The 57,671-nt window shown below is 59.9% G+C and carries 49 protein-coding genes, 1 tRNA gene, 2 pseudogenes and 2 riboswitches (1 of these 54 running past the window's edge); of the genes and pseudogenes, 29 read left to right on the forward strand and 23 right to left on the reverse strand.

Features of this window, described 5'->3' with window-relative positions; translation table 11 throughout:
- From dcm to B5D32_RS08675, 7 genes are all read right to left on the reverse strand, one after another.
- The coding region (dcm, locus tag B5D32_RS08645) for a DNA (cytosine-5-)-methyltransferase (protein WP_143402716.1) at positions 1-416 on the reverse strand (416 nt) is incomplete at its 3' end.
- Between the two features lie 82 nt (positions 417-498).
- Positions 499-897 carry a hypothetical protein gene (locus tag B5D32_RS08650; protein ID WP_078784662.1) on the reverse strand — a complete coding sequence of 133 codons (399 nt, stop codon included), beginning with the start codon at positions 895-897 and terminating at the stop codon, positions 499-501.
- Positions 898-912: 15 nt separating this feature from the next.
- Entirely contained in the window at positions 913-1,140 is a 228-nt protein-coding gene (locus B5D32_RS08655) for a hypothetical protein (RefSeq protein WP_078784663.1), read from the reverse strand.
- 204 nt (positions 1,141-1,344) lie between these two features.
- Positions 1,345-1,617, reverse strand: a complete 273-nt coding sequence (locus B5D32_RS08660; RefSeq protein WP_078784664.1) for a hypothetical protein — start codon at positions 1,615-1,617, stop codon at positions 1,345-1,347.
- Positions 1,614-2,543 (reverse strand): ParM/StbA family protein, encoded by a 930-nt coding sequence (locus B5D32_RS08665; RefSeq protein ID WP_338108541.1) that lies wholly within the window; start codon positions 2,541-2,543, stop codon positions 1,614-1,616. The genes B5D32_RS08660 and B5D32_RS08665 overlap by 4 nt, the downstream gene beginning before the upstream one ends.
- A gap of 435 nt (positions 2,544-2,978) precedes the next feature.
- The gene (locus B5D32_RS08670; RefSeq protein WP_143402717.1) at positions 2,979-3,983 is read right to left on the reverse strand and encodes an MAE_28990/MAE_18760 family HEPN-like nuclease; all 1,005 of its coding nucleotides are present in this window, start codon (positions 3,981-3,983) and stop codon (positions 2,979-2,981) included.
- A gap of 29 nt (positions 3,984-4,012) precedes the next feature.
- On the reverse strand, positions 4,013-5,242 hold the full coding sequence (locus tag B5D32_RS08675) for a DUF262 domain-containing protein (RefSeq protein ID WP_078784666.1): 1,230 nt from the start codon (positions 5,240-5,242) through the stop codon (positions 4,013-4,015).
- A 457-nt stretch (positions 5,243-5,699) separates the two neighbouring features.
- On the opposite strand from B5D32_RS08675, the gene B5D32_RS08680 reads away from it, so the two are divergent.
- The 4 genes and pseudogenes from B5D32_RS08680 to B5D32_RS08695 all read left to right on the forward strand — a co-directional run bounded on the left by B5D32_RS08680 (position 5,700) and on the right by B5D32_RS08695 (position 8,297).
- Positions 5,700-6,338: a DUF6088 family protein gene (locus B5D32_RS08680; protein ID WP_078784667.1), complete on the forward strand. Its 639-nt coding sequence runs from the start codon at positions 5,700-5,702 to the stop codon at positions 6,336-6,338.
- On the forward strand, positions 6,319-7,224 hold the full coding sequence (locus tag B5D32_RS08685) for a nucleotidyl transferase AbiEii/AbiGii toxin family protein (protein ID WP_078784668.1): 906 nt from the start codon (positions 6,319-6,321) through the stop codon (positions 7,222-7,224). Before B5D32_RS08680 ends, B5D32_RS08685 begins: the two co-directional genes overlap by 20 nt.
- Before the next feature lie 33 nt (positions 7,225-7,257).
- Positions 7,258-8,022 (forward strand): annotated as a pseudogene (locus tag B5D32_RS08690) (hypothetical protein); the annotation flags it as partial.
- Between the two features lie 44 nt (positions 8,023-8,066).
- Positions 8,067-8,297, forward strand: a complete 231-nt coding sequence (locus tag B5D32_RS08695; protein ID WP_078784670.1) for a DUF6718 family protein — start codon at positions 8,067-8,069, stop codon at positions 8,295-8,297.
- A 1,049-nt stretch (positions 8,298-9,346) separates the two neighbouring features.
- Here B5D32_RS08695 and B5D32_RS08700 read toward each other — a convergent pair.
- The 4 genes from B5D32_RS08700 to B5D32_RS08715 all read right to left on the reverse strand — a co-directional run bounded on the left by B5D32_RS08700 (position 9,347) and on the right by B5D32_RS08715 (position 16,632).
- A complete protein-coding gene (locus B5D32_RS08700; RefSeq protein ID WP_078784671.1) occupies positions 9,347-12,289 on the reverse strand; it encodes a hybrid sensor histidine kinase/response regulator in 2,943 nt (980 codons plus the stop codon).
- Positions 12,276-14,165, reverse strand: coding sequence for an ABC transporter substrate-binding protein (locus B5D32_RS08705; protein ID WP_078784672.1), 1,890 nt, complete (start codon positions 14,163-14,165; stop codon positions 12,276-12,278). Before B5D32_RS08705 ends, B5D32_RS08700 begins: the two co-directional genes overlap by 14 nt.
- A gap of 256 nt (positions 14,166-14,421) precedes the next feature.
- Positions 14,422-14,496, reverse strand: a riboswitch (cyclic di-GMP riboswitch).
- A gap of 616 nt (positions 14,497-15,112) precedes the next feature.
- Positions 15,113-15,188, reverse strand: a tRNA-Val gene (locus tag B5D32_RS08710).
- A gap of 79 nt (positions 15,189-15,267) precedes the next feature.
- Entirely contained in the window at positions 15,268-16,632 is a 1,365-nt protein-coding gene (locus B5D32_RS08715) for an MATE family efflux transporter (protein ID WP_078784673.1), read from the reverse strand.
- Positions 16,633-16,871: 239 nt separating this feature from the next.
- Here B5D32_RS08715 and rhaB point away from each other — a divergent pair, with 239 nt between their 5' ends.
- The 3 genes from rhaB to rhaD all read left to right on the forward strand — a co-directional run bounded on the left by rhaB (position 16,872) and on the right by rhaD (position 20,822).
- The gene (gene rhaB / locus B5D32_RS08720) at positions 16,872-18,296 is read left to right on the forward strand and encodes a rhamnulokinase (RefSeq protein ID WP_078784674.1); all 1,425 of its coding nucleotides are present in this window, start codon (positions 16,872-16,874) and stop codon (positions 18,294-18,296) included.
- 81 nt (positions 18,297-18,377) lie between these two features.
- Complete coding sequence (locus B5D32_RS08725; RefSeq protein WP_078784675.1) at positions 18,378-19,799, forward strand: arabinose isomerase; 1,422 nt, start codon at positions 18,378-18,380, stop codon at positions 19,797-19,799.
- A 192-nt stretch (positions 19,800-19,991) separates the two neighbouring features.
- Entirely contained in the window at positions 19,992-20,822 is an 831-nt protein-coding gene (gene rhaD, locus B5D32_RS08730; protein WP_078784676.1) for a rhamnulose-1-phosphate aldolase, read from the forward strand.
- Positions 20,823-21,021: 199 nt separating this feature from the next.
- Here rhaD and B5D32_RS08735 read toward each other — a convergent pair whose 3' ends face one another.
- The 5 genes from B5D32_RS08735 to B5D32_RS08755 form a co-directional block, all read right to left on the reverse strand.
- Positions 21,022-21,213 carry a hypothetical protein gene (locus B5D32_RS08735; protein WP_078784677.1) on the reverse strand — a complete coding sequence of 64 codons (192 nt, stop codon included), beginning with the start codon at positions 21,211-21,213 and terminating at the stop codon, positions 21,022-21,024.
- Positions 21,214-21,229: 16 nt separating this feature from the next.
- Positions 21,230-22,417, reverse strand: a complete 1,188-nt coding sequence (gene gltS / locus B5D32_RS08740) for a sodium/glutamate symporter (protein ID WP_078784678.1) — start codon at positions 22,415-22,417, stop codon at positions 21,230-21,232.
- On the reverse strand, positions 22,414-23,391 hold the full coding sequence (locus B5D32_RS08745; protein WP_078784679.1) for a TAXI family TRAP transporter solute-binding subunit: 978 nt from the start codon (positions 23,389-23,391) through the stop codon (positions 22,414-22,416). The genes gltS and B5D32_RS08745 overlap by 4 nt, the downstream gene beginning before the upstream one ends.
- A gap of 266 nt (positions 23,392-23,657) precedes the next feature.
- Positions 23,658-24,737, reverse strand: a complete 1,080-nt coding sequence (locus B5D32_RS08750; RefSeq protein ID WP_078784680.1) for a M24 family metallopeptidase — start codon at positions 24,735-24,737, stop codon at positions 23,658-23,660.
- Positions 24,738-24,768: 31 nt separating this feature from the next.
- Positions 24,769-25,635 (reverse strand): helix-turn-helix domain-containing protein, encoded by an 867-nt coding sequence (locus B5D32_RS08755; protein ID WP_078784681.1) that lies wholly within the window; start codon positions 25,633-25,635, stop codon positions 24,769-24,771.
- A 368-nt stretch (positions 25,636-26,003) separates the two neighbouring features.
- Between B5D32_RS08755 and B5D32_RS08760 the strand changes: the two genes are divergently transcribed.
- The 3 genes from B5D32_RS08760 to B5D32_RS08770 all read left to right on the forward strand — a co-directional run bounded on the left by B5D32_RS08760 (position 26,004) and on the right by B5D32_RS08770 (position 29,553).
- Positions 26,004-26,474 (forward strand): MerR family transcriptional regulator, encoded by a 471-nt coding sequence (locus B5D32_RS08760; RefSeq protein ID WP_078784682.1) that lies wholly within the window; start codon positions 26,004-26,006, stop codon positions 26,472-26,474.
- The gene (locus B5D32_RS08765) at positions 26,471-26,668 is read left to right on the forward strand and encodes a hypothetical protein (protein ID WP_078784683.1); all 198 of its coding nucleotides are present in this window, start codon (positions 26,471-26,473) and stop codon (positions 26,666-26,668) included. Before B5D32_RS08760 ends, B5D32_RS08765 begins: the two co-directional genes overlap by 4 nt.
- 107 nt (positions 26,669-26,775) lie before the next feature.
- On the forward strand, positions 26,776-29,553 hold the full coding sequence (locus B5D32_RS08770) for a glycoside hydrolase family 2 TIM barrel-domain containing protein (RefSeq protein WP_078784684.1): 2,778 nt from the start codon (positions 26,776-26,778) through the stop codon (positions 29,551-29,553).
- A 98-nt stretch (positions 29,554-29,651) separates the two neighbouring features.
- Here B5D32_RS08770 and B5D32_RS08775 read toward each other — a convergent pair whose 3' ends face one another.
- Entirely contained in the window at positions 29,652-29,969 is a 318-nt protein-coding gene (locus tag B5D32_RS08775; RefSeq protein WP_078784685.1) for an L-rhamnose mutarotase, read from the reverse strand.
- Between the two features lie 121 nt (positions 29,970-30,090).
- The gene (gene cls, locus B5D32_RS08780) at positions 30,091-31,641 is read right to left on the reverse strand and encodes a cardiolipin synthase (RefSeq protein ID WP_078784686.1); all 1,551 of its coding nucleotides are present in this window, start codon (positions 31,639-31,641) and stop codon (positions 30,091-30,093) included.
- A gap of 223 nt (positions 31,642-31,864) precedes the next feature.
- On the opposite strand from cls, the gene B5D32_RS08785 reads away from it, so the two are divergent.
- The 4 genes from B5D32_RS08785 (at position 31,865) to B5D32_RS08800 (ending at position 35,075) form a co-directional block, all read left to right on the forward strand.
- On the forward strand, positions 31,865-32,212 hold the full coding sequence (locus tag B5D32_RS08785) for a hypothetical protein (protein WP_143402718.1): 348 nt from the start codon (positions 31,865-31,867) through the stop codon (positions 32,210-32,212).
- A 590-nt stretch (positions 32,213-32,802) separates the two neighbouring features.
- Positions 32,803-33,477: an amino acid ABC transporter permease gene (locus B5D32_RS08790; protein WP_078784688.1), complete on the forward strand. Its 675-nt coding sequence runs from the start codon at positions 32,803-32,805 to the stop codon at positions 33,475-33,477.
- A 3-nt stretch (positions 33,478-33,480) separates the two neighbouring features.
- A complete protein-coding gene (locus B5D32_RS08795) occupies positions 33,481-34,227 on the forward strand; it encodes an amino acid ABC transporter ATP-binding protein (protein ID WP_078784689.1) in 747 nt (248 codons plus the stop codon).
- Positions 34,227-35,075, forward strand: a complete 849-nt coding sequence (locus B5D32_RS08800; protein ID WP_078784690.1) for an amino acid ABC transporter substrate-binding protein — start codon at positions 34,227-34,229, stop codon at positions 35,073-35,075. Before B5D32_RS08795 ends, B5D32_RS08800 begins: the two co-directional genes overlap by 1 nt.
- Before the next feature lie 270 nt (positions 35,076-35,345).
- Here B5D32_RS08800 and B5D32_RS08805 read toward each other — a convergent pair whose 3' ends face one another.
- From B5D32_RS08805 to recQ, 5 genes and pseudogenes are all read right to left on the reverse strand, one after another.
- Entirely contained in the window at positions 35,346-35,552 is a 207-nt protein-coding gene (locus tag B5D32_RS08805) for a hypothetical protein (RefSeq protein ID WP_078784691.1), read from the reverse strand.
- A gap of 6 nt (positions 35,553-35,558) precedes the next feature.
- Complete coding sequence (locus B5D32_RS08810) at positions 35,559-35,933, reverse strand: hydrogenase maturation nickel metallochaperone HypA (RefSeq protein ID WP_078784692.1); 375 nt, start codon at positions 35,931-35,933, stop codon at positions 35,559-35,561.
- Positions 35,933-38,704 carry an FAD-dependent oxidoreductase gene (locus B5D32_RS08815; RefSeq protein ID WP_078784693.1) on the reverse strand — a complete coding sequence of 924 codons (2,772 nt, stop codon included), beginning with the start codon at positions 38,702-38,704 and terminating at the stop codon, positions 35,933-35,935. Before B5D32_RS08815 ends, B5D32_RS08810 begins: the two co-directional genes overlap by 1 nt.
- Positions 38,705-38,846: 142 nt before the next feature.
- Positions 38,847-39,516, reverse strand: a pseudogene (gene hypB / locus B5D32_RS08820) (hydrogenase nickel incorporation protein HypB).
- 226 nt (positions 39,517-39,742) lie between these two features.
- Positions 39,743-42,040: a DNA helicase RecQ gene (recQ, locus tag B5D32_RS08825; RefSeq protein WP_078784694.1), complete on the reverse strand. Its 2,298-nt coding sequence runs from the start codon at positions 42,038-42,040 to the stop codon at positions 39,743-39,745.
- Positions 42,041-42,169: 129 nt separating this feature from the next.
- Between recQ and B5D32_RS08830 the strand changes: the two genes are divergently transcribed.
- The 15 genes from B5D32_RS08830 to B5D32_RS08900 form a co-directional block, all read left to right on the forward strand.
- Positions 42,170-42,727 (forward strand): cysteine hydrolase family protein, encoded by a 558-nt coding sequence (locus tag B5D32_RS08830; RefSeq protein ID WP_078784695.1) that lies wholly within the window; start codon positions 42,170-42,172, stop codon positions 42,725-42,727.
- Between the two features lie 73 nt (positions 42,728-42,800).
- Positions 42,801-43,016, forward strand: a riboswitch (cobalamin riboswitch).
- Between the two features lie 184 nt (positions 43,017-43,200).
- Entirely contained in the window at positions 43,201-44,457 is a 1,257-nt protein-coding gene (locus B5D32_RS08835) for a sirohydrochlorin cobaltochelatase (RefSeq protein WP_078784696.1), read from the forward strand.
- 194 nt (positions 44,458-44,651) lie between these two features.
- Positions 44,652-45,539 carry an iron transporter gene (locus B5D32_RS08840; RefSeq protein ID WP_078784697.1) on the forward strand — a complete coding sequence of 296 codons (888 nt, stop codon included), beginning with the start codon at positions 44,652-44,654 and terminating at the stop codon, positions 45,537-45,539.
- Positions 45,536-46,657 carry an ABC transporter substrate-binding protein gene (locus tag B5D32_RS08845; protein WP_078784698.1) on the forward strand — a complete coding sequence of 374 codons (1,122 nt, stop codon included), beginning with the start codon at positions 45,536-45,538 and terminating at the stop codon, positions 46,655-46,657. Before B5D32_RS08840 ends, B5D32_RS08845 begins: the two co-directional genes overlap by 4 nt.
- A gap of 107 nt (positions 46,658-46,764) precedes the next feature.
- Complete coding sequence (locus tag B5D32_RS08850; RefSeq protein WP_078784699.1) at positions 46,765-47,784, forward strand: FecCD family ABC transporter permease; 1,020 nt, start codon at positions 46,765-46,767, stop codon at positions 47,782-47,784.
- Positions 47,781-49,688, forward strand: a complete 1,908-nt coding sequence (cbiD, locus tag B5D32_RS08855; protein WP_078784700.1) for a cobalt-precorrin-5B (C(1))-methyltransferase CbiD — start codon at positions 47,781-47,783, stop codon at positions 49,686-49,688. The genes B5D32_RS08850 and cbiD overlap by 4 nt, the downstream gene beginning before the upstream one ends.
- Position 49,689: 1 nt before the next feature.
- Complete coding sequence (gene cobM / locus B5D32_RS08860) at positions 49,690-50,448, forward strand: precorrin-4 C(11)-methyltransferase (protein ID WP_078784701.1); 759 nt, start codon at positions 49,690-49,692, stop codon at positions 50,446-50,448.
- Positions 50,445-51,449 (forward strand): cobalt-precorrin 5A hydrolase, encoded by a 1,005-nt coding sequence (locus tag B5D32_RS08865; RefSeq protein ID WP_078784702.1) that lies wholly within the window; start codon positions 50,445-50,447, stop codon positions 51,447-51,449. The genes cobM and B5D32_RS08865 overlap by 4 nt, the downstream gene beginning before the upstream one ends.
- Positions 51,439-52,179 carry a precorrin-3B C(17)-methyltransferase gene (gene cobJ, locus B5D32_RS08870; RefSeq protein ID WP_078784752.1) on the forward strand — a complete coding sequence of 247 codons (741 nt, stop codon included), beginning with the start codon at positions 51,439-51,441 and terminating at the stop codon, positions 52,177-52,179. Before B5D32_RS08865 ends, cobJ begins: the two co-directional genes overlap by 11 nt.
- Positions 52,176-52,910: a precorrin-6A reductase gene (gene cobK / locus B5D32_RS08875; RefSeq protein ID WP_078784703.1), complete on the forward strand. Its 735-nt coding sequence runs from the start codon at positions 52,176-52,178 to the stop codon at positions 52,908-52,910. The genes cobJ and cobK overlap by 4 nt, the downstream gene beginning before the upstream one ends.
- Positions 52,907-54,100, forward strand: a complete 1,194-nt coding sequence (cbiE, locus tag B5D32_RS08880; RefSeq protein ID WP_078784704.1) for a precorrin-6y C5,15-methyltransferase (decarboxylating) subunit CbiE — start codon at positions 52,907-52,909, stop codon at positions 54,098-54,100. Before cobK ends, cbiE begins: the two co-directional genes overlap by 4 nt.
- Positions 54,101-54,102: 2 nt before the next feature.
- On the forward strand, positions 54,103-55,449 hold the full coding sequence (locus B5D32_RS08885) for a cobyrinic acid a,c-diamide synthase CobB (RefSeq protein ID WP_078784705.1): 1,347 nt from the start codon (positions 54,103-54,105) through the stop codon (positions 55,447-55,449).
- The gene (gene cobT, locus B5D32_RS08890) at positions 55,446-56,510 is read left to right on the forward strand and encodes a nicotinate-nucleotide--dimethylbenzimidazole phosphoribosyltransferase (protein WP_078784706.1); all 1,065 of its coding nucleotides are present in this window, start codon (positions 55,446-55,448) and stop codon (positions 56,508-56,510) included. The genes B5D32_RS08885 and cobT overlap by 4 nt, the downstream gene beginning before the upstream one ends.
- Entirely contained in the window at positions 56,504-57,028 is a 525-nt protein-coding gene (locus B5D32_RS08895; RefSeq protein ID WP_078784707.1) for a bifunctional adenosylcobinamide kinase/adenosylcobinamide-phosphate guanylyltransferase, read from the forward strand. The genes cobT and B5D32_RS08895 overlap by 7 nt, the downstream gene beginning before the upstream one ends.
- Positions 57,025-57,671 carry the 5' portion of an adenosylcobinamide-GDP ribazoletransferase gene (locus tag B5D32_RS08900; RefSeq protein WP_143402719.1) on the forward strand. It continues 106 nt past the right edge of the window, so 647 of the gene's 753 nt are visible here — the first part of the coding sequence; it begins with the start codon at positions 57,025-57,027; the stop codon falls past the right edge of the window. The genes B5D32_RS08895 and B5D32_RS08900 overlap by 4 nt, the downstream gene beginning before the upstream one ends.

Raw genomic sequence — 57,671 nt, forward strand, 5'->3', positions numbered from 1 at the left:
CATTGCCATTCCACACCATACCCCAGTCGGTCCAGCGTGTTAAGGATCGTCGCAAATGTCCGCCCTCCGTCATGAGATAACAGGCCGGGTACATTTTCAAACAGCAGATACGAAGGCTTCCGGGCTTCAGCCAGGCGGGCCAGTTCAAAGAAGAGAGTGCCGCGTGGATCTCCGAATCCTTTTCGGGAGCCTGCAATGCTGAAAGTCTGGCAAGGAAATCCGCCGCAGAGTAACTGGAAATCGGGCATGGCGCTGGGGTCGGCTTTTCGGGCATCTTCAATGAACCACTCTCCCTTCGTGTCAAACAGGGCGTTGTAACTGCGGTTGGCGTATTTGTCGATTTCGCAGTGTCCTACGCATGTAAAGCCTCCGGCACGGGTCAGTCCCTCGCGGAAACCGCCGATGCCGGAGAACATATCTATAAATCGAATCACCGATTCGATAACGAAAAAAGAGGCAGCCTATGTTGGCTGCCTTTGCTGGTTAAGTATGTGATTTTCAGTATTGTGCATCTACCTCCATTTCGGTGCCATCTGGTTCGCCGGAGTCGACATCAGCGTTTTCCTCCGCAGCTTGCTCGGTCGTAATTGTTTCGTATTCCTTTTCGGCTTCATCCAATTCTCTTTCAATGAGATGTACCAGAAACTCTTTCTGGCTCAGTTTGCGGTGATAGATTTGCTCGTACCTTGCAAGAAAGGTCTTGATGCGCTGGAGAAGTTCCTCGGATACCTGAAATGCCAATGTGCGTGTTGCCATGTTTCTGACTCCCTTCGGTCTCTCAAAAAATGTGGTTATGGCTTGCTCGATGAATTGCGATGTGGTGATGCCCTGTCGTTCCAGTTCATCTCTGATTTGCTGGTGCAGGTCGTCCGGAATGGTGACGGTCAATTTGCTCATTTCAGCTTTCTCCTTTTATGCACCTAGTTTGTTGTTATAGTAAGCGGCCAGTTTTCCAAGATTGATGTACCACTTCACCCCGGACTGGAATGCGATGTCCGGATTTTCACGACATACTCGGCGAAGATAGTAAGGCGGAAGCTTCATGATTTCACTTGCCTGTTTGATGCTGACAATTTGTGGCAGGACAATTTTTTCTACAACGCAACCCGCCGTCTGACGATCAAGCATACATTCGTTCATTTTACATTCTCCTGTTCTTAAGCTGAATTTGCAACCGCTTTTTGTCATTGATAAGTTGTTTTTCGATTGCAAAGCAAGCATATCACAAGTGCGATGACAAAGCTATTCACGAGAACCAACGATAATGAGATGCATAACTCGGCAATTATGCCCATAACCAACAATTTATGATTTTATGTTTATTACCACATGGTAATCACCACCTTAAAGTGAAGCTAAAAAGTTGATTGCGGAAGGCGGAATTATATCTGTTGCTCGGGTGCGAGGAATTGCCCCCGTCAAAGTGACTACCTGCAATTCCTCGCGCACCACCTTGCGGATGCTTTTCTCCAGCCTATCCGTCTGTTCTGCCGCAAGGATACTCTGCACCAGAAACTCCTTGCGGCGGGCTGACGGCATCTGCTGCAGCAGCTCCCATGCGCGGCGGTGCTGCGGGTCGTTGAGGTTCGGACGGAAAACGTACTGTGGGCGTTTCATGCCTCGCCTTTACGGCGCGACACGGCGGCCAATGCACGCTCGAACCCGACAGCGTTCACCTTGTCGTCCAGCAGAAAAATCGTCTTACAAAGCGCGTCTTTGGGGCTGAGGTGGCGGCTCACCACCGATGCGCCGCCGCCCAGCAACACGGCGGGGATGGCGTGCAAATCGAATCCCGCTTCCATCGTGGCAGACAGGAGATGCTCTGTGTACTTGCGACCTTGTTTGTTCACAATGTCGCGCACCGTATCGCTGACTGTGCAGGGCTGACCCGCCAGCATATTTTCGATTTGGGCATCCGTGAGGGACAGTCCGGTTTCGCGCCGCACCTGCTCCCGGATGTCATCTACGCAGCGGATCATGCCGAGCTCCAAGCTGTGCGCAGTGTCAGCTGCAGGGATGGCGTTGTCGATGCGCATAAGGTCCACTGTCCAGCCGCCCAAATCCATGAGGAGCATTGATGGCTCGTCCTGCAACAGCCCGGTTTCGGTCATAAGGGCGGCGTAGCCTTGAGGGAAGACAGCAACTTCCTCGATGGTAATGCTGTACTCCACGCCCTCGAATTTGAAATTCACGGGCTGGTTGCTCCGTAGCAGATAATCTTTGAACTTGGGCTTGTCGCGTCCGAAACTCGTCAGCGGCAGCCCCGCCGCAATGCGCACAGAACATTCGGGCGGCAGACCACGCTGCTTGATTTCCTTGGCGATAGCTGCCAGCGTCAGCAGGTAGTAGTTGTCGTTCACGGTCTTATCCCGCTGGATAGGCTGCCGCCCGGTGCCACAAACAAAAAAGCACCCGCCAAACTCTAAGAGTCCTTGGCGGGTGTAGGGTTCGTGTTCTCCGTAGCTTGTCAGCCCAGCCGGGAGCGAGCAGTGAGCTGTTTTGATGGCGTAGTAGCCGTGGTCGATGCCGATAATGATGCTCATGGGAAATACCTTCTTTCATTTCAAAATCTTTCGGGAATCTATAATAAACGGCGGGGGAGAGTATGTCCCCCTCGCCGGAATTTTCTTTGGAAATCGTTGTGGTTTTGTTCGTCACCGCTGGAGGTAGGCTCTCAAAACCGTACCGCCAACGGTGAAAATTCACGCTGCAACAAAAAAGCGCGCCCTGCTTTTCGGCAGGATGCGCGCAAAATCGCTTGTGGATATTTTCAGGAAAATGGGATAAATTTGGTACATTTTGATCCAAAATCATCCGTTTTCAACGATTTTATATTGTAGCTACGATATAAAATCGGTAGATGGGCTTCATCGTGGGGAATAGTACACAATGTTGTTTACCACAGATAATATTCGTATTTATATAATACATAATAACTTTCCATACTATTATGAGAAACGATATTAAGCGTGTTGCCATTACACATATTTATCCCAATATATGTAGTAGTTGTATTGTGGTTTTACTTTAAATGTTGTTTTGATTCCAATGGCAACAGCCTGTTCCGCAGTAACCTCTTCTGTAGGAATGTTGTTGATTTGCATTGATTCAATCTTCCCCCAGTACAGTACACCTTTCGCATTCCGTGCAATAAGGATATGCCCCACCTTAATGGCAGTATTTTTTGAGTTTATTCCAACAATTGAATCACCAAAGGTTTCAATCGGCTGTCCGAGATATTTGGCGCTTCCATTTTTTATCATTAAAGCATAATAAGTGTCCAAAACCGCACCGTAAATCGAGTCCATCAAAAGAGATATATACTCGATATACTGCTTCAACCAAGCAGATGAAAGAATGTTATCTTCCATCTCTCCATGCGCAACGATATTACGCCGTTGCACAAGATCCTTCAAGTATTCAAAATATTTAGATAGTGGAACCGACTCACCAGACGTGATTCCGAGAAATGCTTTCAATTTCTCGTTTGTTGAAATCATCTTGTCAACATTACAGATTCCCGCATTGTGCAGAAATTCCCGCATTGAATCTTCTCTGAAGTTGGAAGCGTGCTGACGAAATGCAGTAATATTAAGGCAATAACTGTCCGATGCAACATCAAAACATGAATGGAGATTACGAACGAGTTCTTCTGGCGTTACGGAATCATATTTTGAAAAATTGTTTCCTAGAAGTTTAGCAGACAGGCTCAAATTATGTTCGCGAACCGTTTCCGGCAGATTCTGATATAGAGTAATCTGTTTTGATAAGGCGCTTAGATATGCACATACGATACACTCTAAAAAATTCTCAAAAATACCATATAATTGGATAATCGCCAGACTGTAATCATACACTTTTTTCTCTGTAAGATTGATATCTAATGTAGGTTTACCGTCGAACATCCCCTGTGAATATTTGAGGATAACCCAATTAAGGGTATCCAAATTATCCACATATCTCTTCAATGAATCCAATTTCAACTTGCTCTGCTCGTATGTACTTCGCATTGTTAATCCTCAAGATACTTTTTAAAGAATTCTCTATATAACGTAATGCGCTTTTCTATATCACTTCTGTTGGAATTTCTTCCCTCAAAAACATCATAATTTTTCTGATAGAAAGGCTTCAAGTCTTCTCGGATAGCTTTTACTGCGCTTAAGAGACATTCCTTCTGATCAAGAAATTCAGACAGCACAAACATAAGCGGGTCATAAACGGTTGTCGTTGACCTCGTAAACCATCCCCATTTTGAGCCACTCTTTGTTCTTCGATATCTCCACAGGAAGAAAGCATTTTCCCCTAGTAGCTGATATGCGAAGAATATTGTGTCACTAAACAAAGAAGACAATTTCTTCAGTGTTTCCGAACTGAATTTGTTTGCGTAAATCAGATACTTATCAAGGAAATCACTAAATTGGTTTTGATACCCCTCCAAATTTCTTATTGCGAAAAATCGAAGAACAAGTTCAACATCATACATTGTTCGGTACAGACTGTTATTCTCTAATTCCTTTTCGACCCTTTCCGCTACATCTGGCAGTTCTTGCTCATCATCAAGAAGGGAATAGCTCTCTTCGTTCGGAATTCTAAATAGTGCACACAAATATTTATTTCTGGCTAGATTTGCGCACAATTCATTCATCGGTCCATTATACAATGCGTTGCGTGTTTCCTGTGGCTCCAATTTTACACCGCCACTGTTGATTCGCTCAAATACAAGTTGCTTCATATCTTGTGCTTTTTGTGCTGTCTTAGCAGATTCCTGAAGCAAAATGATAGACGACAAATATCGACGGTCTATCCCTTGTCGGACCATCTCTGGCAGCTCGCTGTATCTTTTTCCGTTCAATTCGGGCCACAATTTCAAACCGGTCAGACAGAATTTGTCTTCGTAAAAATCACAAATCGTTGAAAGTCTCTGCAGCCCGTCCATCACTTCATATTCAGAAAATTTAACTTCATACAGAAAAATAGGCGGAATGGGAACGTTCATTATAAAAGATTCTATAAGACGAGATTTCTTTTCGTCGTCCCACCGATGCCGTCGCTGGAATGTAGGCATCAGATTATATTTTCCGCTAGATACCATACCAGTAATGGTATCTAGCGGATAGCGCGCTTGCTCTGTGACGATTCTCACCTCGCCAGCCATGTATTTCTCATTAATTTTGGAATCGGAAGCATGGACAGTGGTCTGCTTTTCCTTCTCCCATTGGATCTTTTCCCCTGGAAAAATCATAGATAGACCTCCTTTGGTATGCCGCAGTTATACGAAAAACACTTTTATTAATGTATATTAACATACCCGCGCAAATAAAACAATCTTTTCGTGCGCTGTTGGAGCAAACATTCACACACACCTTTACGCAAAGCTCGAAGCGGAAGAGCACAACAGCAGTCTGCTAATGGGATGTAAAGGAATAACATTGTACGCATGTGGCTATATTGGCATGGAGAATGAAAGATGGCGATTTTGATAGGCCATGAAATGCAAAAAAGCTATCTGTACAAATAAGTTTTGATTCTTGAATGGAAATTTCTTTACTCAAAATAAAGGAATGCTTATTATTTCATACTCATTTTCCTCATTTCTAAACAATTTTGTTGAATCCGCTTGCCTATTTACCTCAAAAGCGTTATAATAACAAAAAAGAAACACTATATTTCTAATACGTTATTCCAGCGAGGTGACAAGCATGGAAAGCCTATATAACTATCTGTTGGCAAACTATAAAGAAAACGAGCCCATTCTTTCGGCATCTCTTTCCATCTCAGGAATCAGCCCAACCAACATGCGCCAGCAGTTAAAAAAATTAACCGATTCCGGAAAACTCAAGCGCTTTGACAGCGGCGTTTACTATCTGCCTAAAAAGTCTATTTTCAAATCTGGCTCTCCGCTTGCGCCGGAAAAAGTCTTGGAATGTAAATACTTGCGCGAAAAAGATAACCGTTGCGGCTACCTTAGCGGACTCATGTTTTTCAACCAACTCGGCCTTACAACACAGGTTCCGATGCAGTATGAGGTCGTAACCAACAAAGCAACGAATGAATATCGAGAGACTTCTCTTGCAAAATCGCGTGTCATTGTGCGTCGTCCTAAAGTTCCGGTGACAGAATGCAACTATAAAGCGCTGCAATTCTTGGATATGATGAAAGATGTTGACATCTATTCCGAAATTACTGGAATTGAATTGCAAAAGCGTCTCTATCGCTATATGGATGATTCAAATCTGAGTATCACCTCACTGGAGCCGTTCTTTTCTTACTATCCGGATCGCCTGTATAAAAATTTAGTAGAGACGAGGGTTATCTATAATGGTATACTTGCACAATGATCGAGAGCAATTCCGCGAAGCAATCTATCTTTCATACCAGCAGACCGGCATAATGGCGCAGGCGATTGAGAAAGACTATTATGTTACGTTGCTGTTGCAAATCCTTGCACAAGAAATGCCCTATATAGTTTTCAAGGGTGGTACATCTCTGAGTAAATGCCATAAGGTCATTCAACGATTCTCCGAGGATATCGATATCACAATCGACACCCTTTTATCACAGGGGCAGAAACGCAAGGCCAAACAAATTATTCTAGACGCTGCCGCTGAGCTTGGGCTAGTTATTGATAATTTGGACGAAATTCGCAGTCGCCGGGATTATAATCGATATGTTCTTTCTTATAATTCAGTTATTCCTATGGCAAGTGATGCGCTCAAACCGGCCGTTTTGTTAGAAACTTCATACACAGCCGTTTCATTTCCAACCGTTTTGCTCCCGGTTCACAGCTATGTGGGTGATATGATGCAAAACGAAGTTCCCAACTTGGTGGATGAATATCACTTATCACCCTTTGAAATGAAAGTACAGGGAATTGACCGCACTTTAGCCGATAAGGTTTTTGCCATTTGCGATTATTATCTACAGAGTAAGACTGCAAAACATTCCCGTCATTTGTACGATATTTACAAGCTGTTGCCGCTTGTTCCTCAAGACGAGAAATTTAGACAACTTATTCAAGAGGTCCGCGCAGTACGCGCACAATCCGTTGTATGCCCATCTGCCCAGCCAGAGGTAAACATATCCGATTTACTTCTAAAAATTATCAATGAAAAAGCATACAAACAGGATTACGATGTTTTGACTTCGCAATTATTGGAAGAACCCGTTCCGTATAATACTGCGGTGAAGGCGTTGGAGCAGATTGCAGAAAGCCGTATTTTCTAGCCTTATACGTTTCTTTTTCCCGCTTTCTGGAATACCATCACACTTCACATTCAGCGGCAATCATGCAAAGCTATGAAGAAGCGCAAATACGCTAATGTTGACTTTCCTGCTATTGAGATGCGCCTCACCTTATATGAGGATGCCTTTCCAATGAGAACCAAGTTTAATTTTACGGTCATTCCTGCGAATGCCAAATCTTCCAAGGACGCTTTAGCTGCTTTGCGGTTACTAAAAGGACTATATGAGGGAACTGCCACAATAAAGGGAGAAAAGAAATCATTTCCAAAGCAAGACATTTCTGACATCGATATGGAAGATTTGACAAACAAAATAGCTTTGTGGACGGACATTTGTACTCTTGAAGAAAAATTGAATGTCTCTTTCGACCCCGGCGCACCGATGCCACAAGAAGATTTGGAATTTCTGTATCAGCTTAGAGCTTGCCTCCTTTGCCACAAAAAAATCGCATGGAAGCATCCTTTTTCAAAATTGCATCTTACCCAAACCAGTCAAAACATTCATGAAATCGAAAGTCTTGTTGGAAAGGACGATATTCCACTTAATTTTGATGAGGGACCGATATCATGCACTTTACTTGGCACGAGCTTCGAACTATATAGCAAAACAGAACTGCGGCATATTCTTATTACAAGCATTGATTGGACCGATGACAATAAATCTTCTGCAGATTTGTATATAGCTGATTCTTCTTCAAGGTCATGGGAACTTTTACGCGCATTTGTTACCACTGATGAATATCTCAACAATTCATCTCGCCATAAGTTGGCTTCATCGTAATTTTATATAGTATACAAACGAGAGTAATAAAGGAAGTATCAACGTTGTGTTACGTTATTGCTAAAGAACGCTATGCCCACGGCTGCATAGCATTTGAAACCGTACATGGGAAACATTTAGCCGATTTGAAACGGTCTCTGAACGAAGCCCTTGGGAATACCGGTGTAGAGATTATGACCATCAGTCGCCCCGAAGCCTATGGCGAGTATGCGCCCTATCACTTTGTGCAGACTGAGGATGAGTTTGTTGCACAGGTATTAGCCTTACGGCCATAACCTCTAATTTCTGTGTGTGACTTTTAATCCTGCTTTGCTACAAAACCCATCTACGAACTCATCTACCAATTTATCTACGGCTCTGCATTTTGGTTGAGAAACGCTGCGAAAATTACTACACATTACCTAAAATTAGGCGTTCTTATTTGTGGAATGCCAACAAAATTTTACGGTGATTCTAGAATTTTTGCCAGCGATGCTTTCTCATAACCGCTTGAGTGGGGGTTCGAATCCCTCACGGCCCACCAAAAAAAGAACGCAGCTACGCTATTTTGTTGCAAAATGGCATAGCTGCGATTCTTTATTTTCCGTACAATTCACTGCACAAATGATTGCGTATCGACTCCCGGTGTTTTTTGTATTGCGGCATAAATGCCATGTACTCCGGGGCTGTATCAATATAACGGTCGTTGCTTTCTTTGGTGGCTGTGTGCTGATAGCCGAAGTTCCTAAACACCAGAAGGCTCTTGTTGACATGAACGGTACATTACCGTCAGCGTTGGTACACCGACCACCTAAAGTCATAACCCCCACCAGCCGTCACGCCCCCGTGCCCGCTTGCGGCAGGATAAACCTCCGCGGGCGCATATAGAATGCGCCCCTACGGATCTCGTTTCCGACTAAAGGGAGAAAACTCCGCGCGGGGCACCGCCTCTGCGCTGGTGCTCTGCCGCTTCAAAAACGTAGGGGCGGATTCCATATCCGCCCGTACCCGCTTGCGGTAAGATAAACTTCCGCGGGCGCATATAGAATGCGCCCCTACGGATTCCGTTTTCGACCAAAGGGAGAAAGCTCCACGCGGGGCACCGCCTCTGTGCTGGTGCTCTGCCGCTTCAAAAACGTAGGGGCGGATTCCATATCCGCCCGTGCCCGCTTGCGACAAGGGCAAACTTCCGCGGGCGCATATAGAATGCGCCCCCACGGATCACGTTTCCGACCAACAGGGACACCCACAAAAAAACGCAGCCACGCTATTTTACGGTAAAATAGCGTGGCTGCGTCTTTTGTTTTGGCTTTGCGTATGATTCCCGGCTCTGAAACCCCGCGTGTTACAGGACCTTGCGCATCTCCTGCACAAGGTCGGCGATCACGATGGGCTTGGACAGGAAACCGTTCATGCCGCATTCCAGGGCGTTGCGGCGGTCCTCGTCAAAGGCGTTCGCCGTCATGGCAAGAATGGGGATGCCCGCCAGGGCGGGGTTTTCCAGCTCGCGGATGCGGCGGGTGGCGGTGTAGCCGTCCATGATCGGCATCTGCACGTCCATCAGCACCAGATCGTACTGCCCCGGCGCGGCGGTGCGGACCTTTTCCACGGCGATGGCACCGTTCTCGGCGGTATCGACCTCAAAGCCGTAGGCGTTCAGAATCTCCACGGCGATCTCGCGGTTCAGCTCGTTATCCTCGGCAAGCAGGATGTGCTTGCCCGCAAAGTCGGTGGGTTCCTTGGGCAATACGCCCGGCTGCTCCTCCGGCTTCTGCCCGATGGCGGTCATCAGGGAGTCGCGCAGGTCCGACAGGAACATCGGCTTGGGGCAGAACGCCGTGACACCGGCGGCCTTTGCCTCGGCCTCAATGTCGGACCAGTCATAGGCGGTCAGGATAATAATAGGCGTATCATCGTTCAAACTGCGAATCTGGCGGGTGACCTCGATGCCGTTCATATCCGGCAGGCGCCAGTCGATGATATAAGCCTTGTAGGTATCGCCCATCTCGATGGACTGCCGTGCGCGCAGCACGGCCTCCTTGCCGGAAAGCGTCCAATCGGCGCGCATACCCACCGTGACCAGCATCTTGGTCACGCTGTCGCAGGTGTTGAAATCGTCGTCCACCACCAGCGCCTTCAGGCCCTCCAGCGTGGGGATCTTTTCCGCCTTGCGGTGCTCTGCCTGTATGCGCAGCGGCACACGGACGATAAATTCAGAGCCCTTGCCCGGCGCGGTCTGCACCTCGATGGTGCCGCCCATCATATCTACGATGTTTTTGCTGATGGCCATACCCAGCCCGGTGCCCTGTATCTTGCTTACCGTGGAGGTGCGCTCGCGCTCAAAGGGTTCAAAGATTTTTTGGGCAAACTCCGGGCTCATGCCGATGCCGTTGTCCTTGACGCGGAACTCATACTGCCCGCAGCCGCTGACCTGGCCGGCAAGCTGGCGCACCCGCAGCGACACCGTGCCGCCCGCGGGGGTGAACTTGATGGCGTTGGACAAAAGGTTCATCAAAACCTGATTCAGCCGGGTCTTGTCGCAATAGACGTCCTCATCGGTAATATCTATCGCGTCCATATACAATTCCAACTGCTTTGCGTAAAACTGCCCGCTGACGATGGTCTTTATGTCGTGCAGCACGTCGGACAGGTTGACCTCGGTCTCGTCCAGCTGGATCTTTCCGCTTTCGATGCGGCTCATATCCAGAATATCATTGATGAGCGAAAGCAGGTGGTTGCCGGAGGCAAGTATCTTGGTAAGGTAATCCTTCACGCGGTCCCTGTCGTCCAGATGGCTGACCGCCAGCGTGGTAAAGCCGATGATGGCATTCATCGGGGTGCGGATGTCGTGGGACATATTGGAAAGGAAGGTGCTCTTGGCGCGGTTGGCGTTTTCGGCGGCGGCCACGGCATCCGAGAGCGCCTGGTTCGCCTGCCTGTCGGCGGTGCGGTCAGACAGAACCAGAATGTGCTTGATTTTGCCCTCGACCTCGCTGCCCATGGCAACCACATGGAACCAGCGATGCTCCCCGGTTTTCTGATGGATAAACTCCGTGTCCCATTCGCGCTGGTCGCCGCAGGCAAGCCCTTCCAGATAATTTTTGGTGCGGCCGGGGAAATCCGCCGGGTACAGCAGGGCCAGCGTGCCGATATTCTTGCGCACGCTCTTCAGCGTCAGGCCCAGCAGCCGTTCTATGTTCGGGCTGACATAATCCGCCCGGTTCTTTTGGGCATCCAGCAGCAGGAAAACGTCGTCCACGTTCTGGGACAGCTTCTCGAACAGCACATCCCGGTACAAAATCGCGGTGTTCTGGCGGCGCAGCTTGGTGCGGCCCCGGTGCATGACCATCAGAAGGACCATTGCCGCAATCGACAGTTCAACGAGAGCTACGATCTGCACCGTGCGCCGCCAAAGCTGGTTCATGGCGGCATTGACGGTATCCCGCGGGACAAGCCCCACCAGGATCCAGTTCTGGATGTCGGTGCTTTCGTAGACCATATAGAATCTTGTGCCGTCCAGCGTCACCTCGCAGTTTCCGGTGATGCCCTGCGCAAAGTCGTCCGTAAGCTCCTGTATCTGCGCCTCGGTAAGGTCGGAATACTCTTGCAGTATCGCTACAAAATTGTAAATGGATTCCGAGCCTTCTGAGATATTTTCGATCACGACCTGCCCGTCCGGGTAGATGACAAAGGAGCTGGCCGCTCCGCCGAAAGCCGAATCGTCCACGGCCTTCATCACAACATTGTTGTAGTGGCTGATGGCAATGGCATCGTAGGCAAAGCCGCGGTAGATGCCCTTGGTTTCGGGGCAGATGAACACCAGCATCGGGTCCTGCCCGGGCAGGGCCGTGTTCAACACAACGTCCTTCTGGTCGGAAAGCAGCTCGTCCAGATTGCTCTGCAGGCCCAGGTAGCCCGTTTTCCCGCTGGGGGTCATGTAGTTGCCGTCGTAAGAAAGAAAGTAGAATTCGGCAAAGCCAAGCTGCTGCTGCGCTGACTCCAGATACGCCTGCGTGCTGGCATCATCGGGGTCGCTGCTCAGAAAGCCGTTCCACACATGCAGGTAGGAGGTGTTCTTCTTGACGATCATGCTCAGCATATTGTTGGATTTGTGCAGGACTTCTCCCAAATGCTGGGTGCTTTCCGCATAGATGGTTTTTGACACAAACGAAAGGTACTGCGCGCTAAGGCAGACAAGCAGCGCAATCGACAGCAGGCAGGCCGCCGCAGCATGCCAATTTCGCCGCGAATGCCGCTTTATTTTAATTTTATGCTTAGTATCTTCCACAGCGCATTACCCCCCCGAATGTAATATAGCTTTCCGGCGCGGCCAGCGTCACGCTGCCGCCGGAAAGTGCCTCGCTCCAGGCGTCTTTGACCGTAGCTTCCCCGCGCTCAAACGCGCGGCTTTCGTCCTGCAGCAGCGGCGCCATCTGCTTTTCGGTTGCCAGGCAGGTCACGGTGACGGTGTCGTCATCCTGCAGCGGCTGGCCGCCGCGGGTGATGCCGGTCAGCGTATAGCTGCCGTCGTTCTCCTGCACCTGCACGGCCATGCCGCTGACCACCGGCAGGGAACCGCGGTTGAACGGCGTAAAGCCGCCCTCGCAGCCTTCCACAAAGGCGCGCACGGTGTCCTTCAGCTCGGCACCCGTCATGGTGCGCCGGTACGACATAAGCCCGTTGGGCATGATCATGGCGCGTGCCGTTGTCTGGGTATAGTCTGCCTGCAGCACGCTGCCGGTAAAGCTGCTGGCGGGTGCTATCAGCACATCGGTGCCGTACAGCCCGCGCAGCGTGTTTGCCATGACCGAGAAGGACGCATTGCCGCCGTTTTTGTGGAACACGTTGGAATAGGCGGTTTCACTGGTCAGCACAATGTCGCTTGTGTCGGGCGTTTCCTCTGTCAGAAGGCGGGCGTTGAACGCACGGTAGGCCTGCCCGGCGTCATATTCGCCCGCGATCATCTTGGAAACCACATCCTGGGAGATGGCAAAGAAATCGTTGGAGGCGATGCGGATGAACATGTGGTTTTCTTCCACCACCGAGCGCACGTCCTTCATGGTGTCGGTCAGGTGGTAGCTGACATTCTGGCTGTAGCTCAAAAGATCCTGTCCGTCCGCGAGGATCTGCTCCTGCGCCCCCTCCGACAGCATGACGCGCAGGACCTGCATTGCCTTTTCGCGCCGGGCGGCGTCCTGCTCCAGGTCGCGGTTCAGCGCCACCTGGAAGTAGGGGGTAGTCATCAGCCATTTTTCGCCGTTCTGGTTGAAGAACGGCAAAAAGGTCGCGTCGATGCCCTGCTCCCGGAACATCTGTACGCCGGCGGAGCTGCCAAAGTACATGGCAAGCTCCCCCTTGCCGAACATCCCGGTCACGTCGTCGTAATTCAGCTCTAAGTCCGCCGCCGTAAGACCGGTGTCCTGAATGAACTGCTCCATACGCTCGAAGGCGCCCGGCCAGACGGTATCATCCAGCCCGACACGGGCGGTGCTGGCGGGGTAGCTGTAGGCGGTGCGCCATTTGCGCCCTTCCGTGCTCTTAAGCTCGGTGGCGGAAAGCCCCTGCAGCGTTTCCGCGCAGGTGTAGTCGTACAGATAATCGGCGGTAAAGCCGCGGATGCCCGCTTCGTCAAAGGCTTTGCAGGCAGCGGCAAAGCTGGCATAATCGGTGGGCAGCGGGATACCGTATTCCTCAAAAAGGCCGCGGTTGACCACAAAGCCGTGGGCGTCTGCGCATACGGGCAGCCAGTTTACACTGCCGTCCTCATTTTTAAAGCTGTTGAGGTAGGTATTGTAGACAGCGCCTGCCTCGTTGGTGGTGGCAAGGTCCATCAGACTGTCCTTCAGGGGGGCCGCATCGTGCAGGGAGAAGCGGCAGCAGGTTATAATGTCCGGCAGACCGCCGTTTTCCTGCAAGAATTTGTAAAAGTCCAGATCGTTGTTGCCCACGATAAACTCAATGTTTACGTCCGGCAGCTTCGCCTGCACGTAGGGGGCGTACTTTTCGTAGAGGCTGTTGGACCACAAATAGACCTGAATGGTGTCGGCGTCCTCCTGTGCCTGCACCGCCTCGGTGCTTTTTCCGGCGCAGCCGGTCAGCAGGAACAGACCCAGCACCGTGGCTGCAAGCAGGGAGGAAATTCTGTGCAGTGGTTTCTTTTTCATCCGGTTTTTCTCCTTATTTTTTCGACGGTCTGCTATATAGGCTGTGACGCAGAAAAAACGCCTTCAGGGCATGGCGGACCCATGCCTGAAAGCGCTGTCTGACCGTATTAAACAATATCCGCGGGTAGCAGAAAACAGCAGAGCGTCATAGATGCCCTGCTTTGTGCCGCTGGTGTATCGCTGTGTTTTCACCCTCGTCAACTCCTGCCCCAAAAAGGATGCGAAGCTACCGGCGGCAGTAAAACAACAATTTCTTGTTGGCAACTGGCTGACCCGATGGGCCCCTATAGCTTTGCGTCGCCGGTTTGCACCGGGTTTGCCTGTGGACTTGTAGAGAAATAGTATACCACATAAGATGGTTTTTGACAAGGCGAAAGCGGAAATAAATCCGCTTGCACGCACAACCGGCAAAAACGCGCCCCTTGGCCGCCCACTGCGCGGGGGCTCTGCCTGCCACAAAAAACGTAGGGGCGGATTCCATATCCGCCCGTGCCCGCTTGCGGCAGGATAAACCTCCGCGGGCGCATATAGAATGCGCCCCTACGGATCTCGCTTTCGACCAAAGGGAGAAAACTCCACGCGGGGCACCACCCTCTGCGCGGTGGCTCTGCCGCTTCAAAAACGTAGGGGCGGATTCCATATCCACCCGTGCCCGCTTGCGGCAAGGCAAACCTCCGCGGGCGCATATAGAATGCGCCCCTACGGATTTCGTTTTCGACAAAGGGAGAAAACTCCACGCGGGGCACCGCCTCTGCGCGGGGGCACCACCCGCCACAAAAAACGTAGGGGCGGATTCCATATCCGCCCGTGCCCGCTTGCGGCAGGATAAACTTCCGCGGGCGCATATAGAATGCGCCCCTACGGATTTCGTTTTCGACATCGGCCTTGCCGGTTCTGGGTGATACAACAAAAAAAGAGTCTGTGACATCTAAGATGCCACAGACTCTTGGTGCGCGGTACAGGACTCGAACCTGTGACCTCCTGCACGTCAAGCAGATGCTCTACCAGCTGAGCTAACCGCGCTTATTGCGCCGCCTCTTGGCGACGCATATTATTATAGCAGAACGACTTCCAAATTGCAAGCCCTTTTTGCAAAAAAAATTCAAATTTTTTCTGCGTCGCGCAAATCGCCCCGGCAGCGCCAGACCGCCAGCAGGATAAACACAAAGCATACGACCCAGGTCGTCGGCTCACAAAAGCAGACCGCGCGGTAGCCTTGGACCGGCACGAGCCATACGGCAAAGATCACCTTGCCCACAAGCTCCAGCCCGCTGGCCAGCAGCGGCTCTACCGTGTGCCGGATGCCCTGCAGCATGTTGCGCAGAATGACCAGCACGGCCATCGGCGGGATGACCGGTGCGCTGATTTTCAGGTACAGCAGCGCGTTGGAGATAATGACCTCGTCCGTGCTGCCCGTGATGCCGCGGATGGCGGCCCCGCCCAGCAGGAAGGTGAACGCCATCACAAACACCCACCACACAAAATAGATCGCAAGCGCGGCCTTGACGCTCTGCCAAATGCGGCTGCGGCGGCCCGCACCCAGATTCTGGCTGCTGAACGTCGCCACGCCGATGCCCAGCGCACCGCCCGGGATAAAGTACAGCTCCGCTAAGCGGCGCGCGGCGGTCTGCGCCGTGATGTAGACGCTGCCCAGCGCATTGATGCTGCTTTGCAGCGCCACGCTGCCCAGATTGTAGATGGCGCTCATCAGCCCCATGCTCAGGCCCGCCCAGAACATACTGGTCACGGCGCGGTGCGTGGCAGCCCCGAGCTGCCGGGGCGTAAAGCGCAGCTCCGGGTAGCCGCGCAGGATGTACACAACGCCCAGCACGGCGCTGATGCCCTGCGCCAGCACCGTGGCAATGGCCGCGCCGCGCACGCCCAGCCCCAGCGGCCCCATGAACGCGGCGTCCAGCCCGACGTTCAGCACGCTGCTGAACAGCAGGAACAGCAGCGGCGTCACGCTGTTGCCGACGGCGCGCAGCAGCGCAGCCTCCATATTATAAAGCATCGTCAGCGGGATGCCCAGCAGAATGACGGTCAGGTAGGCGGACGCGCCGCCCCATGCCTGTGCCGGGACCTGCAAAACGGTCAGCAGCGCGTCGCGGCCCAGCAGGGAGCACCCCGTCAGCACCAGCGACACCGCCGCCGACAGCGTGACCATCCAGCCCACGGCGCGGCGTATCCCGCTTTCATCGCCCGCGCCAAAATAGCGGCTGACCGTCAGCGCCAGGCCGTTGTTCATGCCGAAGGCAAAGTTCATGATAAGCCCGTACAGCGCCGCCGTCGCGCCGATCTCCGCCAGCGCGGCGGAGCCCAGCAGGTGCCCGGCCAGCGCAGTGTCGGTCAGGTTGTACAGCTGCTGCAAAAGGTTGGAGCAGAACAGCGGCATCGAAAATTGCAGCACCAGGCGGAACGGGTCGCCCTGGGTCATATCCAGCACACGGCTTTTGTGCGCGGTGGCCATAATGTAACATCTCCTTTATTGGTTGCAGGGTCTATTATACGGGACGGCACGGGGCGTGTCAATCGGATCATTCCGGCACGGGACCCGGACAAAACCGCCGAGAACGCGGAAAGGGGCGTGTGGAATTTTCCCAAACAATCAAATTCTTTTGCGGATGGAAAGCCGGGCCCGGGTGTCGTATAATGCAGACAAAAAGCAAATGCTGCAACACTGTTATTTTGCAAAGAAGGAGAGAGCTTATGCAAACCTGTACACTGGCAGTCGACATCGGCGCGTCCAGCGGGCGGCACATCGCAGGCATCGTGCAGAACGGAAAAATCACCCTGCAGGAGGTCTACCGCTTCGAAAACGGCGTCCACCGCGAGAACGGCCACCTCTGCTGGGACATCGACACCCTCGCGCAAGAGGTCGTCAACGGCCTGAAGGCTGCACACGACGCAGGCTTTGCCCCCGCGACCATCGGCATCGACACCTGGGCCGTCGATTTTGTGCTGCTGGATGCGGACAATAAGCGCATCGGCGACGCCGTCGCCTACCGCGACGAGCGCACCGAGGGCATCCGCGAGGCGCTGGAAAAGGAATACGGCCTGACCTTTGCCGACCACTACGCCCGCACCGGCATCCAGTACCAGCCGTTCAACACGGTCTACCAGCTGATGGCGCTCAAAAAGGAGCACCCGGAGCAGCTGGCCGCCGCCAAAACGTTCCTGATGGTGCCAGATTACCTGAACTACCTGCTCTGCGGCGTGCCCGCCAATGAATACACGAACGCCAGCACCACGGCGCTGGTGGGCGCGGACAGCAGGGACTGGGACGATGCACTGATCGAAAAGCTGGGTCTGCCGCGCGGCATCTTCCAGCCCATCAAGACCGCCGGGACCGTGCTGGGGCATCTGTCGCCGGAAATTCAGAAGGCTGTCGGCTTTGACGCCGAGGTCATTCTGCCCGCGACCCACGACACCGGCTCGGCGTTCCTCGCCGTGCCCGCACGGGATGAGTACGCCGCTTACCTGTCCAGCGGCACATGGAGCCTGCTGGGCGTGGAAAACGCAGCGGCCATCACCGGCCCGGACAGCTGCGCCGCCAACTTTACGAACGAGGGCGGCTATGAATACCGCTACCGTTACCTGAAAAACATCATGGGCCTGTGGATGATCCAGTCCGTCCGCCGTGAGCTTGGCGAAAAGACCGGCACCCGCCCGAGCTTCCCGGAACTGATCGCCGCCGCGAAGGAGGCCGCCGACTTCCCCAGCTGCGTTGACCCCGATGACAACCGCTTCTTAGCGCCTGTCTCCATGATCGAAGAAGTCAGGGCCGCCTGCGCCGACACGCACCAGCCCGTGCCCGCCGCCACCGGCGAGGTCATGCAGTGCGTCTACAACTCCCTGACGCAGGACTACCGCCGCGCCGTGGAGACCTTGCAAAGCCTGACCGGCAAGACCTACACAAGCCTGAACATCGTCGGCGGCGGCAGCCAGGACGGCTACCTGAACCAGCAGACCGCCAACGCCACCGGCCTGACCGTGTTTGCAGGCCCCACCGAGGGCACAGCGCTGGGCAACCTGATGGTGCAGTTCATCCACAGCGGCGATTTTGCCGACCTGGCCGAGGCCCGCGCCGCCATCCGGCGCAGCTTTGAAATTAAAGAGTATCAGCCGGAGTAAACGACCCTTTGCCTTACACGACAGGGCCGGGCATGCCCGGCCCCTACCAATACAACAAATCCATATACAGGAGGTCCCACCATGTTAGTCGAAACCAAAGCCCGCGTTGGCGTGTTCGCCATTGCGCTGGGCGCTTACCTGCCGCAGTTCCCCACGCTGGTCCCCGAGTTTGAGGGCCAGTACGCCGCCTTCAAAAAGACGCTGCCCGACACCGTCGATGTCATCGACGGCGGCATCGTCACCACCAAGGAGCAGTCCATGGCCGCGGGCGATAAGTTCCGCGCCGCCGACGTTGACCTTGTCATTCTGCAGCTGCTGACCTACGCTACCTCTTACAATATGCTGCCTGCCGTGCGCGACCTCGACGTGCCCGTCGTCCTCGTCAACGTGCAGAAGAAGAAGGCCCCCGACTACGCCAACACCGACACCCCCACCTGGCTGGGTGAGCTGTACGCCTGCGGCGCTGTCGGCGAGATGGTCGCTGACCTGGAGCGCGCCGGTAAGCGCCACGCCGTCATCACCGGCGTTGTCGAGGGCGGTGACCCCGCCGTGCAGGCCGAAATCAACGACTGGTGCAAGGCCGCGCAGGTGCGCCGCCGCTTCCGTGATACGAACCTTGCGCAGATCGGCCGCCCATACCCCGGCATGATGGATCTGTACATCGACGAGACGAACCTGTACAACCGTATGTGGCTCTACACCAAGCAGTTTGACTGGGAGAAGATGTGGGCCATCGCCGACAACATCACCGACGAGGACGCCATCCGCGCCAAGGCGCAGGACATTCTGGACACCTTCGATATTGAGGGCGGCGGCACTGTGGAGAAGGTCTGGGATATGGCCCGCTACGTTGTCGCATTTGAGCAGTGGGTCAGGGACGAGAAGATCGCCTTCGTCGCCAGCCACTACGACGGCTTCGCCAAGGGCGTGGCCGGTAAGCTGGACTCGATGCTGATCCCCGCGTTCTCGATGCTCATCAAGCAGGGCACGGCCTGCGCCGTCGAGGGCGACATCAAGGTCGCGATGGCCATGTCCATCCTCAAGACCATTGCGGGCTGCGGCCAGCTGAGCGAGATGTACTCCATCGACTTCAATGAGGACATCTGCATCATCGGCCACTCCGGCTCCGGCGACGCCGACATCTCCACGGCCAGAAAGCCGACCATGAAGATCGTGCCCGTGTTCCACGGCAAGACCGGCGGCGGCTACCTGACCCAGTTCTACCCGCCGGTGGGCGATGTGACCTATCTGGCCATCACGCAGGACAAGGACGGCCACTTCAAGTTTGTTGTGGCCGAGGGCGTCAACGAGCCCGGCCCGATCTTCACCTTCGGTGACACGAACATGCGCACCCGCTTCAGCTGCGGTGCCCGCGAGTTCGTCAACCGCTGGAGCGAGGCCGGCCCCACCCACCACATGGCCGCCGCCACCGGCCACCACATCGACACGATTTTGAAGGTTGCCGAGATCTTCAACGTGCCGGTGGATGTGATCACGCGCTGATTTCGGGATGCCTTCCCCCTTGGGGGAAGGTGGCCGAGGCCCCGCCCGAGGCCGGATGAGGGGCGGCCTTGCGGCAATTGCCCGGTAACGGGCTGCTGTCGGCAGCTTTGCCCTCATCAGTCAGTGGTCGGGGCCACTGACAGCTTCCCCCGGAGGGGGAAGCCAACACAACGATATAAAGGAGCAGAAATTATGTCTACGATTTATGAAATTCCCTGCGTCAAGGGCTTTATCCGCATGTGCAACGATGGCTGGCTGCAGGGCTGGCACGAGCGCAACGGCGGCAACCTGACCTACCGCATGACCGGGGAGGACGTCGCCGCCTGCCGTCCCTACTTCGACGCCGAGCCGCGCGAGTGGGTCAACATGGGCGTGCAGGCCGATAATCTGGCCGGTGAGTACTTCATCACCACCGGCTCCGGCAAGTTCTTCCGCAACGTCGAGCCCGACCCGATCCACAGCATCGGCATTGTGGAGATCAACGATAAGGGCGACAGCGGGCGCATCGTCTGGGGTCTGGCCGACGGCGCACGCCCGACGTCCGAGTTCCCCAGCCATTTCATGAACCACAGCGTCCGCAAGGCCGCCACCAACGGCGCGAACCGCGTTATTTATCACTGCCACGCCACCAACGTCATTGCGCTGACCTACATCCTGCCGCTGACGGACCGTGACTTCTCCCGCGCCCTGTGGCAGAGCGCTACCGAGTGCCCCGTCGTTTTCCCCGAGGGCGTTGGCGTCTGCCCCTGGATGGTCCCGGGCGGCGCGGACATTGCCATGGCAACCTCCGAGAAGATGAAAACCTATCAGGCCGCTATCTGGGCACAGCACGGCCTGTTTGCCTCCGGCCCCGACTTTGACATCACCTTCGGCCTCGCCCACACGATTGAAAAGAGTGCCGAGATCTACGTCAAGGTCCTGTCCATGGGCGGCGGCCTGATCCGCCAGACCATCACCGACGATGACCTGCGCGCCATTGCCCACGACTTCGGTGTCACCCTCAACGAGAACTTCCTCGACTAACATTACGAGCAAAACGCCCCTGACCGAACGGTCAGGGGCGTTTTGCTGTACAAAAAGGCTTCCCCATCGGGGGAAGCTGTCACCGAAGGTGACGGATGAGGGCCGAACCCTCTGTGGCAACCCGTTTGCGGGCAACCGCGGCAAGCTCTCCCCTCATCCGGCCCTGCGGGGCCACCTTCTCCCCCAAGGGGAGAAGGCTTCAGGGCTTCTTCTTTGGAATATGAACCTCCGGGATGGCGACGTTTTCATAGTTGATGGACTTGTGCTTCTCCGGGGTCTCGGGGGCGTCGCCGTGGGTGACCTGGCCGGTGTGGACCTCGGGCAGAGCAACATCGTCACTGTGGACACGGTAGTGCTGCTTTTTCAGCGCCTCGCGCAGCTTGCGGAACATCAGAAGGACCTCCCAATTAGATAAAGTTGATAAAGAAGGTGATGACCAGACTGTTGAGGAAGTCCGCAAACAGACTGCCTACCAGTGGGATCAGCAGATACGCCTTGACCGACGGGGCATACTTTTCGCACAGGGCCTGCATGTTGGCCATGGCGTTGGGTGTCGCGCCCATGCCAAAGCCGCAGACGCCCGCTGCAATGACCGCAGCGTCATAATCGCGGCCCATGATGTTGAAAATCACAAAGTAGGTGAACAGGAAAATCAGCAGTGTCTGGCCCGCCAGCAGGATGATGAGCGGCAGCGCCAGCGCGGCCAGCTGCCACAGCTTCAGCGTGATCATGGCAATGCCCAGGAACAGCGACAGGCTGATGCCGCCGATGTCGTTGATCTCGCCCATGTGGGTCGTGAATTTGTGGGTGAATTCGCCGATGTTGCGCATACACGCCGCGGCGATCATCGCGCCGATATAAATGGGGAACGTCAGCCCGGTCATGGCCAGTGCCTTGGAGATGAACGTGCCGATGCCGATGGCGATAATCAGCTGGAACACAGCAGCCGGGTACATGCTGGTGTGACGCTCATGCTTGATTTCTTCCTCCACCAGCAGGCTGTCGTCCTCGGGCACAACGGTGTCCAGCAGCTTGCGGCGCTCAATGAGCAGACGGCCCGTCGGGCCGCCCATGACGCTGCCCGCGATCAGGCCGTAGGTGGCCGCCGCCGTGCAGAGCGTGGTCGCGCCCGCAACGCCGAAGTCCTCGAGCACGGGGCCGAACGCGCCCGCCGTGCCGTGGCCGCCGACCATCGGGATGGAACCGGTGCACAGACCGATCATCGGCGAGATGCCCAACAGATTCGCCAGCCCGACGGCGAGGAAGTTCTGGCACAAAATCAGCGCAACGACCAGCCCCAAGAAGAGGATCAGCGATTTGCCGCCGCTTTTCAGCACCTTGAGGTTGGCCTGAAAGCCTACCGAGGTGAAGAAGAACACCATGCAGACTTCCTTTAAAATGTCGTCAAATTCAAACTCGGCAATGCCGGTCACATAGCACAGACAGGTGAAAACGGCAAACAGCACGCCGCCGATGACCGGCGCGGGAATGCAGAATTTTTCCAGAAAGCCGATGCGCGCCTTCAAAAAGCGGCCCAGCATCAGCACGCAGACCGCCGCAAACAGCGTCTGGTACATATCCAGTGAGATGATCATGCGGCGGCCTCCTGTTCAGGGGACGCGCCCGTCTCCGGCCCTGCGGGGGTAATGCTCTGCGCGGTGTAGTACGCAGCGGCCCCGGTGTGGTAGGGGATAACGCTCTGCGCGGCGGCCACGGCGGGGTCGGTCACCAGCGGCACCGGCACGGCGGCAGCCACGGCGTCCACGCTGTCAAAATACCGGGCAGTCAGCCTTTGGACGGTCTCGTCGGACAGCGCGTTCGACGCCAGCAGAAGCGCCTGCACGCTGACGGTCCAGACGTCCTCACCCTGACCGGCGTAGGTCCCGGCGGGGATAACGAAGGCGCGGTAGGCCGGGTAGGCCGCCAGCAGCCGCGCACCGACACCCCCGTCGACGGAGAGCAGACGGATGGCGCAGGTCTTGGACAGCTGCTCCAGCGCGTCGGCGTGCAGACCGGAGGTGACGAACATCGCGTCGATCGTGCCGTCGGCCAGCCGGGCGGCAGCGTCGGTGTAGTTCAGGTTTACAGTGTGTACCAGGCGGTTGTTCAGGCCGCAGGCGGCCAACACCTGCCCGGCGTTCTGCTCGGTGCCGGATTCCTCCTCGCCGACGCTGAGCGTGCAGCCCTGCAGCTCCTCCAGCGTCGTAATGCCGGAGTCGGCCCGGACAATGACCTGCACGGCCTCCTCATACAGGGCGGCCACGGCGCTGAAGCTGCGCTCGGTGCTCTCGTGGGAAAAGATGCCGCTGCCGTCGTAGGCATCCTGCGCCATGTCGGACTGGGCAACGGCCAGCTGTAAATAGCCGCCCGCCAGCAGCCGCAGGTTGGCGGCGGACCCGGCGGTCTGTTTGACCTCGATGGTGCTGTTCTGGGCGGCCATGGCGGTACCAAACGCATTGTACACGCCGCCTGCAGCCGCAGCCCCCAGCCGCAGCCGCGACGCCGCGCAGCCCGCCAGCAGGACCGCGGCGGACAGGACGGCAATGATACGGAACAGATGTTTTTTCAATCGTACACCTCTCTGTTGTGTTTTATCGAATGACTCCGTAGGGGCGCATTCTATATGCGCCCGCGGAAGTTTGCCTTGCCGCAAACGGGTACGGGCGGATATGGAATCCGCCCCTACGTTTTTTGTGGGGGCGCCCCGCGTGGAGTTTTCTCCCTTTGTCGGAAACGTAATCCGTAGGGGCGCATTCTATATGCGCCCGTAGCTTTCCCATGACAGAGCGCCGACGGGAGGCCGCGGGCCGGACATGTCCGGCCCCTACAGAATGCTTACAGGCCCACCACATCCCAATGCTTATCGTTCCTGTTCAGCACCTCGCAGCCGGTCTCTGTCACCAGGACGAGGTCCTCCACGCGGACGCCGAACTCGCCGGGCAGGTAGACACCCGGCTCAATCGAAAAGATCATGCCGGGTCTGGCTACGGCGGTGTTCGCGCTGCTGACGTCGCCCTTCTCGTGGTCGGTCTGGCCGATGAAATGCCCCAGACGGTGGTTGAAATACGCACCGTAGCCCGCTTCCGTAATCAGGTCGCGCGCGGCGGCGTCCAGCTCACACAGGCGCACGCCGGGCTTGATGAGCGCCTCGGCAGCCTCATTCGCGCGGCGCACCAGATCGTGCACGGCGGCCTGCTTTTCAGTGGGCTGGCCGCAGAACCAGGTGCGGGTCATGTCGCTGCAATAGCGGCTCTTCACGCAGCCCATGTCAAACAGCACGCAGTCGCCCTCTTTTAACACGGTGTCGTCAGGCTCGTGGTGCGGGTCGGCGGCGTTGGCGCCAAAGGAGACGATCGTCGTAAAGCTCGGCCCCTCGCAGCCGTGGGCACGGTACTGCGCGTCGATAAACTCAGCGACCTCGCGTTCGGTCATGCCGGCCTTTATATAGTGCTTCGCGGCCTCGTTTACCGCGTCGTTGATGCGGGACGCCTCGCGCATGAGGGTCTGTTCCTCGGCGTCCTTGCAGGCGCGGCAGTCGTCCACGCAGTCGCTGGACAGCACGACCTGCATACCGGGGTGGGTCTCCATCAGCGGGATCAGAAACTTAGCGGGCCACTCCTTGTCAATGCCCAGCGGCCTGCCCGCGTCCACGACCTCGGCGATCTGCGCCACGGGCTTGTCCGTGTCGGTGTGCCAGACGGTCCTGCACGGCGGCTCGGGCACATTGAACAGTCTGTTCAAAAACAGCACCGGCTCGCCCTCGGTGGGCAGGTAGAGCGCCAGCAGACGCTCATAGGGCTCCACGGCGACGCCGGTCAGATACCACACGCTCTTGGGGTCGCAGACGATCATCTGCGTCAGTCCCTGCGCGCGCAGGGCAGCACGGACACGGTCCATGCGTTCGGTTTTCAACATACAAATGCCTTCTTTCCCATAATCCTTTTATTCAGTTTTCCGCGGGCTTCATTGCACTTTTGCGGTACTGCTGGGGGCTTTGGCCCACCATGGCGGTAAAGCGGGTCGAGAAGTTGCTCTCATCCCCAAAGCCGACCTGGTGCGCGATCTCGCAGACGGAGAAATCCGTCAGTACCAGCAGTTCCTTGGCACGTGTGATCCGCGTGGACAGCAAAAAATTGTAGGGCGTCGTGCCCATGTACTGGCGGAACAGCCGCAGGAACCAGCTCTTGCTCACCGGCGTCTGGGCCAGCAGGCTGTCCAGCGACAGCGGCTCGGCATAGTGCTGGCGGATGTACTCGGCGGCCTGTTCGATCAAGGTGCGGTTGGAGCGGCTCTCGTCCCCGGCCAGCAGCTGGCGAGCCATCAGGGCCAGCATCCGGTGCAGGGCCAGGCAGATTTCGATCTGTGCGGCAGCGCCGTGCTCCCACTCGGCGGCCAGTGACTCAAACAGCGGCTGCATCTCCAGCCGACTGACCGTAACGGGGGACAGCCGCCCCTGCGGCTGCAGTACCTCGGCCAGATTGGCGACGCCCGCGCCGTCCAGATGCGCCCAGTAGTGGTGCCAGTGGTCCTGCCCGGGGGCAGTGCAGTAGCTTTGCGGGGTGCGGCAGTTCAACAGCAGGGCGCTGCCGGCGGGCAGCTCCACGCGCTGGTCGTTCTGCTCGATCAGACCGGAGCCGGACAGCGTATAAAACAGCAGATAGCTTTCCTTATCGGTACGGGCTGTGGCAAAATGGGCGCGGCCATAAAAGTTGCCGGCCTCGGTGCAGTAAAATGGCTGTGCCAGCGCCGCCGCGCCGGGGGTGGCGCGCAGCCAGGTGCTGCGTTCCTCCACGTCCATATTATAGGTCAGCATAGTGGCGGTCCCTCCCTTGCTTATATGAACATGATAGAAACAAACCGCGCGTTTGTCAATAAAAAATAGAAAAAGCCTTCCCTATATAAGGAAAGCGCAGCTTGTCGAAAAACCTCCCTCTGCGAGGGAGGTGCCCCGAAGGGGCGGAGGGAGAGAACCTTGCCATAGCCCGAAATGTTTCGGGAAGCCGTACAGTTCTCTCCCCCACCGTCTGCGGGCGGAGCCCCCTCGCAGAGGGGGCCAAGGAGTGAACGTACCTTTTTCGACAGTCTGGGGCGATCATTGGTCGCCCGCCTTGACAACGCCGCCCTTTTGTCCTATACTGATACACAGGTTAAACCTGGGTTTAAGTCATAGGAGGAAAACACATGGCCTATACAGTGGGGGAGATGGCGCGGCGGCTGGGTGTGCCCGCATCGACGATCCGCTATTACGATAAGGAAGGGCTGCTTCCCTTTGTCGGGCGCTCGTCCGGCGGCATCCGCGTTTTTACGGAGAAGGACTTCGAGTGGCTGCGCATCATCGAGTGCCTGAAAAAGACCGGCATGTCCCTCAAGGACATCCGCGAATACATCGAGCTGGCCATGCAGGGCGATGAGACCATTGCCCGGCGGCTGGCGCTGTTCCGCAAGCAGCGCACCGTGCTCGAGACCCGCATGGCTGAATTGCAGCAGACGATGGACACCCTGGACTACAAGTGCTGGTTCTATGAGACCGCCGCCGCCCACGGCAGCACCGAGGGCATCAGCGACCTGCCCGACGAGGCTCTGCCCGAGGCCCTGCGCCCCGTGCGGGAGCGTCTGCGCGCCGCCGCGGAGGCGGAGACAGAAGAAGTATGACCCCAAAACGCCGCCCCTGCAAAAAGGTCGGCGTTTTTTTGCGCCACAGGTGTGCCGACTATAACAACCCGCCCTGCAAAAATCCTGCCGCCACCGCTATATCTGGTGCTGCAGCGTACAATCTGCCACCAGACAAAACGGAAAAACTCAAAAAATCCTGCCGCAAAGTGTTAAACACAGCACAATTCCCGTAAAGATGCAAAAAATACGGAAAATATCTGCGTGAAACTTTCCATTGACACCCCGCGCGCCCTGTGGCAGAATGTCGGTAAGAACCTGATTGTGTAAAGGAGAGATCCCTATGACCCCTGAACTTCGCTGGCTGAGTGACCCCACCGTCTTTGCTGTGAACCGGCTGGACGCACACTCTGACCATCTCTGCTGCCGCACCTTGGACGAGGCCGAAAGCGGCCTGACATCGCTGCGCCAGTCACTGGACGGCGCATGGCGCTTTGCGTGGAGCGCCAAACCTGCCGCCCGCCCGGCGGATTTCTGGCAGCCGGACGCCGACCTGTCCGGCTTCGGCACCATCCGCGTGCCCGGGCACATCGAGCTGCAGGGCTACGGTCAGCTGCAGTACACCAACACCCTCTACCCGTGGGATGGCCGCAGCTGCCTGCGCCCGCCGCAGGTCGATTGGAACGATGACCCCGTGGGCAGCTATGTCAAAGAATTTGATCTGGACGAGTCCCTGCGCGGCCAGCGCGTCTGCGTCAGCTTTCAGGGCGTGGAGCAGGCCATGTACCTGTGGTGCAACGGCCAGTTCGTCGGCTATGCCGAGGACAGCTTCACTCCGTCTGAATTTGACCTGACACCGTATATTCGGGACGAGAACAACCGCCTCTGCGTCGAGGTCTACAAGCGCAGCAGCGCCGCCTGGATCGAGGATCAGGACTTCTTCCGCTTCTCGGGCATCTTCCGCTCGGTCTATCTGTACGCAAAGCCCAGGGTCCACATCAACGACATCTGGCTCAAGGCTGACCTTGCCGCCGACAACACCACCGGCCTGCTGACGCCCCTCGTCAAGCTGGACGGCGAGACCGACGGCGCGTCGGTTGCCCTCGTCGTGACTGACCCCGAGGGCTACGCCGTCTACGAAGGCCCCGCCGCGGGCGATACGATTGAGATCGAGGGCATCCAGCCGTGGAGCCATGCAGCGCCGGTGCTCTACCACGCCGTACTGACCCTGCGCGATGCCGACGGCGTTTTGCAGGAGGTCGTGCCCTACGACATCGGCTTCCGCCGCTTTGAGATGATAAACGGCGTCATGTGCCTGAACGGGGAACGTGTCGTGTTCAACGGCGTCAACCGCCACGAGTGGAACGCCGACAGGGGCCGTGCTATCGGCGCCGACGACATGCACGCCGCCATGGCCGTGTTCAAAAAGAACAACATCAACGCCGTGCGCACCTGCCACTACCCCGACCAGAGCCTGTGGTACGACCTGTGTGACCGGAACGGCATCTACATGATCGACGAGACGAACCTCGAAAGCCACGGCAGCTGGCAGAAGCTCGGCGCGGTGGAGCCGAGCTGGAACGTGCCCGGCAGCCTGCCCGAGTGGAAGGACTGCGTCGTGGACCGCGCCCGCAGCATGTTTGAACGCGACAAGAACCACGCCGCCGTCCTGATCTGGTCCTGCGGCAATGAGAGCTACGCGGGCGAGGATATTCTCGCCATGTCGCAGTTCTTCCACGACCACGACCCGGGACGCCTCGTGCATTATGAGGGTGTGTTCCACTGCCGCGCGTTCGACGCCATCAGCGACATGGAAAGCCGGATGTACGCCAAGCCGTGGGAAATCCGCGAGTATCTCGAATCCCACCCGAAGAAGCCCTTCATTCTCTGCGAGTATATGCACGATATGGGCAACTCGCTGGGCGGCATGGAGAGCTATGTGCGCTTGGCCGACGAGTTCGACCAGTACCAGGGCGGCTTCATCTGGGACTACATGGACCAGGCGCTCCGGCACACCGACGCGCTTGGCCGCAGCGTGCTGGGCTACGGCGGCGACTTTGCGGACCGCAACACCGATTACAACTTCAGCGGCAACGGCATTGTCTACGCCGACGGTGCCGAGAAGCCCGCCATGCAGGACGTGCGCTACTGGTACGACACCCCCGCCCGCCGCGCCGCCCACGATGCCCGCAACGCCGCAGCCGCCGCCCGGGCGGACCGCGACGCGGCCAAAGCACAGGCCGCCCGCAAGCCCGGCACGTTGACCGTGACCGAGGGCGACGGCAACCTCGGCGTCAGGGGCGACGGGTTTGAAATTCTCTTTTCCGCGGGCGAGGCCGGGCCGTCGTCGCTGACCGTCAACGGCAGCGAGTGGCTCTGGCGCGCCCCGCGCCCGGCGTTCTGGCGCGCCACCACCGACAATGACCGCGGCTGCGGCTTCCCGCAGAAAGCGGCGGCCTGGCTGGCGGCGGATGTCTACCTGCAGAACCTCGGCTTTGCGGTCTTGCAGAAATCCGCCGACGGTGTGCAGGTGCGCTATACCTACGGCGTGCCCACCGTGCCCGGCGCTAAGGCCGAGCTGACCTACACCGTGGAGCCGCAGGGCACGCTGCTGGTTGAGGCCGTCTATCATGGCGTGTCCGGTGCGCCCGAGCTGCCCTGCTTCGGCGTAAAATTCCAGACGTTTGCCCCCGTGGCCTGCACGCTCTGGACCGGCCTTTCGGGCGAGACCTACCCGGATCGCTGCAAGGGCGGCGTCTTTGGCTGCCATGAGGAGGTGCCGCACATTGAACCGGCTCTCGTCCCGCAGGACTGCGGCCTGCATGTGGGCACCCGTCAGTTCACGCTGGAGCAGCACAACGCCTGCGGTCAGACGGTGGCTGCGCTGACGATTGAACGGGCCGACGCGCCGTTTGCCTTCAGCGCACTGCCCAACACCGCGCAGGAGATCGAGGCCGCCCAGCACATCACCGAGCTGCCCGCCACGGGCCGCACGAGCGTGACGATCCTGGGCGCAGCCCGCGGTGTCGGCGGCATCGACAGCTGGGGCACCGATGTGGAGGAGCCTTACCGCGTCAGCGGGGAAGGAGAGCACCGCGTCGCGTTCCGCATCGTGTTGTAAATACCCTAAAGGCAGCACCGCCTGCGCTGCACCTGCCCATAAAAACACAAGCCGCCCGTGTCAGCCTGACACGGGCGGCTTTGCTGTCTTATGCGCGTTTAATCCAGACGGAACACCTGCTCCAGCTTGGGCTGGGCGCCGGTCACAGGGTCCATTTCCAGCTCCAGAATATCCTTCATGTAGTCGTTCCAGCGGTCCACAACGGGGCTTTCGGCCTGTACCTTCTCGGCGTAGGCAACGCCCTTCGCGCACTCATAGTAGCCGAACAACTCGTCGTTACAGTAGAAGATGCTGTAGTTGCAGATGCCCGCAGCCTTCAGCACCTCGACCATCTCGGGCCAGATCTCCGCGTGGCGGCGCTGATATTCCGCTTTGCAGCCGGGCTTGATGCGGCCCTTCCATGCTATATGCTCCATTGGTATGCACCTCACAGGATGATTTTGTCTTTATTGTACGGCGCGCAGCGGCGGTTTGCAACGTGGAATAGTACAGATTTCTTTGGGAAAATTCCACTTGCCGCGCTCGGCGCACAGCCCGTCACATCAGCGGGCTGAAGAGCCGCAGCACGCAGTCCCAGCCGCGCACGGCCAGGCTGCGGGTGTCGGCGTACTCCTGCGTGACCTCGCGGCAGACGGGGAACAGCGCGTCAAAATCGCGGCGCACATCGGCCACGGCGCTGCAGCCGCAGAACCAGCAAGCGTTCTCAAAGTGCAGGTACAGGCTGCGGAAGTCAAAATTGATCGTACCCACAACGGCTTCCGTGCCGTCGGCTACGCATTGCTTCGCGTGGATGAACCCGGGCGCGTACTCATAAATGCGCACGCCGCTCTTGGCAAGGCTGGCGTAATAGCTGCGCGTGACCGAGAAAATCAGCTTTTTGTCCGGGATGCCCGGCGTGATGATCCGCACATCAACGCCGCTGGACGCGGCCAGCCGCAGTGTGCGCTGCATCTCGTCACTTAAAATAAGGTAGGGCGTTGTAATGTAGACGTAGTCCTTCGCACTGCGGATCATGTTCAGGTAGACGTTCTCGCCGGTGGCCTCGTCGTCCAACGGATTGTCCGCGTAGGGCAGCACCACGGCATTCTCCCGCGCGGTGTAGGGCACATCGGGCAGATAGCGCTCGACCTCGGGTGCGGCCTTCTGCGTTGCGCCCCACAGCTCTAAGAAAATCAGCGTCAGGCCGCGCACGGCGTCGCCCTCCAGCCGGATGCCGCTGTCCTTCCACTGGCCGTAAGGGTGGGTGCGGTTGAAGTACTCCTCCGCCAGATTGTAGCCGCCGGTAAAGCCGACGCGCCCGTCCACAACGGTGATTTTGCGGTGGTCGCGATTGTTCATAAAGACGTTCAAAATCGGGATGACCGGGTTGAACCGGCGGCACTGTATGCCGCGCCCCGCCAGCTTTGTGACAAATTTGCTGTTGATAAACCCGATGCTGCCCACGTCGTCGTAAAATACGCGCACCTCCACGCCGTGGGCGGCGCGCTCGGCCAGAATATCCTCCAGCTCCTGCCAGGCGGAGGCGTCCTCAATGGCGTGGTATTCCATGAAAATAAACTTTTCCGCGCTGCGCAGGGCTGTTTTCTGGGCCTCCAGCGCCTCGCAGGTGTCGCCGTAGAACGTCACATCTGTGTTGTCATAGGCGGGATAGCCCGCGCGGTCCTGCAAATAGCGGGCGTGGTTGCGGGTGATGCGGTCCGGGTAGGGCAGGGCGCGGCGCTGCTGCAAAATGGGCGCGTGATACTGGCGCAGCATCGTCATATTTTCACCGAAACGGCGGCGCATGACGCTGACGGCCCCGCTGCGGCCAAATAGCAGATAGATGGTCAGACCGAAGATGGGAAACAGCAAAATCAGAATGATCCACGAAATTTTATACGCGGAGTTGATATGCAGCCCATATATACGCAGCGTAATCAAAAATGTCAGTACCGACGTGCATACCTGAATGGCGGTGGAGTAGTCGTTCAGCTTGAGGGCAAGCCAGAAGATCCATAAAACCTGCAAAAGTACGCCGATGCCCGCCAACAGCATCCGGCTGACGCTGTTGGGGATGGCCTCGCGTTTTTCCTCGGTGGTGTTTTTCATGTGTGGCCCCTTTTGTGCCGGGCGCGGCCCGGCTGTGTTGATTTTTTATCCAGTATAGCACAAAATCTTGCAGTATGCCACACTTTTGCACCGGAATTTGCGGTGTTTTCACAAAAGAGCGTCCCTGTGGCCGGACAGGGGAGAGAGGACACGGGAAAATGCAAAATAGCACAAAAATTGCCCGCCTGTAAAATTGGCCTGTATACGCTGAAATCCATACGCGATGCGCTCTGCCGCCCGCACCGGCTACATCGACCGTGCTCGCAAGGAAGCTATTGTTGATGAAACACATTCTTGCGTTATGGCTGCGCAGACTATCGCAGCTGAGAAGTACAGTGTAAATGTTGTTGATGTGGCTGATGATGATATGATGGATGCTGTTGATGATATTAAAGAACTTGCTGAAGTAGATGGAGATATTTCTAATATTACCATGGAAAAGGCTGCTGGTAGTGATTATGCGGGTAAGGTTTCTACGCTCTCTTATACGAAGGGCGCATGTACTTGCACTTACACCGAGGGTGTTACTACTGGTTCTAATGGAGCCTATGGTGTTCAGTCGAAAGCCTAATATTAATCATTAATTAAAAGTTACTTTCCCACCGCCACCCGGCGGTGGGATTTTTTGTGCTTTTGTTGTGGTTTTACTCAATTCCATTTCTACTGCGGACACTCCCACGGGCGGATATGGAATCCGCCCCTACGGTCTGCCAATCTCGTAACATTCTGCCTGCCGCCAACTTCGGCGGGGTGAGGGCACCCCGCCCTACGTCCAACCAAAAAAGGGAACGTAGGGCGGCCAGCCCTCTGGCCGCCGTGCCCGCTTCCGGCACAGTAAACCTTCCGTGCAATCCCCGCACCCTCGCCCCGCGGCGGAGGGATTCCTGCCCGTCCGCGGGTGCGACAGCGTACAAGGCATAGCCCGTCGGAATCCCTCCAGACGCCTGCGGCGTCCACCTGCTCCCCTTCTGGCGCTACGCGCCACCTCCCCCGGCACGGGGGAGTCTGTCTTTGACAAGGAAGGCTTTTCTGCTCCAACCTTAAACTTCACTTCAAATTTCACTCTTGCAAAATCCGGCAAAGTGTGCTACAATCTCATAGCATACCGTTTTAGTGGGAAATATTCCCGCAACCCCAACCAAAAAAGGAGAGTTCCGCCCCATGTCCGAACGCCTGTGGGGAATCCTTGTGGATTCCTTTGGTAAAATATTGCTGCCCGGCCTGACCGTCACCATCCCGCTGACTGCCATCTCGTTTACGCTGGCGCTCATCATCGCGGTGGCGGTGGCGCTGGTGCAGTTTGCCCATGTGCCCGTTTTGCAGCGGCTGGCCCGGTTTTATATCTGGGTCATCCGCGGCACGCCCGTGCTGGTGCAGTTGTTCGTTGTGTTCTACGGCCTGCCCGGCGTCGGCATCCTGATTGAGCCGTTCCCCGCGGCGGTGCTCGTCTTTTCCATCAACGAGGGCGCGTACTGCGCCGAGACCATCCGCGCCGCGCTGGAATCCGTGCCCAAAGGCCAGATGGAGGCGGGGCAGTGCGTCGGCATGAGCTACTTACAGATCATCCGCCGCATCATCCTGCCGCAGGCACTGCGCACGGCCTTCCCCACGCTGGCCAGTACGCTGATCGCCATGGTCAAGGATACCTCGCTGGCTGCCAACATCACTGTGACCGAAATGTTCATGACGACCCAGCGCATTGTGGCCCGCACCTATGAGCCGCTGGCCCTCTACATTGAGGTCGGTCTGGTTTACCTGCTGTTCTGCACCGTGCTGACCCGCCTGCAGGCCGTCGGCGAGCGGTACCTCAACAGCAAGGGCGCGCAAAGGAGCTGAACTATGCTGCAAATCAGAAATCTGCGCAAGTCCTTTGGCGATTTGCAGGTGCTCAAGAGCATCGATCTGGACGTGAACAAGGGCGACGTCGTCGCCATTTTAGGCCCCAGCGGCAGCGGAAAAACAACGATGCTGCGCTGTCTGAACTTTTTGGAAAAGTCCGACGGCGGCACGATGCTGTTTGACGACCAGCGCGTAGACCTGGCCCGCGTCACCCACGCCGAGGCCAACGCCCTGCGCCGCCGCACGGGATTTGTCTTTCAAAGCTACAACCTGTTTGCCAACAAGACCGCGCTGCAAAACGTGACCGAGGGGCTTATCATCGCGCGCAAAATGCCGCGCCGCCGGGCCGAGGAGATTGCCCGCGCCGCGCTGGTCAAGGTCGGCATGGATGACCGCGCCGACTACTACCCCAGCCAGCTTTCCGGCGGGCAGCAGCAGCGCGTGGCGATTGCCCGCGCCATAGCCGCCGACCCGGAGATCATCTATTTCGACGAGCCTACGTCCGCTTTGGACCCCGAGCTGACCGGCGAGGTGCTGGCCGTCATGCGCAGCCTGGCCGGGGAAGGCCGCACAATGCTCGTCGTGACCCACGAGATGGATTTTGCCCGCCACGCGGCCAACCGCGTGGTGTTCATGGAGCAGGGCGTCATTGTGGAGCAGAACACCGCCGAGGCGTTCTTCAACGACCCGCAGCAGCCCCGCACCAAAGAATTTTTGCAGACCTACAAGCAAAGGAGCCTATTGTAATGAAGAACCTGACCAAGCTGACCGCCCTGACCCTGACCGCCGCGCTGGCCCTGACCGCCTGCGGCAGCAGCGCCGCCGCCACCGCGCCCGCAGCGGAATCCGCCGCCGGGAGCACCGCCGAGGCCGCGTCCGGCGACCTGTTGAGTGAGATCCAGGCCAAGGGTACCATCACGGTTGCGATGGAGGGCACATGGGCACCCTGGACCTACCACGATGAAAACGACAACCTCGTCGGCTACGACGTCGAGGTCGCCACCGAGATCGCGAAGAAGCTGGGCGTTGAGCCGCAGTTTGTCGAGGGCGAGTGGGACGGCCTGCTGGCCGGTCTGGACGCGGGCCGCTATGACATCATGGTCAACGGCGTGGACATCACCCCCGAACGCGCCGAAAAATACGACTTCTCGACGCCCTACGCCTTCAACCGCACCGCCGTCATCACCAAGGCCGACGATGACAGCATCAACACGCTGGAGGACCTGAAGGGCAAAAAGACCGCAAACACGATCTCCAGCACCTACGCCGAGCTGGCCGAGCAGTACGGCGCGACGGTGACGGGCGTTGACGACCTGAACCAGACGTTTGAGCTGCTGCTGAGCGGGCGCATCGACGCGACGCTGAACGCCGAGATGACCTTCTACGATTACACGAAGGAGCACCCCGACGCGAATGTGAAGATCGCCGTGCTGACCGACGATGCGAACCAGATCGCCATCCCGATGCGCAAGGGCGACGAGACTGCCACCCTGCGCACGGCCATTGATGCCGCCATTGACGAGCTGCGCGCCGACGGCACGCTGAAGGCATTGAGCGAAAAATACTTTGGCCGCGATATTTCTACGGAAGAATAACCTTTGTAAAAAACATAGAAGGGGCTGCTGCACACGCAACAGCCCCTTTTGTGTGTCGAAAAACCTCCCTCTGCGAGGGAGGTGCCCCGAAGGGGCGGAGGGAGAAAACCTTGCCATAACCCGAAATATTTCGGGCAACCGCACAGTTCTCTCCCCCACCGCCTGCGGGCGGAGCCCCCTCGCAGAGGGGGCCAAAGGGTGAGCACATCTTTTTTCGACAGTCTGAAGGGGCTGCTGCACACGCAACAGCCCCTTTTGTTTTTGGGGAAACTATACCTTGCGAAGGATGCCGTCGGTCAAATCGACGCTGCCGCCTTCCTCCATCCCGCCGCGGCGCAGCGCTTCGTCGGGGTAGGGGAGCACGCGCCGCGTGCCGTTAGCACCTTCCAGCACTACGTCGACCAGAATCGGCTGGTCGGCGGGCGGCTCCTCGCAGCCGTACATCTGTTCCTCAATGCGGAAAATTCTGTATTTCATGCAGCTTCACGCTCTCTCCGGGGCGGTGGGGCCTGTCTCCACGGCCTCGATTTCTTTGATCAACATCTCATGGCCCTGCAAAAGGTGGGTGCGCGGGCTCTGGCAGTGGGGGCAGGTGCGGCCAAACTGCACGGTGGGGTACTGTTGGCCGCAGTCCTCGCACACGGTCACGGCGGGGATGGTCTCCACGGTCAGCACCGCGCCGGGCAAAAGCTCCGATTTCGCCGCCGCCCATTTCCAGCAGTCCTGCAGATAGCTCTCCACCACGCCGGAGACCTCGCCCAGCTGCAGCGTCACGCGCCGGATGCGCGTCACGTCGTTCTGCCGGGCCACGTCCTCCACCGTGCGGATGATGTGGAATACAATGCCAAGCTCGTGCATTACTTCTCCTTCTTGGCAAAGCGGATCTTGATCTCGCGCTTCGCCATGTAGGGCAGAATGGCCTTGAACTTGTCCTCGCTCCTGACCATCTTGCTGCACTCGGGCAGGTCGCGATGCAGGCGGATGGCATCAAACTCGCACTTTGTCGTACAGACGCCGCAGCCAATGCACTTGTTCGGGTCCACAACGCTGGCACCGCATCCCAGACAGCGCGCTGTCTCGATTTTGACCTGATCCTCGGTCAGCGTCAGGTGCGCGTCGCGGAAGGAACGGTGCGCGTCAATGCCCGCATCCAGCGCGGCGGACTGGCGCGGTGCGCGGTCATACTCGCCCAGCGCCAGATTCGACTTGTCCAGCTCGTGGAAGTCGCGGCGGTTGCGGCCAATCGTCAGGCTTGTGTTGGGCTGCACAAAGCGGTGGATGGAAATTGCCCCCTGCTTGCCCGCAGCAATCGCGTCAATGGCAAACCGCGGCCCGGTGCAGACGTCGCCGCCGACGAAAATGTCCGGCTGGGCGGTCTGGTAGGTCAGCGCGTCGGCCACAGCGCCCTGGCCGCGGCCCAGCTGCACGGCCTCGCCGTTCAGCAAATCGCCCCACTCGATGCACTGGCCGATGCTTAAAACAACGTTGTCGCACGGCAGGGTGATGGTATCGTTTTCATCGTAGGTGGGCGCAAAACGGCCCTCCGCGTTGTAAAGGCCGGTGCACTTTTTCAGCACGACGGCGGTCACATGGCCGTTCTCGGAGAGGAACTCCTTCGGGCCGTAGCCGCAGGTGATTTTGGTGCCCTCCTCCTCGGCCTCGGCAATTTCCTCCGGCGAGGCCGGCATCTTGTCCCGCGGCTCCAGACAGACCATCGTCACGCCGTCGGAACCGCAGCGCAGAGACACGCGCGCCGCGTCAATGGCAACGTTGCCGCCGCCGATGACGACGGTCTTTCCGGTCATTTTGCGGCTCTCGTCACCGCCGACGGTGCGCAGCAGGTGGACGGCGGTCTCAATGCCCGCGGCGTCCTCGCCGGGCACACCGGCCCGGCGCCCGCCCTGACAGCCGATGGCGATATAGAACGCCCGGTAGCCCTGTCGGCGCAGCTCGGCCAGCGTGACGTCTTTGCCGACCTCGACACCGCAGCGGATGTCAACGCCCAGCTCCTGCAGAATGTCGATCTCGGCGTCAATGACGTTTTTCTCGAGCTTGAACGAAGGAATGCCGTAGCGCAGCATGCCGCCGGGACGCTCGTTTTTCTCAAACACGGTGGGCTTGTAGCCCTGCACTGCCAGAAAATAGGCGCAGGACAGACCTGCGGGGCCGCCGCCGATGATGGCGATCTTCTGCGGCCACGGGCCCTGTAGCGACGGCTGGACAACGTCGGGCACGTAGCGGTGCGCGGCGTTCAGGTCCTGCTCGGCAATGAACTTCTTGACGGCGTCGATGGCTACGGCCTGATCCACGGTGCCGCGGGTGCAGGCGTCCTCGCACCGGCGGTTGCAGACGCGCCCGCAGACGGCGGGGAAGGGGTTCTCCTTTTTAATAAGCGCCAGCGCGTCGCGGTAGCGGCCCTGCGCGGCCATTTTCAGGTAGCCCTGCACGGCAATGTGCGCGGGGCAGGCTGTCTTGCAGGGGGCCGTGCCGGTGTCATAACAGTTGATACGGTTCTTGTCGCGGTAGTCGATGGCCCACTTGTCGGGACCCCACTTCACGGCGTCGGGCAGCTCCTGCTTCGGGTAGGTGATGGGGCCGTCCTTCGTGCAGAGCTTCTGGCCCAGCTTGACTGCGCCCGCGGGGCAGTACTCCACACAGCGCCCGCAGGCCACGCAGTTCTCCGGCTCGACACGCGCCACGTAGGCCGAGCGGCTCATGTTCGGCGTGTTGAACAGCTGGCTTGTGCGCAGCGCATTGCAGACGTTGACGTTGCAGTTGCAGATGGCAAAAATCTTGTTCTCGCCGTCGATGTTCGTGATTTGGTGCACAAAGCCGTTGTCCTCGGCCTTCTGCAGGATCTGCATGACCTCATCGTAGGTCACATAATGCCCCTTGTTGGTCTCGACGAGGTAGTCGGCCATGTCGCCCACGCCGATGCACCAGTCGTCGGGGTCGTCGCCGCAGCCCTCGCCCATGGCGGCGCGGGACATACGGCAGCTGCACGGACCGGCGGCATACTTGCCGTCGTATTTTTTCAGCCAGTGAGAGATGTGCTCAATGTCGGCGGACCGGTTCTCGGTCTCGATGGCTTTTTCCACCGGGATGACGTGCATACCGATGCCTGCGCCGCCCGGGGGCACCATGGCGGTGATGTGCTCCAGCGGCAGGAACGTCATCCGCTCAAAGAAGGCCGTCACCTCGGGGTGGTCGGCGATCTGCTGCTTGTTCATATTGAAGAACTCTGCGCTGCCGGGCACGAACATCGGCAGGATGTACTGCTTTTCGCGGCGGGGATTCTCCCAGTTGTACTCCAGCAGACCGACGACGGCCATCTGCTGCAAAAGCGGCTCCAGCTCCCCGGCAGGCTTGCCCGTGGCCTTGACCAGCTCGGGCAGGGTCATGGGCTTGCGGACCTTCATTTTTAAGGCGACGTCCGCCATCTCGTCGGTCACGATGGACGCCAGGCCCCAGTATTCGGGGTCATCCTTCGTCAGAATGCCCTTTTTGGCCGGGATGCGGTCCGTGATCATCTGGCCCAGCCTGGCAATTTTCTCGCGGTACGGCTCGTCCCTCGGAATCTCGAAGGGCAGCCTGCTCTCATCCAGCGGGAACGCAGTGGGTTTGCTCATGGTGTGCTCCTTTTTGTGCCGTTGCTCCGTTTTTTGCACAGTAGGGGCCGGGCATGCCCGGCCCGGTTGTAAATGGCGGACGGGCGATTGCGGCAAGGCCGCGGGCCGCACATGTGCGGCCCCTACAACGCGGCTGGATTATTTACGCCTGCCACGCCCTGACCTGCTCTTTTAGCCAATCGGCCCATTCGTCAATGCCCTCGCCCGTCCGGGCGCAGATCGGGATGACCCTTGCGTTCGGGTTGCGCAGGGCCACATACTCGCGGCATTTGTCCATGTCAAAGTCAAAATACGGCAGCACGTCGATCTTGTTGACAAGAACGACGTCGCAGACCTGGAACATCAGCGGATATTTCAGCGGCTTGTCGTGACCCTCGGGAACCGACAAAATCATCGCGTTCTTCACCGCGCCGGTGTCGAACTCGGCAGGGCAGACAAGGTTGCCGACGTTTTCCAGAATCACCAAATCGAGCCCCCCCGGTGCCCAGCCCGGCCAGTCCCTGCCGGGTCATCTCGGCGTCCAGATGGCACATGCCGCCGGTGTGCAGCTGAATGGCCTTGGCGCCGGTCTCGGCGATGGCGCGGGCGTCCACGTCGGAGTCGATGTCGGCCTCCATCACGCCGATGCGCAGCTCATTTTGCAGCGCAGCAATCGTGCGGCGCAGTGTCGTGGTTTTGCCGGACCCCGGTGCGCTCATTAAATTCAGCAGAAAAATTTTTTCCTGCTTCAGCTCGGCCCGCAGCGCGGCGGCCTGTTCGTCGTTGGAGGCAAAGATGCTCTGCTTGACCTCGAGAATTTTCACGTTGTCCATGGGGTGCTCCTTATAAATTGGTATACGGTCTCTGCTAACATTTTAACATCGTGTCAAAAAATCCGCAATCGACGAATATGACAAAGAAAATTTGCGCAGTACGGACAAGATGACGAAAAAGCCCTAAGCCTTCCCCCTTGGGGGAAGGTGGCCCCGCAGGGCCGGATGAGGGAAAGGCGTGCTATAACCGTCCGCAAACGGATTGCAGCCGTAAACTTCGCCCTCATCAGTCACCTTCGGTGACAGCTTCCCCCGAGGGGGAAGCCTCCGGTTTTATAAAGTGCTCCACCACCATCCGCTGCGCCTCCGGCGTAAACAGCAGCACTGAATACGGCGTGCCGCGGGCACTGACCTTGTCCTCGCTGCGCAGACCGGCATCCACACCGGCAGGGGTCGGCACGTAGTAAAAGCCCTTCGTCGGCAGACGCTCCATGCCGATGAGCCGCTGCGCCAGCAGCCACTCGTCGATCTCCTTGATGGTCGGTGCCTTCACATCCGGGTCACCTGCGGCCTCGATCAGCGCGGCCTTCAGCTCTGCGCCGGTATAGCTGTCCTGATAGTTGAAGCTGCGCGCGTCCTCCGCCGTCAGGTAAAACGCGGGGCGCTCGGCCTTCGGCGGTTTTTTCTTCTTCTCGGACGGCAGCGGCTTTTCCGGCTCCGGTGCGGGCGGGTCCAGGCTCAAAACGGCGTCGGGGTGGTCGGCGCGGTAGGCGTCAATGACCGCAAAGAACGCGGCACCGTACTTTTCATACTTGCGCTCACCCATGCCGTAGATGCCCAGCATATCCTCCGCGCGGCGCGGCGCGCGCAGGCACATATCCACCAGCGACTTGTCGCCGAACACGACGTAGGGCGGCAGTCCCTCGCGCTGGGCGGTGTCGAACCGCAGCTGGCGCAGCTGGCTGAACAGCTCCAGTCCGGCGCTCGTCAGCGCGTCCATCGGGCTGCGGCGCTTCGGCTTCGGTGCGCGGGCCTGCTCCGGCTCACGCTGCGGCGGCAGCTTGACCAGCACCTGCCCGCCGGCCTTCAGCGGGGCAATATCCCCGATGTGCAGCACGGCGTACTGGTCGTCGCTCTGCACCAAATATCCATCCTCCAGCAGCTGGGCCAGCAGGCGTTCCAGCGTCTCGCGCGGGGTGTCCTTCATCCGGCCGTAGCTCTTGAAGCGCTCGGCTCCCAGCTCCCGCAGACGCGCACGGTTCGCGCCTTGTAAAGTGCCGAACAAAATCGCTTTGCCGTACCGCCCGTGCAGCTCGGCCACGCAGTTGATCATCCACTTGGCGGCGTCGGTCATATCGACCTCGTCAAAATCGTTGTTGCAGCTGCCGCAGTTGCCGCACGGCGCGGTGGGATGCTCGCCGAAATAGGCCAGAATGTAGTTGCGCAGGCACTCCGTCGTCTGGCAGTAGCGCTCCATCGTCTGCAAGCGCTGCAGGTCGCGCTGGCGCAAAAGGTCGGCCTCCTCGTCGTCCATCTCGGCAAAATCCTTTTTGTCCAGCAGGAATTTGTTGATGATGACGTCCTGCGCCGAAAAAAGCAGTACGCACTGCGACGGCAGCCCGTCACGCCCGGCACGGCCCGCCTCCTGGTAATAATTCTCCATGCTCTGGGGCATGTTGTAATGCAGCACGAACCGCACGTTGGACTTGTCAATGCCCATGCCAAAGGCGTTCGTCGCCACAATGACCGGCGCGGTGTCGTAGATGAAGTCGTTCTGATTTTTGCGGCGTGCTTCGGCGGACAGGCCCGCGTGGTACTTTGTGGCCGCAAAGCCGTATTTGGTCAGAAGCTCCTGCAGCTTGTCCACATTCTTGCGGGTAGCGCAGTAGATGATGCCGCTCTCGCCGGGGTGGTCGCGCAGATATTGGATGACGAAATCGTCCTTGCGGCGGGTGCGCTCGACCTGAAAGTAGAGGTTGGGCCGGTCAAAGCCGGTCACAAGCACCTTCGGGTCGTGGAGCCGCAGCGTGCAGACAATGTCGTCCTTGACCTCCCGCGTGGCCGTGGCCGTGAACGCCGACACGATGGGGCGGCGGGGCAGACTGTCGATGAAGTCGAGGATCTTTAAGTAGCTCGGGCGGAAATCCTGTCCCCACTGGCTGATGCAGTGCGCCTCATCCACCGTGACCATCGAGATGTCCGCCCCCGCGGCAAAGCTGCGGAACACCGGGCTTTCCAGCCGTTCGGGCGCGACATAGACGAGCTTGTAGCTGCCCTCGGCGGCCAGGTCCAGCGCGCGGGCGATCTGTGTTTCGGTCAGCGACGAGTTGATAAACGCCGCATGGATGCCCGCTGCGTTCAGCCCCTTGACCTGGTCCTGCATCAGCGAGATCAACGGCGAGATGACGAGCGTCAGCCCCGGCAGCAGCAGGGCAGGGACCTGATAGCAGAGCGACTTGCCCGCGCCGGTGGGCATGATGGCCAGCGCGTCCCGCCCGGCCAGAAGGGCGCTGACGATCTCCTCCTGCCCGGGGCGGAAGGAGTCGTAGCCGAAATATCGTTTTAACGCTTCACGCGGAGTCATGAAGGGCCTCCTGAACTTTTTCTTCCATTATACCACATCCGCACCCCTGCGGCCAGAGAAACGCGCACTTTACACCGCGCACCGTCTGCGGTATACTGGTAGCAAACCATAAAAACAGGAGCTGTCGCTATGATTCTGGATATTGTTGTGGACGTACAAAAGGACTTTATCACGGGTGCGCTGGCGAACCCCCAGGCACAGGCCAACGTGGCCCACCTGGCCGAGACCGTTAAGGCTCATGCCCGGGCCGGGCACTGGCTGTTCCTGACGCGGGACACCCACCCCGACAACTACCTTGCCACGCGGGAGGGACGCCACCTGCCTGTGGAGCACTGCATCGAGGGCGAGGACGGCTGGAACTTTGCGCCCGAGCTGGAGAACGCGCTGGACGGTACCGAGCCCGAGGTCTGCCACATCGTCAACAAGCCGACCTTCGGCAGCTATATGCTGCCGAGCGAGATCCTTGACGAGCTGATGGCCCACAACAAGGCCGTGGACGACATTGACAAGATCGTCATCTACGGCTACTGCACCGACATCTGCGTCATCAGCAACGCCATGGTGCTGCGTGCGGCCTTCCCGGAGACGGAAATCGAGATCCTGTCCGACTGCTGCGCCGGGGTCACGCCCCAGTCCCACCAAACGGCGCTGGACGCCATGCGGGCGTGCCAGTTCACAATCGTCTAAAGCGTATAAAGGCAAAATTGAAACCGACGCACTCTTGCGTTTCTCACCGCATTGTGTTATACTTTACACCGTAAAACTGAATACGACAGCAGGTGCCTTTTTATGCCGCCGTTCGGCGCATGGGAAAGGGTAAAAGGGAAGCGGGCGCAAATCCCGCACGATCTCGTCACTGTGATAAGGGAGCCTGCCGCCAGGGTGCATTTGCACCGGTCACTGGGTTTTGACCCGGGAAGGCGGCGGCAGGCGTTGAGCTTTCAGCCAGGAAACCTGCCTGCTGCCGGGTACGGGGGCGCACCGCCCCAGATCACGAGGAATTGGTTGTACCGCAAAGCACCTGCTTAAAATACGGGGTCTTTTGTGTTGCCATTCTGCACGCAAAAGACCTCGTTTTTTACGGGGTCAATTTCCGTGTGCCCTGCTGTTCTCTCCCGTACTGTCTCCCAGCTTTAAACAAGGAAAGGAAGTAAGAACACATGAGAAGGATCACCTACAAGAAAGCTGCCGCCGTCGCCATGGCCGCAGCACTGTCCGCCGCCCTGCTGGTCGGCTGCGGCAGCACCGCCGCGAGCACTGACAGCGCTGCCGCGAGCACCGTCGCCGACGAAAGCACCGCAGAAGATGCAGAAAAGACCGCAGACGAGGGAGATGCAGACGAAGTGGCTGCTAAGAACTGCGCCGATTTGATCGACGCCATCTACGTGCAGGAGCGCAGCGCCGACACCGATGCCCAGTGCGAGGCCGCTAAGGCTGCCTGGGATGCCCTGACCGACACCCAGAAGGAGCTGGTCGAGGGTGAGAACGCAGACCCCGACTACTTTGGCCGCGACACAGGCGACGCCGGCAAGGACGACCCGCGCAATGCCGACGACATCGGCGAAAATGAGCTGCTGGTCGTCAGCTTCGGCACCTCCTTCAACGGCAGCCGCGCCGCTGACATCAAGGGCATCGAGGACGCCCTGCAGGCCGCCTACCCGGATTGGAGCGTCCGCCGCGCTTTCACCGCGCAGATCATCATCAACCACGTTCAGGCCCGCGACGGCGAGAAGATCGACAACATGGACCAGGCGCTTGACCGTGCCGTTGCCAACGGCGTCAAGAATCTGGTTGTCCAGCCTACGCACCTGATGCACGGCGCCGAGTACGACGAGATGTGCGAGGCGGTTGAGCAGTACAGGGACAAGTTCGACAGCGTTGCCATTGCCGAACCCCTGCTGGGCGAGGTCGGCGAAGATGCCACCGTCATCAACGCCGACAAAGAGGCCGTAGCCGCCGCCATCACCGCTGAGGCCGTCAAGACCGCCGGGTATGACGACGCCGCTGCCGCCGCTGCGGACGGCACCGCCTTTGTCTTTATGGGCCACGGCACGTCCCACACCGCCAAGGTCAGCTACAGCCAGATGCAGACCACGATGCAGACGCTGGGCTATGACAACGTCTTTATCGGCACCGTCGAGGGTGAGCCCGAGGACACCGCCTGCGATGCCGTTATCGAGAAGGTCAAGGAGGCCGGTTACACCAAGGTCATCCTGCGCCCGCTGATGGTCGTCGCCGGTGACCACGCCAACAACGACATGGCCGGTGCCGATGACGATTCCTGGCTGAGCCAGTTCAACGCCGCCGACTGCTTTGAGAGTGTCAACACCCAGATCGCAGGTCTGGGCGAGATCGGCGACATCCAGCAGCTCTACGTTGACCATGCCGGGACCGCCATCGATTCCCTGAACGGCTGAGAAAGACCCATTCTGCCCGGAGGGTAAGCTCCGGGCAGTTTTTTGGTTTTTGGGAAAGCACGGCAGGGGCCGGGCATACCCGGCCTGCGTCCGATGTGATGCCGCGCCACACCGTAGGGTCGGATTCCATATCGGCCCGCGCCGCCTCCCGCTAATGCCTGATAAATATATATATAGAATGAGGTAAGGAAAGCATGAAAAAGCTCCAACTCGCATCCCTGACTCTCGCTGCCCTGCTGCTGGCGGGCTGCGGTGCGTCCGCAGCGTCCACCGCCGAGAGCACGTCCGAGGCGGTCTCCACGGAAGAAACCGCCCCTGCCGCCACCGCGGCCCCGGCGGAAACCCAGGCCCCCGCTGCCGCGCTGCCGGACGGCGTATACACCGCTAAGTTCAACACCGACAGCAGTATGTTCCACGCCAACGAAGCCGTGGACGGCATGGGCACGCTGACGGTGGAAAACGGCACGATGACCTTCCACGTCAGTCTGCAGTCCCAGAAGATCGTCAACCTGTATCCGGGCATGGCCGCCGACGCCCCCGCCCACGAGAGCGACTGGCTGCAGCCTACCGTTGACACGGTGACCTACTCCGACGGCACCAGCGACGAAGTATACGGCTTTGACATCCCCGTTGCGGCTGTCGATGCCGATTTCCAGCTGGCCATCCTCGGCACCAAGGGCACCTGGTATGACCATACGGTCAGCATCTCCGATGCCGAGCCTGCGGCAGAGGCTGCGGCTGCGGCAGCCGTCGAGATCCCCGCCGACGGCAGCTACACCTGCGCTGTGACGCTGGAGGGCGGCAGCGGGCGTGCCACCGTCGAAAGCCCCGCCGCGCTGACTGTGGCAGACGGCATTATGACCGCGACAATCGTCTGGAGCAGCCCGAACTATGACTATATGCTCGTCGACGGCGAAAAGTACCTGCCCGTCAACACCGACGGCAACTCGACGTTTGAGATCCCCGTTGCCGCGCTGGATACCGCGCTGGCCGTCACGGCGGACACCGTCGCCATGAGCACCCCGCACGAGATCGACTATACCCTGACCTTTGACAGCGCGACGCTGGCCGCCGCCGAATGAGGCGCGCGGCAGCTTTTGCCCTGCCCGCTCTGCTGCTGGCAGGCTGCGCGGCTGCATCCCAGGCTCCCGCGCAAACGGACGTATTGACGATAGAAAACCGCTATCCGCTGGAATACGCGAAACAGTTCACGGTGGATGTGTGCGCGGGCGGCTATGACCTCATCACGATTGACGGCAGCCGCTATCTCGTCGTGCCGGAGGGGGCCGCTGCGCCCGCCAATCTGGACGCAGACATCACCGTTTTGCAGCAGCCTATCCAAAATATCTACCTTGTGTCGTCGTCCGCGATGGATCCCATCATCAGCATTGACGGGCTGGGGGCTGTGGCGCTGTCCGGCACGCAGGCCGAAAACTGGTACCTTGACGCAGCCCGCACCGCCATGGAGCAGGGCGAGATCGCCTACGCGGGCAAGTACAGCGCGCCCGATTACGAGACGATCCTGTCCGCCGACTGCGGCCTTGCCATCGAGAACACAATGATCTACCACACGCCCGAGGTGAAGGAGCAGCTCGAAAAATTCGGTGTGCCGGTCCTCGTCGAGCGCTCGAGCTACGAGAGTGACCCGCTGGCCCGGATGGAATGGGTCAAGCTGTACGGCATCCTGCTGGGCAGAACCGAGGAGGCCGAGCGCATTTTTGACGACGCTGTGCAGCGCATTGCACCGCTGCTGGACGAGGAACCCACCGGCAAGACTGCGGCGTTCTTCTCCATCACCTCAAACAATCTCGCCACGGTGCGCAAGGGCGGTGATTACGTCGCCAAGATGATCGGGCTGGCGGGCGGCAGCTACGTCTTTGCCGACCTGACCGACAGCGGCAACAATCTGGCGACTGTCAATATCTCGCTCGAGGATTTCTACGCCGGGGCGCGTGACGCCGATGTGCTGTTCTACAACAGCACGATTGAGGGCGAGCTGCGCACAATGGATGAGCTGCTCGCCAAATGTCCGATGCTGGCGGACTTCAAGGCCGTGCAAAGCGGCAGCGTCTGGTGTACGTCGCAGAGCCTTTTCCAGCAGAGCATGGAGCTGCCGGATCTGATCCTGGATATGAACAAGGTGTTCACCGAGGATGACCCGGACGACAGTGAATTGACATTTTTGACGAAGCTGCACTGAAAATTTAACGCGGCGGCAAAAACAGGCGCACAAAACCGTGGAGCATCCGTAGGGGCGGATTCCATATCCGCCCGCACCATTGTCGCCCGCCGCAAAGGGAACCACGCATGCACACCTCCAAACGCATGACAATTGCATACCTCGCCATGGCGGCGGCCCTGCTGGCGCTGTTTGCGCTCAACCTGTTCTGGGGCAGCGTTGCGCTCTCCCCGGCGGACATCGCGGCGGCCCTCCTGGGCCGCGGCACAAACGCGCTGGCGGCCAACATCCTGCTGCAGCTGCGCCTGCCGCGCGCCGTCATGGTCGTGCTGCTGGGGGCGGCGCTCTCGGTGGCCGGGTATCTGCTGCAAACGTTTTTTGCCAACCCGATTGCCGGGCCGTTCGTCATGGGCATTTCCAGCGGGGCCAAGCTGGCCGTGGCGCTGACGATGGTCGTCTTTTTGAACCGCGGTCTGCTCACCGGCTCACTGACGCTGATTCTGGCGGCGTTTGCCGGGGCCATGGCGGCCATGCTGTTTGTGCTGGCCGTGGCGCGCCGCGTGCAGCAGATGAGCATTTTGGTTATCTGCGGCGTCATGATCGGCTACATCTGCTCGGCCGTCACCGATATTGTTGTCGCCTTCGCGCAGGATTCCAACATCGTCAACCTGCACAACTGGTCGATGGGCAGCTTCTCCGGTATGACCTGGGGCAATGTCGCCACGGCGGCGGCCATCGTTCTGCCGTGCCTGGCCGCCGCGTTTTTGCTCTCCAAGCCGATGGCTGCCTACCAGCTGGGCGAAAGCTACGCCGCCAGCGTCGGCGTGCCGGTGCGAGCGTTTTCCGTGGTGCTTGTGCTGCTGTCAAGCCTGCTGGCGGCCTGCGTCACGGCATTTGCCGGACCGATCTCCTTCGTCGGCATTGCGGTGCCGCATCTGGTAAAACATACGCTGGGCAGTGCAAAACCGCTGCGGGTGCTGCCGGGCTGCGCACTGGGCGGCGCGGCATTCTGCCTGCTGTGCGACCTGATCGCCCGCAGCCTGTTTGCACCCACCGAGCTGTCCATCAGCTCGGTTACAGCGGTGTTCGGTGCGCCGGTGGTCATCTGGCTGCTTGTGCGCCGCCACAGCGGGGAGGGCACGGTATGAGCTGTTGTGAAACGCAAAATCTCTCCGTTGGCTACGGTGCGCCGCTGCTGCGGGACATTGCCCTGCACGCCGAGCGCGGCAAAATTCTGGCGCTCATCGGTCCGAACGGCGCGGGCAAATCCACTCTTTTAAAAACGCTGGCCGGGCAGCTGGCGGCGCAGGGCGGTGCGGTGCTGCTGGACGGGCAAGACCTGACGGCCTACACCCCCAACGCCCGGGCGCGCAAGCTGGCGCTGATGCTGCCCCACACGGCCCGCACCGAGCTGACGTCCTGCTTTGAGGTCGCCGCCGCCGGGCGCTACCCCTACACAGGGCGGCTGGGCATTTTGTCCGACACCGACAGGCAGCAGGTGCACGACGCCCTGTGCCTTGTCCGGGCGGAGGAGCTGGAGGACCGCGATTTTGCCAGGATCAGCGACGGCCAGCGCCAGCGCGTGCTGCTGGCCCGCGCGGTCTGCCAGCAGCCGGAGATTTTACTTCTGGACGAGCCTACGTCGTTTTTAGACGTAAAGGGCAAGGCGGAGCTCATGGACATCCTGCAAGTGCTGGCGCATGAGAAGAATGTGGCCGTCATCGTGACGCTGCATGAGCTGGAGCTGGCCCAAAGGCTGGCCGACGCCGTTGTCTGCGTTGCGCCGTCAGGCGTGTCCGCTGTGCTGGCACCGCAGGACGCCTTTGCACAGGACAATATCTGTGCGCTGTTTGGACTGACCACCGACCAATACGCGGTGCTGTTTGCCGGGAGCGGCGCAAAGCCGAAGCCCCAATTTGAGCACTACATCCGCAGCGGGCAGCGTTTACTGCGCTGCGGCTACACCACCGGCACCTGTGCGGCGCTGGGGGCGGCGGGCGCGGCGCGGCTGCTGCTGACCGGCCACGCGCCGGAAAGCGTTGGCCTGCGCACGCCCAAGGGCATCGTCGTGGAGGTCGCACCGCAGTTCTGCCGCCTGACGGCAGACGGGGCCGCGTGCGCCATCGTCAAGGACGGCGGCGACGACATCGACGCCACGACGGGTCTGCCGGTCATTGCCGCGGTCACACTGCTGCCCGGCGCGCCGCGCACCGTTACGATTGACGGCGGGGCGGGGGTGGGCCGTGTGACAAAGCCCGGCCTCGACCAGCCCGTCGGCGCGGCGGCCATCAACCGTGTGCCGCGGCAGATGATAACCGAGGCGCTTTTGCGGGAGGCGGACGCCGTCGGCTACGGCGGCGGGTTCGCGGTGGTCATCTCCATCGAAGGCGGCGAGGCTGCGGCCAAGCGCACCTTCAACCCGCATCTGGGGGTCGAGGGCGGCCTGTCGGTGCTGGGCACCAGCGGCATTGTGGAGCCGATGAGCCAGCAGGCGCTTCTGGATACGCTGCAAATCGAAATCCACCAGGCAGCGTTGAAAAGTCACCGCCTGATTTTAGCCCCCGGCAACTACGGGCTGGACTACCTGGCTGCCAACTACCCCGCGCTGCACGAGATCCCTGTCGTCAAAATCTCAAATTTCATCGGCGAGGCGCTGGATATGGCAGCGGCGGAGCACTTCGCGGAGGTGCTGCTCGTCGGGCATGTGGGCAAGCTCGTCAAGCTGGCGGGCGGCATCATGAACACCCACTCCCGCTGTGCCGACTGCCGCACGGAGCTGTTCTGCGCCTATGCGGCGCTCTGCGGCGCGGACGCGGCAACCTGCCGCGCCCTGATGGACGCCGCTACGACAGACGCCTGTCTGGACATTCTGGACGCCGCGCAGCTGCGGGAGCCGGTCATGGCCAGTCTGCTCACCGCGATCCAGACGCATCTGGACCGCCGCGCGGCGGGGGCGTTCAAGGTCGGCGCGGTGCTGTTCTCAAACCGGAACGGCCCGCTGGGACAGACAAAAATTGCTGATACACTGTTGAAATTGTGGGGAGGAGCCTGACATGGTACATTTTGTGGGGGCCGGTCCCGGCGCACCGGACCTGATTACCCGACGCGGCGCGGCCCTGCTGCAAACGGCGGACTGCATCATCTACGCGGGCAGCCTGGTCAACCCGGCGCTGCTGGGGCTGGCGGGGCCGGACTGCGCCATCTATAACAGCGCCGAGATGACGCTGGAGCAGGTGCTTGCCGTCATGAAAGAAAACGAAGCAGCGCACAAAACCACTGTGCGCCTGCACACGGGCGACCCCTGCCTGTACGGCGCAATCCGGGAACAGATGGACGCGCTGGACGCCATGGGTATCGCCTACGACGATACGCCCGGTGTATCGAGCTTCTGCGGTGCGGCGGCGGCGCTGAACGCCGAGTACACGCTGCCCGGCGTCAGCCAGACCGTCATCATCACCCGCATGGAGGGCCGTACCCCTGTGCCCGAAGGTGAGCGGTTGGCCGCGCTGGCCGCCCACGGGGCGACGATGGTCATTTTCCTCTCCATCGGCCTGATCGACAGGGTGCAGGACGCGCTTCTGCAGGGCGCGTACACCGCCGCGACCCCTGCCGCCGTTGTCTACAAGGCAACGTGGCCGGAACAGAAAATTGTACATTGCACCGTCGGAACGCTGGTCGAAAGCACCCGCGCGGCGGGCATCACCAAAACGGCGCTCATCGTTGTCGGGGACTTTTTGGCCGCACAATATGACCGCAGCAAGCTGTATGACCCGGCGTTCACAACGGAGTTCCGAAGGGGGACGGACCGATGACCTGCGCGTACATTGCGTTCACGGCGCGGGGCCTGGCGCTGGCGCAGCAGCTGGCGGCAGCCTGCCCCGGCAGCGTGGCCCGCGGCGGTGCGGACGGCGTCCGCCTGACCGATTGGACCGCTGCGCAGTTTGCACAAAGCGACGCACTGATTTTTGTAGGAGCTGCCGGGATCGCGGTGCGGGCCATCGCGCCACACTGCCGCAGCAAGGCTGCAGACCCCGCCGTCGTTGTGCTGGATGAGGGTGGGCAGTTCGCCATTCCGCTGCTGTCGGGGCATCTGGGCGGCGCAAATGAGCTGGCGCAGCGGCTGGCGGCGGTCTGCCATGCCGTGCCGGTCATCACGACGGCCACCGACGGACGCGGCGTTTTTGCCGTGGACGAGTGGGCCAAGCGCCAGAACTGCGCCGTGGCCGAGCCGGAGCGCATCCGCTGCGTGAGCGGGGCACTGCTGGCCGGGCAGAGCGTTTGCTATGCCGCCGACTGGGCTGTTTCCGGCACACCGCCCGCGGGGGTGGAGCCTGCCGCCGCCGCTGACCGCGCAGATTTTGCGCTGACGCTGACCCCGACGGGTGAGGCGCTCCACCTGATCCCCCGCATTGCGGTGTTGGGTGTCGGCTGCAAGCGCGGCACGACGGCGGAAAAGTTGGAAACAGCCTTTGCGGCCTTCTGCGCGGAGCACCATTTTGCCCCGCAGGGCATTGTCCGCGCAGCCAGCATTGACTTGAAAAAGGATGAGCCGGGGCTGGCGGCGTTCTGCCGGGCGCACGGCTGGGAGATGGACTTTTATACCGCCGCTGCCCTGCGCACGGCTAAAGGCCGCTTTACGTCCTCCGGCTTTGTGCAGAGCATCACGGGCGTGGACAATGTCTGTGAACGCGCGGCGGTGCTGGCTGCAGACGGAGTGCTGTTCATCCCGAAGTGGGCGCGGGACGGCGTGACCCTTGCCGTGGCGCTGGCCCCCTTTGCCCCGGATTGGAGATGGAAAAATGATGAACCGTAGTCTTGTGTATGTGGTGGGCCTCGGCCCGGGCGGTGCGCAGTATTTGACCGCCCAGGCGCAGACTGCCCTGCAGGCCGCCGACGTGCTGTGCGGCTACACGGTCTACATCGACCTTGTGCGCCCGCTTTACCCGGATAAAGAGGTCTACGCTACCGGTATGACGCGGGAGATTGACCGCTGCCGTTGGGCGCTGGAAACGGCAAAGAGCGGCAAGATTGTGGCGCTCGTCTGCTCCGGCGATGCCGGGGTCTACGGCATGGCCAGCCCGCTGTTGGAGCTGGCGGAGCACTGCCCGGAGGTGGAGGTCGAGATCGTGCCCGGCCTGACCGCCGCTTTGAGCGGGGCCGCGGTGCTGGGTGCGCCGTTGGCACACGATTTTTGCGTGATTTCGCTGTCGGATCGGCTGACGCCGTGGGCCGTCATTGAAAAGCGGCTGGCCTGTGCCGCGGCGGGGGATTTCTGTCTGGCGCTCTACAACCCGTCGTCCAAAGGCCGCGCCGACTACCTGCAAAAGGCCGTTCGCATTCTGCGGGACAACGGCAAGGACCCGGACACGGCCTGCGGGCTGGTGCGCTGCATTGGCCGGGACGGCCAGACCGCACGGCTGCTGACGCTGGCCGAGCTGGAGGATACCGCCGTGGATATGTTCACAACGGTCTTTGTCGGCAACGCTGCAACGCAGATTTTACAGGACAGAATGGTTACGCCAAGGGGGTATCGCGGCGTATGAATATGGTGGTTTTCAGCGGTACAACGGAGGGGCGCAGCTTCTCCCGCGCGCTGGCGGCGCTCGGCGCGGCGGTCACGGTCTGTGTGGCGACAGAGCTGGGGGCCGAGGAACAGGGCTGCGCCGACGGCATCACGGTGCGCACCGGGCGGCTGGACGCCGAAGAAATGACGGCGCTGCTGCGCGGTGCGGCGCTCTGCGTTGACGCGACCCACCCGTATGCCGCCGAGGCAACGCGCAATATCCGTGCGGCGGCAGCGGCGGCGGGAGTTGAATATCACCGTCTGCTGCGCCCCGCCAGCCCCCTGCCCGCGGGCAGTGTGGTGCTGGCCGATGCCGCCCGGGCCGCCGCGTATCTGGCAGACAGACCGGGGCGCGTCCTGCTGGCGACGGGTGCCAAGGAGCTGCCCGCCTTCGCAGCGCTCGACCCGGCGCGGCTCTACCCGCGCGTTCTGCCGACGGTGGCAGGTATCGCAGCATGCGAGGCAGCGGGCGTTCCGCACCGCAATATCCTTGCGATGCAGGGGCCTTTTACGAAAGAATTAAATGCGGCGCTGCTGCACCAGTTCCATATCGACTATATGGTCACGAAGGACGGCGGCGCGGCGGGCGGCTTTGCCGAAAAGGCCGAGGCCGCCGCCCGGTGCGGCGTGCAGCTCATTGTGCTGCGCCGCCCGGACGACGCGGGCGAGGCCACTGACACAATTTTACAGCGATGCAGGGAGCTTTTATGAAGATCACATTGGTGGGCATGGGCAGCGGAGCGCCCGGCAGCCTGACAGCGGCGGGGCTGGAGACGCTGCGCGGAGCGGAGCTGATCATCGGCGCGCGCCGCCTGCTGGAAAATCTGCCCGAGGGCTGCACGGTAAACCGCGCAGCCCTCTATAAAACGGACGAAATTTGCGCATTGCTGCGGCAGACAGATTGCGCGGAGGTCACGGTGGTTTTCAGCGGCGACACAGGCTTCTACTCCGGCGCGGCGGCGCTCTGCCGCGCATTGGACGATGCGGGTCTGCCGTACACGGTGCTGCCCGGCGTTTCCAGCGTGCAATTATTGGCCGCGGCGCTGGGCCGCCCGTGGCAGGGCTGGCGGCTCGTCTCCGCCCACGGCTGTGCCTGTGACCCGGTGGCCGCCTGCCGCGCGGGCGGGACAACCTTTTTCCTGACCGGCGGCAGCGAGACTCCCGCGACGCTCTGCCAACAGCTGGCGGATGCCGGGCTGGGCGACGCTGCGGCCACGGTGGGGGAGAACCTCGGCACGCCGTCCCAGCGGCTTGTGACCGGCACGGCGCAGGAGCTGGCCACACAGCGCTTTGCACCGCTCAGTGTCCTGCTTGTGGAAAATGTGCCCGCGCCCCTGCGCCGCACGCCCGGCCTGCCCGATGAAGCGTTCATCCGCGGCAAAACGCCGATGACCAAGCAGGAGGTTCGCGCTGCCGCGCTGGCCAAGCTGGCCGTGCGCCCCACGGATACCCTCTGGGATGTGGGCGCGGGCACCGGCAGCGTCAGTGTGGAGCTGGCGCTGGCCGCCCCTGCGGGCCGGGTCTACGCCGTGGAGTGCGACGCGGAAGCCTGTGACCTTATCCGTCAGAACCGCGCAAAATTTGCGGTGCAAAATCTGCACCTTACCGAGGGCCTTGCCCCCGCCGCACTGGCAGGCTGGCCCGCGCCGGACGCTGTTTTTATCGGCGGCAGCAAGGGCAGTCTGCGGGCTGTCGTCGATGCCGCGCTGGCCGCGAACCCCGATGCACGGCTCTGTATCAGCGCCATTGCGCTGGAAACCTTACAGGAGGCCGTTGCGGCCCTGACGGCCCACGGCCTGACCGCCCAGGTCACACAAATCGCAGTCAGCCGCAGCCGGGCGGCGGGCAGCCTGCACCTGCTCATGGCGAACAACCCGGTTTTCTTGATCGCGAGGGAGTAAAAATGCTGCAATTGGTTCTGGCTGCACCCCGCTCCGGCAGCGGAAAAACAACGGCAGCCTGTGCGCTGCTGGCGGCGCTGACTGCCCGCGGGCTGACCCCCTGCGCGTTCAAGTCGGGGCCGGACTACATCGACCCGATGTTCCACCGCGCAGTGCTGGGCGTTGAAAGCCACAATCTCGACCTGTTTTTCTCTGCACCGCAGATCGCCCGCGCACTCTACGCCCGGCACGCGGCGGGGCACGGCGCGGCAGTCGTCGAGGGGGCCATGGGCTACTACGACGGCCTTGGCGGCGTGACCGACACGGCCAGCGCGTGGCAGCTGGCCGATACGCTGGACCTGCCCGCACTGCTCGTTGTGCGGCCCAAGGGGGCAAGCCTGACGCTGGCGGCGGAGCTGCGCGGGCTGACGGCGTTCCGCACACCGCACCATATCGCGGGAATTTTGCTCAATGATTGTACGCAAGGATTGTGCGCTCTGCTGAAGCCGATGCTCGAAAAAGAGACCGGTCTGCCCGTGGTCGGCTGCCTGCCGCCGCTGCCCGAGGCCGTGATAGAAAGCCGCCACCTCGGTCTGAAAACCGCCGCCGAGATCGACGATCTGCAGCACAAGATACAGCTCTTATCCGATGCCGCGCAGCAAACCATCGACTGGCCGCTGCTGCACACCCTGTTTGACCGCCCCGCGCCCGCCGCTGCGCCGTGCACGGTGCCCCCGCCGCGGGTGCGCCTTGCCGTGGCAAGGGACGCCGCGTTCTGCTTTACCTACGCCGAAACGTTGGAGGCACTGCGGGAAAACGGCGCGGAGCTGTGCTTTTTCAGCCCGCTGGCCGACACGGCTCTGCCGGATAACATCGGCGGGCTTTACCTGCCGGGCGGCTACCCCGAGCTGTACGCCGCCCGGCTGGCCGCGAATGCCCCCCTGCGCGCCGCCGTAAAAAGCGCCGTGCAGGGCGGCCTGCCAACCGTGGCCGAGTGCGGCGGCTTTTTGTACTTGGGCCGGACATTACAGGACGCCGACGGCACGCCCCACCCGATGGCGGGCGTGCTGCCCGGGCAGGGCTTCAAGGTCGGGCGGCTCGTGCGGTTCGGCTACGCTCGCCTGACCGCCCGCGCCGACAGTATGCTGTTCCGCGCGGGGGAGACCCTGCCCGTCCACGAGTTCCATCACTGGGACTCCACCGAAAACGGCGATGCGTTCACCGCTGCCAAGGCAAACGGGCGGCAATGGGCGTGCGGCTTTGCCAATGCAAGTCTCTACGCGGGTTTTCCGCATCTCTATTGGGCAGGTACGCCGCTGCCGAAGCGCTTTGCGGCTGCAGCCGAACATTATATAAAGGAAACATCATGACCGAAAACGAACTGAAAAACCTGCTTGCAGCCGTTACCCCGCCGGACGAGGCCGCCCGCGCCGCAGCCCACGCCCACTGGGCTGCGCTGGCAAAGCCCCTGGGCGGACTGGGTCGGCTGGAAGCCATGGTCGAGGACGCCGCCGCGCTGACCGGCGACCCCGTGCCGGACGTGAGCCGCCGCGCGGTGCTGGTGCTCTGCGCGGACAACGGCGTTGTGGCGCAGGGCGTCAGCCAGACCGATGCCTCCGTGACCCGCGCCGTGCTCGAAAACCTGACCGCCCGCCGCACCAGCGTCTGCCGCATGGCCACTGCAGCCCACTGCGACGTCGTGCCCGTCGATATGGGCATTGCGGGCGCACCCGTGCCCGGCGCGGTGGACTGCCGCATTGCTGCGGGCACGGCTGACTTTACCACCGGCCCGGCTATGACCCGCGCACAGGCCGTGCAGGCCATCGCCGCGGGCATCGCGCTGGTGCGCGCGCAGAAGCAGAGCGGCGCACAGCTGCTGGCGACGGGGGAGATGGGCATCGGCAACACAACGACGTCCAGCGCCGTGGCCAGCGTGCTGCTGGGCCGCCCTGTGGCCGAGATGACCGGGCGCGGCGCGGGACTTTCCGATGCAGGACTGCACCGCAAAATAGATGCGATAGAACGCGGCATTGCCCGCAACCACTCCGACGCCGCGGACCCGCTGGGGGTGCTGGCGGCGCTGGGTGGCTTTGATATTGCCGGGCTGTGCGGCGTGTTTCTGGGCGGTGCGCTCGAAAGGCTGCCCATCGTGATGGACGGATTCATCAGCGGCGTGGCGGCGCTGTGCGCGGTGCGGCTCTGCCCCGCGGCGGAAAAGGCCGTTTTCGCCAGCCATGTATCCAGCGAGCCAGCCGCACATATTGTGCTGGACGCGCTGTGCAAAAAACCGCTTATCACCGCAGAACTGCATCTGGGCGAGGGCACGGGCGCGGTGGCCAGCCTGCCGCTGTGGGATATGGCGCTGGCCGTTTACAACGGCTGCTACTCGTTTGCGGAGGGCGGCATCACGCCGTACACCCCGCAGTGCTGACGCTGGTCATCGGCGGCGCGGCCAGCGGCAAAAGCGCCTATGCGGAGTCGCTCTGCCTGCGTGCACCGCTGCCGCGCACCTATCTGGCGACGATGCAGGTATGGGATGCCGAGTGCGCCGCCCGCGTGGCGAAGCACCGCGCCATGCGGGCCGAAAAGCAGTTCACCACGGTAGAGTGCCCGCTGCACCTGGACCGCGTGGCCCTGCCCCGGCGCGGCACCGTACTGCTGGAGGACCTGGGCAACCTGGTCGCCAATGAGCTGTATGACCCCGACGGTGCAGGGGCGGAAACCGCGGCGGCGATCCTGCGGGGCATTGACAAGATGCTGCTGCAATGTGATAATCTGATTGTGGTTTCCAACGAGGTGTTCAGCGGTGGGGCAGACTATGCGGGCGATACGGACCGCTATCTGCGCGCGCTGGCCGCCGTCAACAACGCTGCGGCGGCGCGGGCAGACCGCGTGGTGCGCGTTGTCTGCGGCATCCCCGTCTATTACAAAGGAAGTGAAGGTCCGTGACAGCTTTACAGACGATTGCGGTGGCGTTCGCCATGTTTTCAGCCTTGCCGATGCCGCAGTTCGACTGGAACGAAAAAAATATGCGGTACGCGCTCTGCGCCTTCCCGCTGGTGGGGGTGGTGTGCGGCGCACTGTGGTGCGTCTGCGGCGTGCTGCCGCTGCCCGCGGCGGCCCGCGCGGCGGGGTTCTGCCTTGTGCCGGTCTGGGTCACGGGCGGCATCCATCTGGACGGCTACGCCGACACCTGCGACGCACTTTCAAGCTACGGCGATACCGCGAAGAAGCTGGAAATTTTAAAGGACCCCCACTGCGGCGCGTTCGCGGTCATCCGGCTGTGCAGCTACTTTGCGGCGTATTTTGCGCTGTGCGCCTGTGTGGCGTTCACCCCGCGGGTCGGCGTGCTCTGGACGCTGGCGCTGGTGGGAGAGCGGGCGCTGTCCGGGCTGGCCGTGGCGGCGTTCCCGCTGGCGAAAAATACCGGCCTTGCCCACACCTTTGCCACGGCGGCGGACCGCGTCCGCGTGCGGCAGGTGCTGGCCGCGCTCTGCGCCATGCTGGCCGTGGGGCTGACTGCACTGGGCGGCTGGGCGTTGGTGCTGGCCGCAGGCTGCGTTTTTGCGCGGTACTACGTTGTTGCCAAAAA

It is taken from the genome of Gemmiger formicilis (assembly GCF_900167555.1).
Taxonomy (GTDB): Bacteria; Bacillota; Clostridia; order Oscillospirales; family Ruminococcaceae; genus Gemmiger; species Gemmiger formicilis.

Bases quoted from the DNA above. Each gene is read 5' to 3' on its own strand.
- B5D32_RS08885 (WP_078784705.1), top strand. From the start codon at position 54,103: ATGCTGCAATTGGTTCTGGCTGCACCCCGCTCCGGCAGCGGAAAAACA.
- B5D32_RS08705 (WP_078784672.1), bottom strand. From the start codon at position 14,165: ATGAAAAAGAAACCACTGCACAGAATTTCCTCCCTGCTTGCAGCCACG.
- B5D32_RS08785 (WP_143402718.1), top strand. From the start codon at position 31,865: ATGCGCTCTGCCGCCCGCACCGGCTACATCGACCGTGCTCGCAAGGAA.
- B5D32_RS08685 (WP_078784668.1), top strand. From the start codon at position 6,319: ATGGTATACTTGCACAATGATCGAGAGCAATTCCGCGAAGCAATCTAT.
- B5D32_RS08800 (WP_078784690.1), top strand. From the start codon at position 34,227: ATGAAGAACCTGACCAAGCTGACCGCCCTGACCCTGACCGCCGCGCTG.
- B5D32_RS08840 (WP_078784697.1), top strand. From the start codon at position 44,652: ATGAAAAAGCTCCAACTCGCATCCCTGACTCTCGCTGCCCTGCTGCTG.
- B5D32_RS08750 (WP_078784680.1), bottom strand. From the start codon at position 24,737: ATGTTGAAAACCGAACGCATGGACCGTGTCCGTGCTGCCCTGCGCGCG.
- B5D32_RS08815 (WP_078784693.1), bottom strand. From the start codon at position 38,704: ATGAGCAAACCCACTGCGTTCCCGCTGGATGAGAGCAGGCTGCCCTTC.
- cbiD (WP_078784700.1), top strand. From the start codon at position 47,781: ATGAGCTGTTGTGAAACGCAAAATCTCTCCGTTGGCTACGGTGCGCCG.
- cobJ (WP_078784752.1), top strand. From the start codon at position 51,439: ATGAACCGTAGTCTTGTGTATGTGGTGGGCCTCGGCCCGGGCGGTGCG.
- B5D32_RS08665 (WP_338108541.1), bottom strand. From the start codon at position 2,543: ATGAGCATCATTATCGGCATCGACCACGGCTACTACGCCATCAAAACA.
- B5D32_RS08680 (WP_078784667.1), top strand. From the start codon at position 5,700: ATGGAAAGCCTATATAACTATCTGTTGGCAAACTATAAAGAAAACGAG.
- B5D32_RS08715 (WP_078784673.1), bottom strand. From the start codon at position 16,632: ATGGCCACCGCGCACAAAAGCCGTGTGCTGGATATGACCCAGGGCGAC.
- B5D32_RS08655 (WP_078784663.1), bottom strand. From the start codon at position 1,140: ATGAACGAATGTATGCTTGATCGTCAGACGGCGGGTTGCGTTGTAGAA.
- B5D32_RS08775 (WP_078784685.1), bottom strand. From the start codon at position 29,969: ATGGAGCATATAGCATGGAAGGGCCGCATCAAGCCCGGCTGCAAAGCG.
- B5D32_RS08725 (WP_078784675.1), top strand. From the start codon at position 18,378: ATGTTAGTCGAAACCAAAGCCCGCGTTGGCGTGTTCGCCATTGCGCTG.
- B5D32_RS08845 (WP_078784698.1), top strand. From the start codon at position 45,536: ATGAGGCGCGCGGCAGCTTTTGCCCTGCCCGCTCTGCTGCTGGCAGGC.
- B5D32_RS08765 (WP_078784683.1), top strand. From the start codon at position 26,471: ATGACCCCAAAACGCCGCCCCTGCAAAAAGGTCGGCGTTTTTTTGCGC.
- B5D32_RS08830 (WP_078784695.1), top strand. From the start codon at position 42,170: ATGATTCTGGATATTGTTGTGGACGTACAAAAGGACTTTATCACGGGT.
- gltS (WP_078784678.1), bottom strand. From the start codon at position 22,417: ATGATCATCTCACTGGATATGTACCAGACGCTGTTTGCGGCGGTCTGC.
- B5D32_RS08805 (WP_078784691.1), bottom strand. From the start codon at position 35,552: ATGAAATACAGAATTTTCCGCATTGAGGAACAGATGTACGGCTGCGAG.
- recQ (WP_078784694.1), bottom strand. From the start codon at position 42,040: ATGACTCCGCGTGAAGCGTTAAAACGATATTTCGGCTACGACTCCTTC.
- cobT (WP_078784706.1), top strand. From the start codon at position 55,446: ATGACCGAAAACGAACTGAAAAACCTGCTTGCAGCCGTTACCCCGCCG.
- cobK (WP_078784703.1), top strand. From the start codon at position 52,176: ATGAATATGGTGGTTTTCAGCGGTACAACGGAGGGGCGCAGCTTCTCC.
- B5D32_RS08810 (WP_078784692.1), bottom strand. From the start codon at position 35,933: ATGCACGAGCTTGGCATTGTATTCCACATCATCCGCACGGTGGAGGAC.
- B5D32_RS08660 (WP_078784664.1), bottom strand. From the start codon at position 1,617: ATGAAACGCCCACAGTACGTTTTCCGTCCGAACCTCAACGACCCGCAG.
- B5D32_RS08865 (WP_078784702.1), top strand. From the start codon at position 50,445: ATGACCTGCGCGTACATTGCGTTCACGGCGCGGGGCCTGGCGCTGGCG.
- B5D32_RS08650 (WP_078784662.1), bottom strand. From the start codon at position 897: ATGAGCAAATTGACCGTCACCATTCCGGACGACCTGCACCAGCAAATC.
- B5D32_RS08790 (WP_078784688.1), top strand. From the start codon at position 32,803: ATGTCCGAACGCCTGTGGGGAATCCTTGTGGATTCCTTTGGTAAAATA.
- cobM (WP_078784701.1), top strand. From the start codon at position 49,690: ATGGTACATTTTGTGGGGGCCGGTCCCGGCGCACCGGACCTGATTACC.
- rhaB (WP_078784674.1), top strand. From the start codon at position 16,872: ATGCAAACCTGTACACTGGCAGTCGACATCGGCGCGTCCAGCGGGCGG.
- B5D32_RS08850 (WP_078784699.1), top strand. From the start codon at position 46,765: ATGCACACCTCCAAACGCATGACAATTGCATACCTCGCCATGGCGGCG.
- B5D32_RS08735 (WP_078784677.1), bottom strand. From the start codon at position 21,213: ATGTTCCGCAAGCTGCGCGAGGCGCTGAAAAAGCAGCACTACCGTGTC.
- B5D32_RS08760 (WP_078784682.1), top strand. From the start codon at position 26,004: ATGGCCTATACAGTGGGGGAGATGGCGCGGCGGCTGGGTGTGCCCGCA.
- B5D32_RS08795 (WP_078784689.1), top strand. From the start codon at position 33,481: ATGCTGCAAATCAGAAATCTGCGCAAGTCCTTTGGCGATTTGCAGGTG.
- B5D32_RS08675 (WP_078784666.1), bottom strand. From the start codon at position 5,242: ATGATTTTTCCAGGGGAAAAGATCCAATGGGAGAAGGAAAAGCAGACC.
- cbiE (WP_078784704.1), top strand. From the start codon at position 52,907: ATGAAGATCACATTGGTGGGCATGGGCAGCGGAGCGCCCGGCAGCCTG.
- cls (WP_078784686.1), bottom strand. From the start codon at position 31,641: ATGAAAAACACCACCGAGGAAAAACGCGAGGCCATCCCCAACAGCGTC.
- B5D32_RS08755 (WP_078784681.1), bottom strand. From the start codon at position 25,635: ATGCTGACCTATAATATGGACGTGGAGGAACGCAGCACCTGGCTGCGC.
- B5D32_RS08835 (WP_078784696.1), top strand. From the start codon at position 43,201: ATGAGAAGGATCACCTACAAGAAAGCTGCCGCCGTCGCCATGGCCGCA.
- rhaD (WP_078784676.1), top strand. From the start codon at position 19,992: ATGTCTACGATTTATGAAATTCCCTGCGTCAAGGGCTTTATCCGCATG.
- B5D32_RS08770 (WP_078784684.1), top strand. From the start codon at position 26,776: ATGACCCCTGAACTTCGCTGGCTGAGTGACCCCACCGTCTTTGCTGTG.